We start from the raw sequence: 56,765 nt of genomic DNA on the forward strand, positions 1-56,765 counted from the left end.
GCACGGCGGGCGTGGTGCGGGCGTTCTTGTGCAGGGCTATCAACATGGCTTCACTCCCTGGGTGGATTGCAAGGACTCTATCAACTCCTTTAGAACCGCTCGCGCCATGAAGAGTGGATAGCGTTTGGAGTCTATGCAATCGTCCGGGATGTGACACCTAGGCAAAGGTCCAGCTTGAGCAGGGCGCGCACGAGACTTGGGTTGTCCAGCCCGGCGGCCTGGGCCAGCTCCTGTTCTGCCAGGGGACCCAGGTTTGACAGGAGCGTGCGCAGGAGGGTCGGACTGGTGCACTGGGGTGGCAACTGTTCGCCGACCTTGAACGGCCACGGACGGGTCGGCTGGCTTGGCTGCAAGGTTGGTTTCATCGCGATGCCGACGCGAGCTCACCACCAAGTGCCTGCACAAGATCAGGAACAAGGCGCTCGATCTCCCCCGTCGCAATCGCGAAATCGGCGTCGAACACCCCGCGATCGCCGACGCGGCCATCGAACACCGTATCGAGGTAGTCCACCTTTCGCAGCTGCAGCTTGTCCGTGAGGACCAACGAGACTCGATCGTCCCATTTGACATCCTCCCCGCCCTCAAGGACGGGGATTCCTACTGCTAGTCGGCGATGCCCCGCCGCGAGAATGTTCCTGGCAGCATTCACGTCGCGGTCGTGCGCCGCGCCGCAATTGCTGCAAGTCCATTCTCTTATTCGCAAACCCGCTCTACCTTTCGGACTGCTGGCGGGAATGCTCCCGCAGCACGAACAAGTCTGGGTCGTGTAACTCTCGTTCACTACCTCGAAGACGATACCGGCCTGCTGGCCCTTATATTCCAACATCGTCTTCAAACTGGCCCAGCCCGCATCCAGCGTGCTCTTGGCCATCTTGGTTTTGACCAGCCTGCCGCTGGCCACGTCGCCCACGAAGATGGCGGCGTTGTTCCGCACCAGGTCCGTGCTGAACTTGTGCAGCATGTCCTTGCGCTGGTTCTGGATCTTGGCGTGGATAGCCTTGACGCGCTGCTTCTTGCACGCCCGCTGGGCGATGCCGAGCTGGGCTTCGAGCTTGCGGTAGAAACGGCCCTCGATGCGCTCGCCCGTTGAGGCCACCGCAGTCTCTTTAAGGCCCAGATCGATGCCCACGCAGGCCGTGGCGGTGCTGGCCTGGGCATGCACCTTGACTACGACATTGAGATACCAGCGGCCTCTGCTGTCTTCGCTGAAAGAGCCGGCGCGCAGCTCGTAGCCAGCCAGGCCGTAGCTGTCCCACAGCGAGAACTTCTGACCCGCAAACACGATCTGGCCCACCTTGTACTGCAGGGCTCTAGCCTTGAATGGAACCCAGCCCAGGCTGAATTTGCTGCTCTGGTGGTTGGAGACGCGCCAGCGAAGTTTGGCCCGCTTGAACTGTTTGCGGGCCTTGGCATACTCCTCGCACACCTGCTGCACGGTGGGTGAGCCGATGAGCACGCCATCGCACTTGCTGAAGCCATTGGTCAGCTTCTGCAAGTCGTAGCCAGAGAGCCACTGGCGGCGCTCTCGGATGGCGCGGTGGCTGGTTTCGTTGCAAAAGTTCCAGACCTGATTGACATCGCGGGCCATCGCAGACAGCACGCGGGCGTGCTTGTCCTTGATGCGAAGACGCAAGGTCTTGGTGCAATTCATGTCGTGCATTCTCACCAGCCTATGGAACAAGTGCGCATATGGAGTCTGCGCTCTCAACCCCGGGCTAAACCCCGAGGCTTCCCGCGCGATTGGTGATCGCGAGTCTGGTTGGCACCTTGCCCGCCTGGATATGGCCTTGAATCTCCGCGATATCAAGGGCGTGGCGTGCATAGCGCACTGCCGACTTCGAATCGTCTGGCGTCTTTAGCTAACACTCGCGGTCCACGGTGAACGACGATGGAGGCTCGAAAGGCGACTTCGCAAGCGATGCCTCGATAGCAGAAAGCTCGAGGCACGAGTCGCCAGGCGCGACACGAAAAAGAACCAAGTTCTTGAACATACAGAAGGGACCCCGGTGCATTGCTGACATCGCAGCTAGTCGTTGTTAATTGTTATTCTAATTGTTATTTGTTCGCCCGTGAATTTGAGGCCTAAGAACCGGGTCTTTGGTTCAGGCATGAAAGGGAGGGTTGTACCGCCCAACGGGGCAGTACAACTCTCACTCAGAGTTCGCGCATGCCCTTTCGGAGAGGCGCAGGCGGACGTCGAGGCCTTGATTGGCCGGATACACGGTCGCATCCACGGATTCGTCGGGTGACATTTCCAGGAGGGCGCCGAAGTCCCAGTTGATGGGGGTGATGGAGCGGGCTGTGTCAATTTCCAGCTCAAGAAGGACGTAGAAACGCTCAATGCTGCTCATATGGCTCCGTTGGGGTGATCAAGGCGCAAAAGCGATTGCTTTTTGGACGCCCATTCGGTGCCATTTGCCGGAGCAGAACTGATAACCGGCGTCGAGCCGATCCGTGCCGATGATGGATAGAATTGTTACGTGCAGCAGCAAGACATGCCTGCGTCAAGTGCACCGTTCGCACCAATTCCACCCACCTGAAAGGACGAAATGACCACGCTCGTCATCGCAGAGAAGAACTCTGTTGCCGCAGACATTGCAAAGGCCCTGGGCGGCTTCAACCGGCGAGGGTCGGTCTTCGAGCGTCCGGACGTCCTCATTACGGGCGCAGTCGGGCATCTGGTAGAGCTTCATGTCCCGGCGGCGTCAGAAGCACCGCGGGGATTTGCGGGCCTCCCCCTCCTGCCAGAACGGTTCGACCTTCGGGTGATCGAGAAGACACAGGCGCAATTCGATGTGATTGCCAGCCTCATGAGGCGGCAGGATGTCACCACGGTGGTGAACGCCTGCGACGCCGGCCGCGAAGGGGAGCTCATCTTCCGCCTGATCCTCGAAAAGGCGAACTGTCGAAAGCCGGTGAAGCGCATGTGGTGCCAGTCGATGACCCAGGACGCGCTGCGCAGCGCCTTTCACGCCGCAAGACCTGGCGCAACGTTGGACAACCTTGCGGCCGCGGCGCGCAGCCGAAGCGAAGCCGACTGGCTGATCGGCATCAATGCCAGCCGTGCAGTGATGAGCACCCGGGAGCTCCAAAGTGGCATCCGTGAGTCCGCTTCTGCCGGGCGCGTGCAGACGCCAACGCTGGCCCTGGTGGTGGACCGCGAGCGGGAGATATCGCAATTCAAAGCACGTGACTTTTGGGAGCTTGTGGGCACCTTCGGCGCGCGCGCAGGCTCTTACAAGGGCAAGTGGCGTGTCACAGCGGCGGGCGACACCCCTGAGGAAGCGTCTAGCGACAAAGCCTCCGGCGAGAAAAATGGTTCGAGGCTCTTCGACAAATGGGCCGCCGAGGCCTTGCTGGCCCAATGCGCAGGTCGCCCAGTCGAGAAGGTCGATGAGGTGGTAAAGCCTGCTACACAGCATCCTCCACGGTTGTTTGACCTCACGACCCTGCAGCGGGAGGCCAACAAGCGCTTCAAGTTTCCCGTGCAGAAGACGCTGGACATCGCTCAAAGCTTGTACGAGCGCCACAAGATGACGACCTATCCTCGCACGGACAGCAGCGCGCTGCCCGAGGACTACCTGGATACCGCAAAAACGACCATGGAAGCTCTGCGGGCCACCCCATGGGGACATCTGGCCGAGAAGGCGTTGACCGGAGGCATGGTCCGGTTCAACAAGCGGATCTTCGACAACACCAAGATCAGCGACCACTTCGCAATTGTTCCAACCGGAGTGATCTCGGATCAGCTGTCGGACGATGAGAAGCGCATCTACGAACTGGTAGCCAGACGCTTCATCGCGGCATTTTTCCCCTCGGCGCAGTTCGTCAACACCGTACGCACAACGCTGGTCGCCGGCCAAACGTTCATCAGCAAAGGCCGCGTGCTCCAGAGCGCCGGATGGCTAGAGGTCCTGGACGAGCTTGGTGACGACGGGAAACCTGTCCATGCGGGCGAGACGTCTCTCTGCGCACTCAGCGACGGCGAGATTCCGCAGGTACAGGACCTCCAGCTGGTTGCTGGCAAGACAACCCCTCCCCTGCGCTACACCGAAGCCACTCTGCTCGGAGCCATGGAGACGGCGGGAAAGCTCGTCGACGATGAGGAACAGCGCGCGGCCATGAAGGACAAGGGCCTCGGGACGCCTGCGACACGCGCTGCGACCATCGAGGGATTGCTCGACGACGGGAAGAGCTATGGACGCACGAAGGAGCCCTATCTCCTCAGGACGAAGGGCTACTTGGCCCCCACGGAGAAGGCATGCAGCCTCATCGACCTGTTGCGAGGGTGTGGTGCGGGGTTTCTGGCCTCGGCACAGACCACTGGCGAGTGGGAGCACCGGCTCGCACTGGTCGAGAAGGGCCAGCTGCAGCGCGAGGCATTCATGGCCGCCCTGCGGGAGAACGCGAGCAACCTCGTTGACAAGCTGCAGGGAGCGGCGGTGGCCATGCCTGCCAAGGATGCTCCTTCGCTGGCGGCGCCCTGCCCCCAGTGCCGCGCCCATGTGCTGGCGCTGCCGGGAGTCTTCCGGTGCGCCTCTGGATGCGGCTACGAGCAGCGCCGGGAGATCGCCACGCGACGTCTATCCGATGAGGAGATGTCCCGGCTACTGAATGGAGAGGCCCTGGAACGGCTGCAAGGGTTCTACAGCCCGAAGAAGAACGCGAATTTCATCGCTGGACTGAAGCTCGATGGCAAAGCACTCACGTTTGTCTTTGACGCCGACTCCGCGGGTGGTACGGCCACTTGCCGTTGCCTCAAGTGCGGTGGGACCGCCTACATCAAGCCAGCTCTCGCGCAATGCCCCGGCTGCGGCTTGAAGGTCTGGCGCGAGATCTGCGGACGCACCCTCACGGACAACATGCTCCGCCAGCTCCTGGAGAAAGGCAGCATTGCGGCCGTGCGGGGTTTCGTCTCGCCAAGAACGAAGAACAAATTCGATGCTGGGTTGAAACTCGTGGCCGAAACAGGAAAGCTCGATTTTGTATGGCTCGATAGGAGCAAGGGATAGGCGCACAAGAACCTGCACGGCGATGGAACAGCACCGTGTTCCCTTCGCCGCATTGGATGAATGGATGCCTTGGCTTTCATGCCTTCCCAAATAACTCACCACGCAAACGTATTCGTCCACTCTCAGTAGGGCAAGCGTCCGCGCGCCGGGCCACCGCGCGGTTATCGGCGCCCAACTCGCAATTCCTGTCCATAGGGGGATGGTCCCTCAATTCATGGAAAGGTACGAAATATGAAGTTCTTCGAAGGCTTGAGCGTCCCGATCAAGGGACTCGTGGCTACGGTGGAAGGCAAGAACTATCTTCCCTGGCCAACCGGTCTTGCTCTCGCAGGCCGTCCCCGACACAGAATGGTCGCTTTCAACGGCTCCCCGTGGCTGAAATTCTTTGGCGGCGGGGTCGTTGCGGTGGAGGCTGACGGCCAGGTTGTGTACCTGCCGATCATGGACGCTAAGTATCGCGCAATACCTGCTGACCTGATCACCGCGCGTGACGTGAACGACTCGCAGAAGCGCGCGCTTGCCAAGACCCTGGCCATGTGCCACGGAATCGGCATGAGCCTTTACGGTGGTCACGGTGAAGACGTAGGTGCCTTCCTCGCGTCGCTCAACGTTCAACCCGGTAGCCACCTCGCAGCGGTCATGCCCCCTGTCGCGGAAAAGCCGGGCTCGAACAGCGAGTATGTGGAGTGGGCCGTCGCGTACTCTGCCGCCAGGATCGTGCATCCTGACTTTCGGTTCGAGGTGCTGTGTTCCGACGTTCCCAACCCGGAAAACGGGGTGATCGAACGGCTGCCGTACACACGCATCAACAACACGTACTCGGTCGCTGTGCAGGTCAGCTACACAGATGGCGAGCACCAGGTGGAACACGTCGAGTGGCTCCCCATCATGGGAGTCCAGATGGCCAAGGTAAAGGCCGGCGAGAAAAAGCTCGATCACCAGGCGCTCCTAGCGCCCACGGTGACGGACTGGAATCGCTCTATCATGCGCTGCCTCACCCGAGCCATTGCCGAGACCACCGGGTATGGCCTGGCGGTGTACGCGCAGGAGGACCTCGAGGCGCTGCACGGCAACGCAGAAGGCTCGGCCGGAGCGCGTACTGCGAAGCGGGGAAGTGCCAAATCGGCACCACCTGCCCAACAGGAAGCTCGGAGACCGGATGTGGCCTCCACATCTCGCAGCACGTCACCACACCAAACGGCATCCGCCGCTAGTCCCAGAGTGGGCAACCTTGCACAAGAAGTGATCGAGGCTATCCGACGTGCTGGCCGCGACTCTGATGCGGACAACCGCAAGCTGCTCGTTTGGCTGGGCGAACCTGAAGACACGGACATTACGTCCCTGTCCGAAGTGCAACACCAGCGAATCCTGAAGGTCGTTGCAAGGCAAGCCGAAGAAGCCGCGCGCAAGGTTCTGGCAAAGCTCAAGGAGACCGGAAAGGACAAGCCTGCCGACCGCCAGAAGCTGATGCAATGGTTGGGTGAAGATCCCACGGCCGACCTCGCCACAGTGCCAATCCCAAAGCTCGAGAAAGCGCTCAAGGCGCTCGATCCCACCCCGGTGCAGTGATGCACGTGCGTGAGGAGCGACCAGAAGCCCAGCCATTCATTTGGCTGGGCTTTTTTTTGCCCGCACGCTCATCAGCTGGCCAGGACGAAAAAAACCCGGCCATCGTCAGATGAACCGGGTTTGGGATGTGGCGTAGCGCTAGTGTGTCCAGCGTGATCTGCCGTACTTGCGGCCGAGGATGGTGATCCTGTCCTTCGCATCGATAGGCACCCGCTCAAGGCCGCCGCCAAACTTGAGCACATTGCAATGCCCACCGCCATCGCGTGCCGGCGCCGAGAAGCTCGACACATAGAACGTCCACTGCCCTACCCCGCCCTCGCGACCTTGGTGAAAGCCATGAAAGCTACGCACCTGCCAATTCCCCTTCCAGACCGGGGCGCTGATGCCATCGGTACCGACCTGGCGCACCAAGAGAATCGGCGGCGCATCCAGGCCCAAAGACAGCTGGAGCGTTGAGCTACCCATGGTGCACCTCACTCTTGGTCGCGCCCGTCTGCCGTAGTCCCATCGTGTCCTGGTCCTTGCGCACCAATCTTGATGATAAATCCCAACGCGTCGAAGTCATCAAGGCTCCTTATTCGCAGGTACAGCTCCTGTGGCAGCAGCGACCTCGCGTTCACCATGAACCGGGTGTGCAACCTGACGGCCGAGATCCCAGTGATCCACGTGTAGGCCATCAACATGGCAGCGAAGAGAAGCACTGGGTCGCGAACCTGGCCAAGATCCAGTGTGAGTGCACATACCGCCAGGCCAAGGCCGCCCGCAGTGCGAGCGACGGCTCTGCGCAGCGCAAGGCGCAGGCGCCGGCGCGCCGTCGCGTAGATGAAGAGAACCTCGACCTTCGCCTGCGCGGAACTGGGGACCATTTACCGACGCTCGTGTTCGGTTGAGTTGCTGTTGTTCAAAAGACATTTCAAAGTTACCTCCAGGGCAATCCGACATTGGATTCGTCCTGGTTTGCCGCTTCACGGGTGGTAACAACGAAAAAGGCGGGCCGAAGCCCGCCTTCCTTCCTTCAAGTCCCCCTACTGGCCAGCCGGTGGAAGGGCTGCAGGCGCCGGTTGAGTGAGCTGCGCGGTGGCCCCCAGGGTCGAAGTCACCGTGAGCTTCAGGTCCGTGGCCTTGCCATACCAGCCTTGCCGGACATAGGCGCTCTTGCTCTTCACGACCTGCTCGGTGCCGTCCACGCTGAAACGCCAGTCATACGACGCAATGTTGCCCGCTTCCACCATGCAGTCCGCCGTGTAGGTCGTCCCGGAGGTCGTCGCAGTGGATTTCACGTTACAGGTCGGTCCCGGCGCTGGCTTCATCACGATGGTCTCGGACGATTCACCGTAGTTACCCAGCTGCGTCAGCGTGCGAACCTTGATGTCGTAGTCGCCGGGGGACTCCACCTTGATGATCGCCGAGGACCCAGTGAACTCTCCTTGCTTGTTCCCGTTCACGATGAGCTCGTTCGTGGAAAAGCGGTCGCCCCGCGGAAGGCTCTCGATGCGATAGCTAACCGTGTATGCCCCCGGGGCATAGTATTTGGCCCCGCCGTATGGAGACACCACCGTCATGGCGCCGCCCACCTTGGGTGCTGGCAGCACTTCAATCTCGGCCGTCGTCACGTCGGTGATGTTGCCGCGAGAGTCGGCGACCCGGGCCAATGCCTGGTAGCGGCCAGGTTGAGTGATTTCCCAGGTGCCGTTCATGCCGCTGCCGGAGAGCTGCCTCATATTCTCAGGCAAGCTCCAGGTCACGGTGAGCGGCTCACCACGCAATTCGGAAGCCGTCCTGCCAACCATAGCCAGGTTGTAGCGCAGGGTCGCTGGCACGGTCTTTTCGTTCACCGTGACATCGATCTTCCAATCCGGCCATCCGTAGGACCAGGCGCTGATGGGAAACACCGACGTGGCAGTCACCTCGGGACGACCATCCACCCAGGTGAGGTAGCTCACGGCCGTCTGGCCAGGAGCGATGGACAGATCAATCTCCGTGCCCTCTACCCTGGACCCGTCGGGCAAGAGCCACGCGCCGCGCACAACATAGTTCTTCGTGGACGACGAAGACACCACATCGTTGATCTTCGCGGTGTACCGGTAGGTTTTCCCAGTCTCCACGACGCGCGGGCCGTCGATCGAAGCCCTGGCCGTGAGCGGCTGGACAGCCTTGAGGCCGAACACCTTGGACGTCCAGCTCCGTGGTTCATCGGGCGCAGTGGAGTCTTTCACCGACAACGTGACCGTGTAGTTCTGCGCAGCCTTCGGCGTGAACTGGAAGGTTTGTCCGGATCCTGCGCCAATCGCCGCGGCAGCATCAGACCCGAACGAAAGCGCCCACTTGTACACCGGCGATCCAAATCCTGTGACAACCGATTTCAGCTCAACTGGGGTATCTACGTTGGCCGCGGTAGGTCCGTCGATGACAATAGAACCACCAGAGTAGGCCAGTAGCTGCAGGGGCGGACTGGTGAAGTCTTGCTTCGAGTACTTGTTCCGGCTAAAGCCTCGCACCAGGTAGGTGCCAGGCTCGCTGAACCGGCTGTTCAGCGACTGACCAACGTAGGGCCGACCCTTGTCATCAAGCATGGGAGCCCATGTCGTCCCATTGTCCGACGACACCGACCACTGAATTGTCTCGGCCACCTTGTAGAGCTCGGGCTCTTCAAACGCTGCGGACACCTGCGCCGGAAAGGGAATGGCACCGGCTGCCGTCTTCGCGCTGACCTTGAACACCGGGGCGCGGCCGTCGTAGGTGGTGAGATAGAAGTCCTGCACCGTCGTGGTCTTGAAGTCCGACACAGCTCCGTTCGCATCGATCAGGTAGGCGATGGCCTTCATCCGGCGCTGGCCTGGCGTCAGCACGCCCAGATCCACAGAGAACTGCCCTTGCGCGTCAATGCCCACCCGATTCCCGTGTGGAGTCCCGCTGGCGGCGTCCACGACGGCAATCTCCCACTTCCCGTGCTTTTCTGGTGCGTACTCCAGGCGGGAGCCCACCGACTCTGCGAGCCGTCCGGTCACCACAGACGGGCTGAGGGTATGGCTCACAAGCTCTCGGTCCATGAACACCCGCGGGCCCATCGGGACGCCCATCACATCGAACGCGAGCGACACCTTGTGCTCAGGCGCACGGTCGTACCAAGCCTCTACCAAGACAGGTTTTGTTCCCAACGACTCGCTGATCCCTGCGGTCACGGCATAGGCGGCCGACTGGAACGAAGAGAGGAATTCCCGGGAGTTTTGACCAACGGCAACGCGCGTCCGAATGCCCTTGTGCGCACCAGTCACCCCAACATTGCCCACCAGCTGCTCCCCCCCCTCGGGCGAGACCTTCACCAGCTTTGTGGTCTCCGGCAGCGCCATCTGGGCATAGTAGGGGTTGTAGCTCACGTAAGGCGTGAATGCGAGCTTGATCGGCGCTGGCACAGTTCCCTCAATCGAGAACGACTTCGCGCCTTCTGCGGACGGATAGAACGCACTCCTCTTTGTGAGGGGGTTCGTGTAGATCACACCAGGCACGTACTGAAGCTGATTCGGCCCGACCGCAAGCGGCGGTCCCTGGAGGGCTGCGGGTGAGAACCGGTTCGGAGGAATGCCGGCCGTGTCCTTCCACTGTACTGCACAAACCACTGAGTCCATCTCGAAGAGACGGTCTGACTCGGAATAGGTGCGGAGCATGGAGCAGCTGTCGGCGCCGGCGCCGGAGAGCTTCACAGTCACGTCGACATCCTCGACCTTGACGGCCGCAGACGGTTTGCTCGCCGTCACCGCCACCCTGTCCTCGACGCGCCAGCGGTTGAGCGAAATCTCAAAGTTGTTTCCGTCAGGCGCCGTGTTGAACAGCTTGACCTTGCGGACCCCGGTCCCGGGGGTATCGTCGGACAGCAGCGCCGCCGCCGTTCCAGCCGTAAAGTCCACTGACGCGCCCTGGCCAGGCTCCACGCGCGTACCATTTATGACGAATGCCTTGTCGCTATCGTTCACCAGTTCCCGGCGCCCCTGCATCCCCGTGCCTTTCATCGTGTCCACCGAAGTGAGCTTGACGCCGGCGCCCGGGAAATCGACCACGTTGGGGAGGCTGGATGCCAAAGAGCGTACTGGACGCTGCAGCGAGAACGACTTTGTCTTCGTCAAGTTGCCCAAGGAGACGCTGAGCTTGTACTCGCCATCCCTCATCGCCTTGTACCCCGCCACACGCCACGCGCCCAGGCCCTTCGAGACGTTCAACTCGCTCAACAGGTCACCCTGCTTGCTCATCAGAGCGATACCCTGCGTACCAGAAGTGGGAGCCTCGATGCGGAATGCCCCGGCTGAGTTCGCATCGAGCTTGAGCTCCTTGACCCCCTCGCCCTCGTAGTTGAGGCTCAGGGCGACGATGTTGTATTGCCCAGATGCGAGCGACGACGTGTAGACGGCACCTTCCAGGCCAGTCATCCATTTCTCGCGTGCGACGGAAGTCTCGCTCTTGCCCGCCAACTTGGACGCCGTGAGCGACGGCCGGAACACCTTGGACAGCTTGATCTGAACCTCGTTGCCGCTCTCCTGGTGCTCGACGGTCATCGTCCCTGAAATCGCGGGCTTGTTCGAGTCCGAGAGGGCGTGGCCTCGGAGAACGAGTACGGGCGTCGAATCTGGGTTGACAACCGCGGCGCCGAGACCACAACCGTCCTGGCCGGAGATCTCGCAGAAGTTTGCCTCGGCCGCATAGAGCGAGGTGGCAGCCAACAGGAATGTGATGGGGAGTGCTTTTTTGTACATGGGAAGTCCTCCTCAGTTCAGAGGCTGTGCAAAGTCGATGGAGCCGCCCTGCAGCTGGATGCCAAACCGGCCAATGGAGTCCGTGAGCACGCCGTCGGATGCTGGCTTGCCGTTGTGAAGAATGGTCACATCCGTCGGCAACAGCCCGGCACGATTGATGGAGAAGCTGAACGACTGGCTTCGGTCGCCGTTTAGGAGCCCTCCAGCCTGGCCGACAGAAAACACCGCTGTATGGTTTCCGTCTGCAAGTCCGGATATGTCAATTGCCGCATGCCTATAGTCCGAACCAGCAGCTATTTGGAAGGCCACTGGTTGGGCGCCGCCGCCGTCGAATGCGACAGAAATCACGGCATCCCCAACGCACTGGAGCCACCGCGAGAGAGCGACCAGCTCAGCCTGCATGACGCCGTTCACAAGGGCATCCTCCACCCTCGGCGCAAAACACGCTGGAAGATGACCAGGGTCTTGGGCTTCAGGGGAAGTGGCGGTGTTGAGCTTCGCGGACACCCTGTAGCTGTACACCTGACCGCGAACTGGAGGAATGTCGTCCAGCTCGACGGAAGACTTTCCGGAGGAGATCAGCGTGGAATCGCGATAGACGTCGAACGTAAAGCCATCGCCGCCGTCGGCCGGCGCCAGCCAGCTGACACGGACCACCTCTTCGAGCGTGCCGTCCGTCGCCGCCAGCGAGCGAACGAGCTGTACAGGAAGCGAGAATGGTGCGCTCAGAAACTCGATGGGCTTGATCAGCGTGACGCCTTCCGGGGGCACAGCGCGTGCGACGGCGACCAATTGAGCCCGGTACAACCGCGAGTAGTCCAAGTCGCTTGCGCCCCATTCGCCGTTGCTCCCGACCGCGACAAAGCCAGACGCAGCCGCCCCATCGGCAACCGTGCGAATGCCTCCCAGGAATGGTCCATGAATTGCTGTATCGAAGCTTCCTCCCGCGTGGACTTGGGCGTTGACCGTTGGAGGTATTCCGACAGTGCCAGTGGCTGAAACCTGCATATCGGACGACGCCACCAAAACCGAAATGGTGTCGGCCCAGGTCTTGTTCTGCGAGGCGGCGTCCGGGTCGGCATATTTGACGCGGACGATCACACTCTGTGATGACCAAGCAGGCACCTCCGGTACGAGCTTCGATTCGACGAGACGGGCGGGGATGTCGACGCCAGCAGACGCTCCATTGAGGGGAATCCCCAGGTCGGCGTGGCCGCGGTCAATGAATTCGATGTCGGTTTTCAAATGCGAGAAGGCGCCGAGATCGACCTTGATGTTCGCGAATACTCCGTCGCGCCGGGCTGCGACGAACCCAGCCTTGCCTGCGCCGGCATCAAACGAGCCTACGGTCGGGGTCAGCGTCACAACGGGGTCCGGCAACTGCTGAAACGTGACGGACGAGGATGCGCATTGCACGGGGGTGAACAAGGAATTGCCGACGCGCGCGGCGAAGTTGATCTTGGACTCGCCGACGACGAGGTGATCGGCGACGGGGATCGTGGCCGTCCAGTTGGGCCCGTTCAGCGCCATTGGATAATCCTTGGCATCATCTTGGCCGCTGACTTCGCCCCAGGCCTTGACAATGGCTGTCTCGACCGACACTGGGCCTTGCAGGCTCACTGTTACCGTCCCGTTGGCGTTGTATGTCGTGGCCACACTGGGAGATACACCTCCGCAAGTTGGAGGGCCGACCACTTCAACGCTTGCGGCAGCCGATGCGACACCATATGGAACTCCAGCTTTCCAGAAGATGCGGCGCAGCTGGTAGACGCCTGGAGTGGTTGGAGCTGTGGCCGTGAGCGAGGTCGTGGTGTTGCTACCCGTGGCAATCGACCCGCTGAACGCAGCGAAGCCTGCGCCCCAGACACTCGTGTCGCCGGGCGAGTCCGGTCCAGTGCCGTGAGACCCCCCTGACCACGTCTCCGACCCCGTGTTTCTCCAGATCTGCGAGTAGGAAAATGACTGGCCTGTGCCAATCTTTGCAGGAATGCCAGATTGGGACACGAACACGGGAGCGATCTTGGGCCGGATGTTGCCGGCGTCCAGCGCACTCCATGCCGACGAACCAAGGGCGCTTTCGGCACGAACCTGGAACTCAAAGATGCTTTCATCTGTGACACCCGTCCAGTCGTACGAGGCCGCCGTAGGAGTCGCCAGATCCGTCCAGCCTGGCGTGCCCTTCTTCCGGTACTGCAAGCGGTAGCTACTGGCGCCAGCAACCGCGCCCCACGTCGTGTTGATGGAACTAGCGTTGGTGCCATCAGTTGCGAACAAGCCGACTGGAGAGGCCAGGCTGGCTGTACACGTGGGCGCGCTCACGGACCAGGTTCCGGCGGAACACGTCGCGGTAGCGGTGCCGGTGGCGCCAGCGGCGGCATTGGTCAGGCTCTGGCTAGCGCCATTGCTCGCTGCCGCAGTGTTGGCAGTACAAATGTTGCCCGTGCCCCATCCCAGGGGCGCGGCAGAGCAGCCGGGATCCACGTACTTGTCCACCACGTAGGTTTCACCATCCGTGTGGTTGTACTGCCGTGACGCTCCACCAATTTGCTCTCGGCATAATGTCGGTGCAGAAGAAACGTACACGCACATGGAATCGGAGCCATTGTTCTTGATAGAGACAATAGTCACCTGCGTGAAGTTCGAGGTGTCAGTAACCCCCGGCAAAATCGATGGCACGGACTTAACCCAGGTCCCACTGAGCGTTTTGATCTCAAGGCCAATTGATCTGCCTGATGTCGAATTGTTCTTGACCGTGATTGGTGCGGCTAGGGCGGCAGACGTGGCCAGGAACGCCAGTGCCGCAAGAAATGCTTTCTTGGTACTCATGAATTATTTCCAAGTCTTGAGGGATTTGCTGTTTCAGGTACGCAGGCAACTAGAGGATTGGTGAGCTCCCCTTGGACGAGGCCCCGCCCGTGTCAAGCAGCTTCAACGCTGCGTCCATCTTTTTGGAGGTCGAGGAACCCGGAGCTGCTACGGCGCCCGATACAGACCCGCCGGAAAAGCCAGTGGTTGTCGTTGCCTGCGCTGTGCCCTGACCCTGGATCCCCATGTCGATCGTGGCCGCACCGGGAAGGCCTCCTCCGACGCTCCCTGCCAGGCCGGGGACCGCACCGCTTACGGCGCCAAAGGACGTGGTCCCACTCCCAAGTCCGCCGCCCGCTTGCCCTGGTGCAGGTGAGAACGGTGCAGCACCACCATGATCAACTTGGGGAGCGCCATAGTTGGCAAGCGGCTGCGAGCTTCCGGCAGTGCCAGCGGACGCCCCGCTCGAGGGCGATGCAGGCGCAGGACTAGGGGTGCCGCCGGTGGCCGAGTTCCACGCTTCGGTTCCATGCTGCATCAGGCTCTTGCCTGTGGTCTGCTCCGAGATGAAGTTGGCCACCTCAATCCCCGTGATTGCCCATCCCACTCCCGGCAGGATCCTGCCGGCGAGTCCCGCGGCCCGAAGCGCATGGCGCGCAGCAGGATTGGCAGCTGCCTCGGTAAGAGACGCAGCTATCGACCCGAGCGACCTCGCGCCGTGGTTTGCGATATCAGCGACGGCACCACGCATCCGGCCTTTACCCATCCCTGCTGCGGCTCCGAGCTTCTCAAGTGCGGCTGCAGCTGCTGCCGGAGAGCTCCGCACTGCGGCGACTGCGGCGCCGGTCGCTGTGACGGCGCCTCGGATGGCACTTGCGGCCTGGGCGCCAACGATCGCGCCCGCTGCGACGCCGGCGCCGACCCCCAGAGCATCAATCTGCCCGTCGGACATCCCCATTGCCTTGAGAGCGCCGCGGGCTTCACCCACAGTGGTCTTCGCCAGATCTCCAAGCTTGGAAATCGCAGCTCCCAGCGAAGCGTTCTTCGGATCAACGCCGCCAATCGTGGCAAGCGCTTTGGCGTATGCACCTTCCACCCCTGCGGCGTTTAGCGTGCCAGCGGCCGATTTGCCTTGCGCAATGGCTCCCTCTGCTTTCGCTCTCTCGGTCGCAAAGGCGGCGGGGGCCTGCTCTTGAGCTGTCGCCACGCGCTCCTGCGCCTGCTGCGCGGCGACTCCTGCTGCCGCAGCTACTGGCTGCTGCTCGCCAACCCGGCGATTTCCCTCGTCGGCAATGGCCCCCTGACTTGCCTGCAGTTGCGCCGAGAGCGCCTTCACTGCGGCCCCGTCGTTCATGATCGCCGCTGCACCAATGGCGCCCTTGAGTGCATCGGGTCCACCTTGGGCCATCATCCCACCAAGCGCATTCGAGACTGCGGCGGCATAGCCATTGATTGGCCCCAAGGCCGCCCCGAGAGAGCCTAGCTTGGCGGACTCTTGGTCCACCCTGCCGAGGATGCCCATGACGTCGTTGGCATCCATGCCTGCGGCACGCAGCTTCCCCATGAGGGACTCCCGCATCGCGAAGCTCGTGCCCTTGCCGAATGTCGTGTTTCCGCCTCCGAAGAGGACGTCTGCGGGGAGGCGGGCAGCAATGGCCGTAAAGGATGGCGTCTTGTACTGGGATGCACCGCTGAACTCCGTCGATGAGGTGCCGCCATGCGAACCGGACTCACCGGCAGAGCGTCGCTGCGACTCAGTAGTTCCCGCCGAGTTGTCTAGTCCTGTACGGTTAGAGCCAGACGTGGTGATGCTTCCACCGGATTCAAAGCGAGCACCTGTCTCCTGGCGAGCGCCATTTCCTCTCTGAAGCGAAGCGGAGGTCCGGTCACCTCGCGATTGCTCGCTTGCAAGCTCCGCGCCGGCCGATCCACCCAGCCCTGCGCTCAAGGCTGGTAGTTTCGATCCTGTACCAGAGCCCTTCTTTGTAGCACCCCCGGCTCCATTCTGCGGGCCATCCGGCTGCCTTCCTCCTTGGGCAACAACGCCAGCCTTTGCATCTAAGCTTGCACGTGCCGAGCTTCGAGCGGCTTCGGTTGTACCAAGGCTGGCTTCAGAACCTTGATTTGCCTGAATGGTCTGCGCAGTACCGGATGACATCCCAGTCCCGCCGGTTCTTGATGTGCCCACTTCTGTACCGCTGCCTGTCGACGAAGTGGTCTTCACCCCGACATCTGCACTTCGGGCGCCTTCCACGCCGCCCTGGTTCTGAAATCCGGTCGTCTGGCCCGCCTTGTTGGTCTCGCCGAAGGTCATCCCACCCTGATTCAGCAGCGCCGCGTTCATCATGGCCTGTTGGGCACCAGTTCCAATCATCTGATGAGCCGCGTGTAGTGCTTCGGCGTTGCCGGAGTACCGGCCATGTGCCACTTGGGCCTTCGCAAATGCGTCCGAGCCATCCTTTGGCCCGGAGGTGCCACCGCCACCAGCGGCGGCCGGGGCGCCTCCAAACATCTTGGATGCGCCCATACCGCCCAGGATGGCCACCAGCGCGAAGGGTCCTGCGCTGACCATTGTCGCGGCAGTGTCCATAGCAGCGACGATCTGCTCGGTCATCGCTGAGAACTCGAACATGCACAGTCCACCGCCGGTGCACGCGGACCTGGTGGGGTCCGTGAGCATTTCGGCGTATGCCTTCATGATGTTCTCCAGGTTCGACCCAAAGTAGTTGTCTGCGATCGCGAACACTACGAAGGGGCAGGCCGCGAAGATCATGTACATGAGGTACATGGGAAGTGCCTTGAGCATCCACATGACATTCATCGTGGCGATCATGAGCATGAAGGGGGAGATCGCGATGAGCGTGACCATGGCAAGGTTGGTGACGCTGGCGGCCGTGGTGCGGGTGTAGTCCGCTGCCACCACCTTGTCGTAGAGACCCATGAACTTGTTGCACACCGCGATCGAGCGGTCATCATCGTTCGTGTATCCCCGGGAAAGGGCACCGGTGCTGCCGCGGCCGTTCATGACACACGATGCAACGATGCTGCTCTTGAACTTGTCGGCAAGCGTGGTGCCGAAGTCAGTGCTTGCCCGGAAGAGGCGGGCCACGTTCTTGTTGAGCTGGTCCTCGCAGTTTCCGGTCTTGCAACCCGCGAGCACGAAGGGACTATCGCGCAACGTGCCAACGATGTTCTCGCATGCCGTTGCGCAGGTCACCAGCGGGAACGAGCCATCGGCGTTCACATAGGCGCCAGATTCAGCCCTGAAGGTGTCCGCGCCTACCCAGATGATCTCGTAGCCGGAATTCACGCCTTCGCCGCAGAAGTTTTCCCACTCCCCGACGACGTTGCCCGAGCGATAGAGCTTGTTGGATTCGGGCAGCGGCTTCTTGGTGCACATCCGATTGAATCGCTGGATGTTCGATGCCCACATATCGTCTCGCGTGACGTTTGAGTTGACGATGAAGTACAAGGCCTTCATAGCACTGCGCATGATGCTGCAACCCTGAGCCGCCGTCGCGCCAGCTCGGTTCTCATCGTCACAGAACTCGACCTCTGAGAACCAGGCCGGTCGCATCGCGATGCTTATTCGATTCCCCACTGAGTAGCCGAGCGTCGTGGCGACCGAGATCGGCATGGCAAGCCCAATCGGCACATCGTCGATGAGCTGCGGCGCAGCAAACCCGTCCACCGATTCCACGTTGACTGTGGTTTTAGGCACCAAGATGCAGGAGACCACGACGAACTGAAGCAGTAGCTTGTCCAGGCGGAACTGCCGCTCGAGGACGCCCACGGTGATGGTGGCGAGGATCGCGATCACCATGCCCGCCTTGACCATCGTTGCGATGTAGTCGTCCTGGCCGAAGAACATGGCCACGGCGCGAAACGCATTCGCGACAAACGCGGTGTCGCCCAGGGTGTAGACGGAGAAGCTCATTGCCGCTGGCCTCCATCATTCATCTGCTGCAGCCGGTCGATGTCGCTCACCATCTTTGCGATCTCGCCCGAGGTGTCGTACTCAACCGCAGCCTTCAGGTAGGGTGCCGTCTGCTGCTCCACGGCCACAGCGCGGCTGCGCAGGAGGTCGATCTGGTGAAGCGCCGATTGGTCCCGCGTGTCGTTGAGGGTCCGGGCCATCACTTGACGGATGCTGTTGGCAAGCTGGAACCGTAGGTGGATCGTCACCCCTCGGGCGTACTTCAGCGCGATGGTGGTCGCGAAGCCAGCGCCACCGGCTCGATTTGCTTCCTTCACCATGTGCAGGATGTTGCCGGGCATCACGCGGGCTATGGCCTGCGCCTCGGGCGTCATGCCGCTGCCGCCACCATAGAGGGCAGAGTGGACGATGGAACCCGGGAGGATGGAGCTGATCGTGGTTACGTCCTCAGTTCCAAACAATGCGCGGTTGACCATTGCCGCGACGCCCGGCCACTCCGCGTGCGTGAGCGAGCTCTTGCTCAGCTTGATGCAGCTGGTGGAAATGTCGCTGCAGCTCCAGACCTCGAGTCCAGTGCTGCTGGTCGCCGTTTTCGGTTCCAGCAGTTCATCGATAGTGATGGTTGGGGCCGCGTAGGGAATCGAATTGAGGCAGCGCAGCTCGGAGGAGCCCGTTCCGCAGGGCTCGCTTGCCCGACTTGGATTGAGGTCCGAGTCTGCAGACGGGAAGACGTATGTCCCATACAGGGACAGCAGGAGCATCGTGGCCTGGGCATCGGACATGTAGCCGCGCAAGACGTTGGCGTGCTGATCGTTGTTCTTGAAGGCCTGGAAGACGATGTTCCCGGTCATCTTGACCGGTGCGTTGTCGCCTGTCGCAATCGCCTTGGCCTGCTCTTTCTGGGTGGTGGCGCTCGCTTTCGCCCGGCCCGCGAGGGCATCCGAGGTTTGACTCCAGGCGTTTGACGCGTGGGTCATGACGTTGTGCCACCGCGTGCTGAGCGCCTCGCGGTCCGAGGAATCCTTGTCGAACATCGCGTTCGCGATGGCGCAGGTGTTCTGGGCCATGGCGTTAATCTCGCGGATTGCGGCCTCAAGCTCAGAGAGGATGGCGTCGCAGCTGTCGCACATTCCCTTGATGGCGGCCCTGAGGGCAAACGCTGGCGCCACCGCGATGATGGAGCGGATCAGCTGCTGGAACTGTTCGCCATTGATGAAGCTAAAGCTTCCGAAGAACGCATCGATCCCGCCACAGCCTGCATCGATCTTTGGCCGGGAAAACTGGATGACTGTGAAGTTCTGCGTGATCGGTCGGACCGAAACTTGCCCTCCGTAGAACCCATTGGCGCGCAGCGTGCTTACTGCCTGGGGATCTGTCACTGAGGACATGTACATCCCGCGAACGGCCTCTTTGAGGCCAGCATTTGCGGGCATGGAGGTCACGGCCATTGTGCTGGCGAGGACGGCGGAGACGAGGCGTATCGCCAGCTTGCGGGTTTTTTGAGTCATCTGAAGTGCCTTGAAACACATGCCCGCTTTTGTTTTGCAACAAAACAAAAGCAACAATTAGACTTTTGGCATGATTTGTTACATACTAGCGCCGCCAAAACAAATTGGCAAGTCAAACCAATTCGTAGGAGTTAGATATGCAAAGTACGTGGATGAGCGCGGCCCGGGCGCGCGCAAAGGTTGTTTTCGGCCCCCTGAGCAGCGCAGTCATGAAGCCCGGTCGGGCAGTCGTTGTGCTGGCGCTCGCTCAGGGCGCGGCCACTGTGGCGCACGCCGGAGCCGGTGGCACCGAGTTCCAGACGGTCTATGACCAAATCTCGGGCTGGACCAACGGTGTGCTGGGCAAAACCCTGGCCATTTCCAGCCTGCTGGTGGGTTTGGGCATCGGCGTGATCAAGCAGTCGGTCATGGCCGCTGTGGTCGGCGTGTCCATGGCACTCGTGGCGGGCTTCGGCCCCGGCGCGATCGATGGGGTGATCACGGTGGGCCATTCCATCGTTGTGCCGATCTGAGGCGCGCTCCACGCCTACCCTCCTCCCCAGGGGCGCTTCGGCGCCCCATTTTGTTTCCCGGAACCAATATGTACAAATTCCAATGCTTCTTCGCTGTACCGCTCTTCTTGGCCGCCGGGCTGTGCCAGGCACAGGCAATCGATCGGCTAACCATGGGGCACACACCGGAGTCGGAGGCCGTTCGAACCATGCAAGGCATCGTGGCCGCAGTGGGGGACGGCGCCCGGGTCGAGCTCCGACCTGGCGGCGACTATGGCACGCAGGCCGTGGTTGTGCGGGCCTTTGCCCTGCCCCTCGGGGAACTGCAGGCGAACGTGGCCATGATTGCGACGACGGGTGGAAAGGCCACGTATGCAAGGTATGTGATACGTCGAGAACACCTCCCTGCCGCACTCAAATTGCTGCAAGGTCGCTGGCCAGCCCACGTGAAAGTTGCATCGGACGAGGCCGGTGTCAACGACGTGTTCTTCGTTTCACCGCTGAATGCGGCTTGGGTGCATCTCGGGACGGGTTCCGGGTATTTTGGAGAGGTGGTCATCACCACGCATGCCAAGCTGCGCGACATCCTGGCGGCACAGAATCGAATCGACGACTGGTGGCCGGAAATCGAGGACGCCATTGCCAAATCGGCCCGTTCGTCGAGCAAGCGATAGGGACGCTTGCCCCAACCTTCAGCGCCTTGGCACGTCCCCAAAGAAGTGCGGTAAAATGCTTAGGAGTCGAGAGCGCTGTCGATAACGGTGCGTTGGGCGATTGTTCCACTCGGCTTACCATTTCATACGGGCTGCGACTTCGCAGCCCGTTTTCGTTTCCGAGGAGTCCCGTGCATCTACTGTATCTTGACGAGTCGGGTCACCCACATGACCCCAGCACCCAGTTCTTCGTCTTGGCAGGCGTTGCTGTGTTCGAGCGGTCGACGCACTGGGTTGAATCGCGCATCAATCCGATCGCTGCGCGCTTCAGTCCACATGACCCGTCCGCCATCGAGTTCCACGGCTCGCCGATGTACTCGGCGAGGGACGACTGGTCGGGAGTGCCCCCAGCTGACCGCGTGCAGGCCCTGGTAGATGTCCTGTCGTTGCTCGGCAACGCGCAACTCCAGCTCAGAGTTTTTGCGTCCGTGATCGAGAAGTCGACGCTGCCCCAGGACCAGATTCTTGAGCGCTCCTTTGAAGCTGTCGCGCACCAGTTTGACCAATACCTCGCCGACATGTGGACAAGACGCAGAGATCCACAACGTGGGCTTGTGGTATGCGACAAGGCATCCTACGAGCAGAAGCTACAGGCGCTTTCTTCCTTGTTTAAGCACGAGGGGCATGCGCTGGGACGGCTGCGCAACTTTGCAGAAGTCCCTCTATTCCTTGATTCCAAGGCATCGCGACTCATTCAGCTGGCTGATCTAGTTGCGTACTGGATCTTCCGCTACTACCAGTCGAAGGATTCGCGTGGTTTTCAGCTTATTGAGCCCTCCATTCTTCGGAGGGGTAACCTGCGAGTTGGCTTGACGGCCTCCGTGACCCCCGCCACAGAGCAGGAGTTGGCGCGGATCCAGCCTCACAAGTATCCTTTCCCGAACCCGACGGTCTGAGTTGCAGCTACCACATGCCGCGCCCTCGCATGCTGAGCGTGCATCGTGGGCAAGATCGCGCGCATCGCGTACGGTATCGCTGCCTCAATTTCCCGTAGCTCGCTGTACTTCACCATTCGCGCTCGTTCGCCCATCTCCACGGGACTGCGCCATGGTCTCAGCGCTACGATTGCGTCGGAAAATGGGCCTTTGGGGTTCAGCCAATCCGGCTTTCTGGCGGCAGCCCGACGGTGCCCCACCGGCTGGTGGCGCCGGCGCTATCCAGTACACCCATATCCCCCACATCCAGCCCAAAGCACTGACGACGGACACGACGATGATCCCCCATTGATCGCTATCTTTGAGCGCAAGGAACCAGAATGGCTGGCTACACGCCCCGATGACACTTGCCCATCTGCGCAACTGCAAGCTGCGAGCCTGCGAAAGCCAGATCGCGGCCGGGCCGGACAGTGCAATGGCGCTTTGGGTGATGAGATCGGATGGCATATGCGGGATTTTGCTTTGCTGTACGGATCAACAGCAAACTCAGTCGCCGAGCAGCGCCTTCCAATCGGCTTCAGACTGGGGAGGCTTGAACGTGCTGTACCGGCCCTTGTCGTTCACGAAGATCAGAGGGAGCCGGTCGATTCCCGACTCGACGGCCATCCTGGAGTTCTTGTCGATGGCGAAGATGCCCTTGCCAAGCGTTGCCTTGACCACGGCATCGTTGCGCAGACGGTTCTTGTCCACAAAGGACGCCTTCTCGCCGTCACGAAGCCACTCCGCGAGCCAAGGGAGCATCCGCGTGGTGCCGGCAGCGCCCATAAGGACGGCCTGCGCGCCAACGTTGATTTCCTTCTGGGCATCGGAGACAAGTGCCATGTCCACCCCTGCCTTGCTCTTCATAGCGGTGTAGCGCTGCAGCAGCTCGCTGAGGAACTGACGCCCCTGAGGCTGCCCGAGATCCAAAACAAGGACGATTCGACGGCTGCCGGTACCGGGCGCGAGCTCGGCCTTCTCCAGCAGCGCAGGCGACATTGTGTTGCCGGCCTGCTCTCTCATGAATGTGCTGCCGAGGTCCTTGCCCTCTTTCATGTCCACCACGGAACCCACGACGGCGTAGCGGCCCGAGGTATCCGAGTAGAGAACGAGACGCTCGGGCTTTCGCTGCCCGTTGGCCGGGTTTTCTATCATGGCTTCATAGACAACCGCCTTCAGACCTTTGATGGGTGTATCCAGGGTAGAAAGCAGCCGGATGTCGCTGACCTTCCCTACCGCTGAGTTCGAGAGCAGCTTCTCCAACTGCTCGACCTTGTTGATCCAGGCGTCATCCACCGCAACATCTGGTGGAGTCTCGATCTTCAGCTTCTGGCCCCCGAACGAAGGAAGCGAGGTAGCCAGGACAGCTACTGCGAGCGAAATGGTGGTGATGAGTTTTTTCACAATTCAGGCCTTGATGGATTGGCTGATAAGACCGTTGAGCAATCCGAAGAACAGTTCTGCCCGCGCTGCCGCGTCTTCCGGCGTCACGACGAACTGGCCCAGGACGCCGAGGGAGGGGGTTTTCAGAACCTCATAGCGCCCAGCCGCGTCAAGCCACTGTTCGATTTGCGCCAAGGTCTGCTTCTGGCGCATCACCACCAGCGCCTTCCCGGCATCCCCATAGCGAGAGACGACCCCTTCGATGTCTGCGAGCGACGGGCTATTCCCCTTGGCCTGCATCAGCTCAAGCGCATCCGCATCGAATTTCGCCATCGTGCCGGGCGCCAGCTTCCCCAGCGCAACCCTGGCCGACATCAGCGTGATTTCCGCCTGGCTGGATGCATTCAGGATCACAGGGTTCACGACAAAGCTGAGCGTGCGCGGTAGTGACTCGGCCCATTGCGCGATGCCGGCGTGGTATCGCTGGCATGCCGGGCACGCGTAGCTGATGAACTCCCGGACGCGCAGCTTGTCATTGGCGACCGGATTGCGCAGCACCTTGTATGGCTTGGTACCGCCCACATCGGGCATCGACGCTTTCTGGGCAAGCGCAGCGACAGGCAGCGCTGCAGCGAGACCCAGCAAGGCCCTGCGCGTGGGAGAAGAAGGGTTAGGTTCCAACTGCACGATTTGCTCCTTCAAATGATGTGACCCCGCGCGCGACTTCTCGCACTGCGGCGGTCTCCAGGGTTCGGTAGTAGGGCTGCGCTTCGGCGGCCTTGCGCAGTGCGTGAATGTCAGACGCTTCGATCGCAATCCGCACCGCTGGCGTCGCCGTGAACATTTCGATGACAGCCTTGCGGCTGCGGTAGCCCGCGATGCAGTGTTCACATCCCGCACCATGCGCGCGATAGATGAGCGAAGGGGCCTCGACCCCATGACGCACCAGGTGCGATCGCTCAAAATCATCCGGCTCATAGGGCTCCCGGCAGTGTTCACAGAGAATCGGGATAAGCCGCTGTGCACAGACCGCGCCCAGTCCCGCCGCCAACGCGTTCGGATTGACCTGGAGGTCTAGAAGCCGCGACAGCGTGATCACTGCGCTGTTCGTATGCAATGTCGAGAGCACGAGGTGGCCAGTGAGCGCGGCCTGGACAGCAACACCCGCCGTCTCTCCGTCGCGGATTTCCCCGACCAGGATGACGTCCGGGTCCTGGCGGAGCATGGAGCGCAGGGCCTGCGCGAAACCCATCTTCAGGTTGACTTCCGACTGGCAGATCCCGTCGAGTTGATACTCCACCGGGTCCTCGACCGTGTTGATCTTGTTCAAGGGGGTTCGAAGCGTCAGGATGATTCCGTACAAGGTCGTCGTCTTTCCCGACCCCGTGGGCCCTGTCACCAGAAAGAGACCTTGAGGCTTGGAAATGACGTCGCGCATCGCCTCCTTGATATCGGCATCCATCTCGATAGCATCAAGAGTCTGGAGGTTCTTGGCGCCGTCCAGCACGCGGCAGACAATTGAGTCACCGTGGGTGGTAGGCAGAATCGAGATCCGCAGGTCCACCACTTTTCCGGACTCCAACGACTTGAAGCGGATCTTTCCATCGTGTGGCAGTTGGCGTTCCACCATCGAGAATCGCGCCTTCATGCGGATCTTGTCGTTGAAGCTGGACGCCATCTCCAGACTCACTCTCCGAACTTCCTGCAGATCTCCGTTGTGGCGAAACCGGACGATCATCTCCGTCTCGAACCACTCGAAATGGATATCGGATACTTCGTGATCGATGGCGATCGACATGAGCTTGTTCAACAGGTCCACAGCTGGAGCATCGCTATTGGACGTAGAGATGAACTGCAGCGGCTGTTCGTCTACTTCCCGGACGCGCCGCGTCGCTGTAGCTTGTTCCATGACTTCACAACCTTCTGTACGTAGATGAGCTTGGCGGCAGGTTTTCCGTTGGGCCCGGTGTTGTATGACCCAATCGCCTCGTTGGTAAAACCAAACTGCCGGATGTTCTGGGCCAGGATCCAGGCGCCTACCTGAGCATTGATGCATGGGTCATACAGGTCCGGCTCGGTGATTCCAAATTTCGCAAGCGTCCCCAGCCACACGGAGTTCACCTGCAAAAGCCCGTGGTCCGTGGTTCCGTTTCTGTTGCGGTTGACCGCCGCAGGATTGAAGTTCGACTCGGTCTTCGCAATGGCCACGAGCCACTCGTGCGGAACTTGCTGGTAGGCGGCCGCGCTGCGCAGACACTCGTCAATCCTGGCCCAGGCCACGGGTGCCACGAAGAGGATCCCGCACGCGAGCATCGCGCTAGCGAGTTTTTTCATGGTTCACCCTCGAGCGCGAGAGGTCGGCGGACTTCGCCACTACGGCGTCCCGAATCTTCCTAGTGAAGAATGGGTCCGAGAAGTCCACCATACCGAGCTTTGAGATCTGCTGTGGCGAGAGGAGGCCGGAGTAGTTCGGATTCACCTCGGCATACTGACCTTCATCCAGCAGCCCGATGTGCTTCGCGGCCAACAGCACGCGGTCTACGATCAGGTCTTCCGACAGCATGCCCTGGGACACCACGACGTGCTTGTCAGGGGGCGCCACCAGGACAGTTGCCGGGTACACAGAAACCTGCATTACCTTGCTGTGCCCGGCGTCCGGCAGGACCTCGTCGTCTGACCTCATGTCAAAGATGGGACCGCCCTGCTTGGTGATGAAGATCACATAGAGCCCATGCTCCTTGGCCATCCGCTTGACGATGGGGTACTGCCTCTCACAGAAGCTGCACTCCGCGTCCAGGAACACCCAGAGCCCGGCCCGGTCCGCCAACTGGCGCATATAGTGCGCTTTGTTCTGGTTGATCTGGCGGTAGAAGTCCGACCGCATCGCACTGCTGATGGGGAAGCGATTTGTTTCGTCGAGCGCGGCATCCAGGACAGCACGCTCCTGGAACTTGTGAGAGAAGTTTGTCGCCTTGTCCACCATTACACGGGTGACGTAGCGGTACTTGTCCATCTTGGCGTCGGTAGGGTCGTCGATCGCATCCTCCATGACCTTGGAGTAGTTCTGCTGGAACCACTTGACCGAGAACGTGGATGGACCAGGTTGCGCCGGCGCTGCTGGGCTGGAAGCAGCCTTGGCGGGTACGGCGGCAACCGGCGGTGGTGGCTTCTGCTCCTTCTCCTTAGGAGGCGGGGGGTCCGGCTGCTTTTCGTACCAGAACCAGCCGCGGGCCTTGTCAGTCAGAAAAGGCTGATCGGCCGCGGACACGAAGCTCGCGGTCACCAGCATTGCTGCCGGTAACAAATAGGATAGTAAACGCATGGATCATTGCTGACAAACGAATTCGTAGTCTACCGTAATTGTTGCGCTTATCAAATGCTGTACTTGAATTAGCCTTTCCGCATCTCTGTCCACTTTTGTTACTGATCGGGCTGCAGCACCCTGATTTCCTGCCGCACGCGCGCCCATCAGCTCACTCACTCGCTTGTACAGCTGGCCATAGTAGGCGCGAGCCTGCGGGGTGCCCTCAAAGAACCCTGTTTTCCAAAGGACGCCCCGCAGCGCCATCAGCTGCGACGATCTCCCGCTCAAGGTGTTCACCAGTTTTTTCAGATATCGGCGAAGCTCAGGATCGGCAGCCACCTGTTCAGACCGGTGCTGCAGCACTCCCACCACATAGCGATACGCCGCGTCAGCGTTCCCATAGCCGGCCGCCAAGCGATAGCCCTCCAGCGTCGGCCCGTCCGTGACTTGGAGCACGTGCTCGCGCAACAAGGAGTAGATGTACCCCATCTTGAACGCCAGCTGACCGCGGAACGTGCCGATCTGGACCTTTGCAAGCGCATCGGCAACCTCCTGCTCGGTAACCTGCTCGCCAGCCACCCAGCGGCTGTAGACCAGGAACAGCAGGTTGTACTGCGCCTGCGGAACGCCCTGCCGTGCTGACTCCTCTAGCGCGGACTGCAGCGAGCGCATCGGCAAGTCAAGCTGGCCCGTGTAGATATTCTCGGCATGGATCAGCAGGTGAGCAGGTTCCCGGCGAGAAATCCCGTCAAGCCAGGCGAGGCGATTCTTCCTGTCCTGAGCGCGCGAGAGACCGCAAAGAGGGTGGGTCGCCTCCTGCCTCCCACCTATCCGGTCCGTCGGTATCCCCGTCTGAGCGTTCGCGCTACTGGCCGGGCCCAGAGCTAGGCCCAGAGTTGCCGCCGCCGCCATACCGCTCAAACAACGGCACGTTCTCAAGATTCGTCTGACCAATCCGATGCACATCATGCGTTCCCTCATCGACGTCGCGCCGCCGGGCCCGGCGCTGCTTTCTCCGCCGCCGCTGCCGGGCGACGTACTCCTCATCGTCCTCATCCCCATCGAACGCCTTCTTCAAGGCCACGATGGCTACTGCGATCACGATCAAGATCAATGCGCCCACAACTTCCACACGTCCTCCTACTTTTCCGCTGGTTTGCAAGCTGCATACGATGAAGGCATCTTCGATTTGTCATTCGGGTCGTAGCAGTTCTCGAACTGATCTACAGCGCGGGACATGTCGAGCAGCTCAGAACTGTTTTCCTTGAGCAGATCAACGGTCTTGACCGCAGGCACTGTGCGATCGATGTCAGCGGTGGAGTCTTCGATGGCGAGCGAGCGGCTCAGATCAATTTCATTGCCTTGCACCCCGTAGCGCGACTCCGGGCTTTGCGGGTTGATGAGTCCAGACTCGATCAAGGAATCGGTCCACTCCATCAAATCGACCTGCGCCCAGTCCACCTGGCCCAGCTCCTGAGGCGTGAACCCGCTGCAGTTCACAGAACACCCCTGAACCTGGTACCCCGAACGGCCAGGAATCAACCCTTTCCGCAAGATCTCTGTCGCGATCACTCGCGCTGCAATGGACTTGTAGCAGCAGTACAAATCACGTTTCTGGATGCAACCCAGAAATGCTACTTTCTTAGAGCAACAAGTCCCCGCGAACGAACACAATCGCCATTTTTCATTTGCCGCCCACTCGTACTCCGGCGTCTTGCAGGCAAAGATGATCTGAACGATAAGGCGGAAGATCAAGTACGAATTCATCGCCAATTCAAACCCGGGAGTGAGCGTGATGACCTTGTCCGGACCGACCATGAAGATGGCATTCGCCAGCTCTGGGCTGATTGCATTCACAAACTCAAAAGCACGCTTCATCAGCTCCTGCTGGAAGCTCTTCAACGCACTGCCGAACTTCCCGAAGTAGGACTGAGCTGCTGGGAGCTTCGTGACTCCATCGGCCGCGGCTTCCGCAGGAATGGTGGTGGACGAACCCGATGCCCCAAAGAATCGATCGAGACCGCTGCTCACCGGCTTTACGATGGAGTCGTTGATGAAGGCCGAGCCCTTGTCATAGAGATCGTGAAACGGCGCAGTGATCTGATCGGAAACCTCTCCGTAGAAGCGCCCAGCGTTGTTGTAGACATCCTTGATCCCAGTGTTGGCAAGGTAGCTTTGGGTGATCGAGTTCTCGCCGATCTTCTTGACGATGTAGTAGCCCTGCAGGTACTGCATCCAGTTGGGTGCCTCGTTCTTCACGTCCTTTCGGGCCTGACGGCAGCAGTTCCCATCTACCAGTGCCACATCGGTGATCACCTTCCCGCTACCGACGGTATAGGAGCAGTAGTACTGTTTCCCGCCAAAAATGGACAGCGTGCAGGTTTCCGTGAGCGATGCAGGCGGTTTTCCAGTCTCCGCGCACACCATGTCGTACTTCATCATGTTGAGCGCTTCCATGCCACTGGCCGCTGTCGCGAAGTCAGCTTTGGACGAGCCTGTCAGATTGGGCCGCGTGCACTCGGTGCCTACGCACCGCAGCGTGCCCTGACAAACATCAACCTGGTTCTCGGTGTCGGTGGTCCAGTTTCCCGGAGCCTGCTCCCCGCAGTCGAATGCCTTGTTTTCCACATAGCAAATCCCCGAGAACAAGCCGACGAACCGCTGGTCCGCGCAAACGCTGAACGCCGGCAGCGGGCGGCACTGGGAGAGCTTCTTTCCGTCGACGTTTTCCGCGTATGCGCAGTTGCTCTGGTAGACCTTGTCGCCCTCCGTGATTTCGTCAAACTGGACTCCCTCGCCTTCCATCTTCCCGCACTGCAGCAGCGGGCCGCCCTTGGCTCCCCAGCACATCTTGTCCAGGCCGAACCAGTCTTCACTGTCGCTCGCATTTGGAGCTGATGGGCCTGCCTCGGCGTAGTCCGGGAAGGACGCGGAACCCTTGAGCCAAGGGCTCAGCATGTCAATGAATCCCGAAGTCGCTAGCCCGTGGCCAAACGTCACCGAACCACTCGTCACGGTCGAGCGTTGGTCCGTGCACGCCATAGTCGGCTTTTTGCATAGGTTGTCGCTAACCATCTTGAGGTAGTCATTGCAACCGGTGATTTCATTCACCGTGACCATTTGCAAGGCGGCAGCGAACTCAACTTCGGTGCGCGAGCTGTCTGCGGTGGCGCTGACAGCTGGGAGCCAGCCATCCGAAGGGCGACCAAAGTGGCTTGCGGTCGCCGTGCCCCCGAGCATTCGGATGCGGCTCACGCCCGTCTTCTTGGGGTCACCTCCGAAAGGAGAGTGGATGTATTCGACGTAGTAGCCCTCCTCCGGCTCGGTATTGCAATCCGGGCAGTCAAGAGCGGGCGACAGAACCGGGAATCTCGCGATGTTCGCGACGGCACCCTGCACAGGGACAGGGTCCCTGCGGTACGTGAACTGGCCCGTCGGCTTCCCGAGCGCGTCCAGCACTGGCAGCTTGACCTTGTTCCACCCACGGACTCGCAGATAGACATGATCCCCAACCTCAGCGAGTCCAAACTGGCGCTGCATGCCAGAGCATCCGTTCGGGGTGAAGGCCTCTTTGATGATCTTCTCGCAGTTGTTGACCTGCTCCCGGTTGTATGGCTTCCCGCCGTTCTGCGTGAAGCTGCCGTCGCTGATCCGATTGCACGAGTTGACCAGCTCCATGGCTTTCGTGCCAGAGGACGCGTTCATCTTTCCCACCATCTGCGCCTGAAGCCCAGTGTCGCTGGAGTGGTCGTTCCGTGCTGTGTTCGCGATCGCGTCGTTGACCCACTTGTGCCCAGTGTTCGCGGCCGTGTCCTGCCGGCGATCGTCATACATTTCGAGCACTGATGCACCGCGCTCACCAGGACACCAGTTGATCACGTCCCCGCCTCGCGATGGGATTGCGCATGTCGTCGGGGGATCTGGCATGCATCCGGATGGCGGAGGCTCGTAGTAGTTCACCTCCGTCCGGTACAAGTCCGCAAGCAAGATCACCTCGCTGGTTCCCTGGGGAACCGACGTGGTGATGACCGACGTCCACTTGTCCTTTGCCGTCCCGTAGCTCGCTACATGCTGCGTGGCATCCTGCATTGCACCATTGACCACGAAGAAAAGCCTGTGGTTGTATGTGAAGTAGTTGTACTTCGTGCCTGCTGAAAATGGCGTGTACTCGTACCGAATCGCATGTCCCTCGTCGACCTGGTCCTGCCAGGTACTGGCGCTCGCGCCGAGGGTCGGCAGCTGCAGCCGCACTTGGCCTTGCGAGTAGGTCGAGGCCTTCGTGTCCACGTCGAATAAAGGCTCCTGGACGCACTCAGCGTTCGGATTGCCGTTGCGAAAGCACGCCTTCTTCTCGGGGGCACCCACCACAGCCCGCTTCTCGGTTTCTTGGAAGGTGATGCGGTAGATCCGGTGATTGGCATCGGCCGCGCGAGCTGAGCTCGTCTGCTGCTTGTAGAGCGACACGAACTCGGTCCTCCGGCACCCATCCTTGCGACGGTTGCGAGAGTTCTGTTTCGTCAAAGGCTCAAGCTTTGTGGGGTCGGCATACGTGTCCTTCCCCATCTGTGACATCTCGTTCGCCTCAGTCTGGTTAAAGTTTGGAAAAAGCTCGTTGACATTGACCTTTCTCCCCGTGCTGCTGGTCGATGTCACACCATCCTGAGCACGGTTGTAGTCCGCATTCGGGTTGGGCATCAGCGCATCCAGTGACTGCGAGGCCATGTCCTGCCCTGACTGGGCGCTGTCCAGCGTTGCGGCCTTCGAGGCGGGCGCAAACTGGGTGGACCACTTGGTCGAAGCCGCGCGATCAAGGCTGACCTCACCCGCCGTCGGCGCTCGGTAGATCGCGGAACCTGCCAACGGCGTGACGTTCGGCGAGGTCGGCCCCGGGAGCGTTGCAGGTTGGTCAATCCAGCCTGTGACGTTTCGTTCTTTGGTCGTAGCAGCATCGAGCGCGGACTGCTCCATCCGCGTGGTCACGGCCTGGGCAAGGGCGCCAACGCTGTAGTTGAACCCGAGAACGGCTATCAGGATTCTTCCGGTGAGTTTGAGCCACATGGTTTAGGGAGCGGGGGTAATACCGAAACAGCAGTCGGTGTATTGAAAGATCATGTAGGAGTGGTCTTCGCCGGTGGCGGGAACGTTGCGCCACATGCCCCACAAGGGGGTAGGCAGGCCCGTCGGGTGCGTACAGGTTCCTCGACCATGAGGCCGGTCGATCATTCGTACGGTGGCACCGTTTCCGCTCGCACCAGGAATGGTGTTGTACTCGGGTGATGGAGCGACCATCTGCCAGCGGAACGCATCCTTACGCATGATGGGCTGCACCTTGCGCTCGCAGATGTTCGACCCACCGACGGTGCCGCGCAGCAGCCCGAGGCGGTGCATCAGAGCCATCGAGCGCGCAGCGATCAGCGAGGAAAAGCGGACGGTGTCCGAGGTACTGCTTGACTCGTCAAAGCCCGTCATTGGATAGAGCATCCCCCACTGCCCTGCTGCCCAGTGCAGATAGTTCAAGGGCTTGTCATTAACGATGGTGCTCATCGAATCGATCGGCATGGTGGCCAGCGCGCTCACGGTGCCAAGGAACATGCTTTCAGGGTTCATGAACGCCGCGTATCGCCCCACAACATCGTTCCAGTTCGGAAACAGCGGACTCATGTTGATGACGTCGAAGTCCAGCAATCCGTCGGGCGCGCAGGCGTTCTCATCGAGCAGCCGCATCATGTAAATCAGAGGCGCGCTGTATGCGACCCAGTTGTAGAAGCCGTTGCTGCGGTCGGCCCGGCCGGTGTTGCTTCCAGAACCGAACCAGCCAATGCTGGGCATGGACGCACGCGTTCCCCCAAGCGAGGCAAAACACATGGGCTGGCGTGTGACGTCAATGACCTTGGCTGGAGCCCAGAATCCCACGGAGAACCCAATCTTCGGAAACTGGCCTTTCGAAATGTCCCCACCGCACTTGCACAGTGGGCTCTTGTAGGCGTCCTCGGGAACCCCGCTCTTTCCGGAGATCATCGTGGCACCTGCGATGCGGATGGGGAACATGCCGCTCCAACACACGTCAGTGAACATGTTCTTGAGCATCGAGTAGTTGTTGCACATCGTGCTGCGGGCCTCGGCCCAGGCGCTCGATGTGGCGGCCAACAGCACGGCGAACGCCACGCACCGGAAAAGGTGTGAAAGCATCTTGCTCATGGCCGATCCCCCGGCCGAACGTACTGGATCACCAGTTCCTGCCCCTCCGGCCGTACGAGCGCTGGAACGGCCTCTACACCGAACGCGCCCGACATCCAGTCATAGAGCGGGTATACCGGGGCGCCGATCTCTTGCTGAAGACGTGGGACCTCTGCCGAAGACACAAAGAAGACGTCCACGCTCTGGGCGCCGTACTGCTTCACCCATGACCGCGCCAGAGCGATCTGGCTCGCGTCCTGGCCGTTGATCACGACCACGGTCCGGTCGAACTTCGAATGCGCCAGCGGATTGACCAAGCCACCTGCAGGTGCGAGCACCTTGTACCCTCCCTGCTCCACCACGACCACGTCCTGCTGGACCGCAACGCGGGGAGAGTGCCGGATGCGTCTAGTCTCTCCAGCCGTCGGGAGCATGGACTGAGCTCGAACCTCGCCCCTAGAGGCCTTGTCGGCAAGTTTCGCCTGGATGCCGGCCCAGTCCAGCTTTGAGCCCTCCTTCTGGATTACGTCCAGCACGTCAGGTTCTGCGATGGTGTACATCGGCCCGATTTGCAATGGTCCGCGCTTGCGGACGTTCTCCACAGCGCCAAACAAGCTGATTTCTCCGCGTGATTCAAACCAGCTCTCCTTGTCCTTGACCAGGAACACGGGCACGGCTTGCGCCTCGACCTGGCGGAAGACGTTTGGATCCACGTCGATCAGAACGTACTCTGATGCGGGGTCGGGGAAGTGAGCTCTGAAGCCCGCGATGGTCCGGCCCAACTGGCGCGGTTCGAACCCGCGGACCGCAAAACGAACCTTCTCCGCGCCATACTCGTGCGCCTGGGCGAACAGCGCCCGTAGCGCACCGGCAGGCATCGAGGAAGAGATCAACACCACGATTTCTTCGGTGCCCTCAAGGTTGCGCTCGCGCTCCGCAATGTAGGGCTGCATGGGCGCAGAGAACTGCGACGCGGCCATTCGAGCCGTTTCCTCAAAAGAGGGGTTTCGCGTATCCGACGATGCGAGACTGCTCAACAGGCCCAAAGTAGCGGCTATCAAGGCTTTCCTTCTCGGTGCCATACGCAAACCAGGTGCCTTCTGGCACTTTGTACTTCGCATCAAAATCCCCAACAGTTTTTCCAGAAATCGACTTGGCCAGCCACAGTCGGTCGTAGGCCCAAGGCACCCCACGCATATACAGCTCGGTCCCCGCGATCTCCACCAGCTCGCCGGGTAGCGCCGCCACGATCTTGACGGCGCGTTGCCCTTCTCGGGCCCCGACTCCAAGGTTGGTAGCCGGATAGCTGAAGACCGCGTAGTCGCCGCGCTTCGGCGCGCGGATGGGTTTGCGGTAGTCCAGAAAGTACACATAGGACGGCAGACAGCTTGGGAATCCCAACAACCTCTGCACATCGAATCCAAGGCGGAACGGGGACGCAAGGATTGAGCCGCCGATGGCGCCGGTGATAGCCGAAAGCGCGAGCGTCCAGCGGATGTACGACCCAGCCGTTCTACTCACGGCTTTTCCCCCGGAGAATCACCTCTGCCTCTTCGGGTGGAAGCCCACCGCTGGTGACGCGCTCCATCACCTCTCCTTGCCACTGCTTCTCGCGCGCACCGAGGAACTTGCAGTCCCGACCGGGCAGGAGCGCATCTCTGGCCTGCAGCGAGGCCTTGTGCTGAAACTCCGACCAGGACGAGTCACTGGCGTTGAACATGCGCGCGATCTCCACTGGCATGTCCACGACCGCGAGCAGTCGCTCGAGCCTCGCGCATTCATCCTTCTCGTTGAAGACGGCCGCCGCCCAAAGACCCGTGAGGACGACCGCAACGAAAACAATTGTTCGACCCAACATGTTTGCCCTTTCAGCCGTACTCGGCGATGTAGTCGTTCACAGCGTCGACTGCAGGTTTGCCGTTATCGATGTCGGCCATGACCTGGCTACGCTCCCGTCCTTTGGTGGAGAAGAGGACCTGCGAGAAGCGATCGGTGATCAAGCGAAAAATCCCGATCCCCGAGGAGCAGATCACCATGAACTCGGAGTACTTGCCGAGTACCGTGTGCACGGAACCCATTTGCTGGAAGACGTTTGCGCCCAGGACGAGCTGTTTGGAGTCCTGGATGCGGGCAATTGATTCAGGGTTCTGCTTCATCACGATCTTGAAGTCGGAGTTCGTGGCAATGGCACGGCCCGAAGCCGACTCGTACAGGTCCGCAATATCTTGGGTGATCAAGATCCCGCATCCTTCGTACTTGCGGAATCGACGCCATGCGTCTTCGAGGAACCGCGCCACAATGGGATCCTTGAGGAGGTCCCAGGCCTCGTCGAGCAGCAGGATCAAGGGCCGAGACTTGCCGGCCAGGTACATCTCGTGCTGAATCGCCGAGATCACCTGCATCAGAACCACCTGTTGGAGGACTTTGTTGGACTTGAGCTCTTCGAGCTCCAACACGACGAAATCCTTCGAAAGGTCAACGTTCGCGCGCCCGTTGAACCAGGAGCCCATAGAGCCCTGCTTTGTGAACGAGAAGAGTTGAGCGCCAATGTCACTGATGCGAGGGTCGTCCTGCTCCAGGAAGTAGGTGGCGACGTCGTCGATGGTCGAGGCATTCCCGTGGGACCCCCACACCGCCTTGATTCCCTGCTCAACTGACGACCGCTGGAAGTCTTCGAAGCCCTTCACAGGCGCCGCCATCTTCTCGATCAGTGCGCCAATGAGGGTCACCTCGTCATCGATCTTGACAACGTTCGTGAATGGGTTCAAGCAGATCCCAGAGTCGGCCCGAAAGTCAATGAACTCGCCCTTGTAGGCCTTGCACTGCTTGTAGTAGCTTCGGCCGACGTCGATGGTCCAGACTTTGGCGCCCGCGGCCAGGTAGTCGCTGACCACTTGCTGGGCCCAGAACGACTTGCCGGCACCTGATCCAGCAAAAACCACGGCGTTGTAGTTTGCAGAGCCCGAGTAAAAGTCCAGAGTGCCCACCTGCCCACGGCGCGTCGCGTAGAGCATCGCGGCCTTGTCACGCTCCGTGCCCTTCCACTCGCCCATCAGGGGGGCCAGTGCCAGCGCATGGCTAACGCCCATGGTCGAGTACCGAAACAGATTCTTGACCGACTCTGCGGTAGGCGCCAGCGGAAGCAGGTTGGTGAATGCAGGGAGCACAATTCCCTTCTCTTCCTGCATGGTGATGTTGAGCGAGTCGTAGTAGGTTGCCAGCGCTGCCGTAGCGCCCGAAAGTAGTTCGCTGTCTGAATGGATCAGCGCGACACCGAGGCTCGCCTCGATGACGGGCTCACCGCGTTCGATGCAGTCCATCACGATGTCCATGCTGTTTTTCTTCGCGGCGAGGCGAGGAATGAACTTCAGCAATGGGCCAAAGGCTTGGTAGCTCGCGATGACCGATTTGGTCTTCATGTCGGACTTCTTCTTCGCCTGGTCCGGAAAATGAATGGACAGCGAGAGAAGGTACGGGCACCGCAACTGGTTGTTGTTGCCGAGGTAGTCGCCCAGCATCATGTAGCCCAGCGCGAGGCTGGCGCTCTTGGGAAGGGCTTTCACCCCCAGCACTCGGATGTCGGTCGCCTCGTTCAGCACCAGTCTGTCAAGCTCGGTGTCCAGGCGGTCCCCTGGCTGGAAGCACTGCTCGTCAAGCGTGAGGTTGTCGACCACTTCTATGTTCTGTGCGCCTTCCCCCGACTTATAGAGCGAGGCAATTAGGTCGACATAGTCCTTGCCGCGCATCGGCCGCCCGAAGATGCCTGCGGCACGCAGACTGTCCTCGTACTTCAGCTTCACGTCGCACAGAAACTTGGCTTCCTTTTCGGTCGGGTTCAGGCCCGCGATTGGAATCTTGAGGCTGATGATCAGGCGCCGATCGTGCATGAGCTGGCCTGAGCTTGGGAGCAGCGGCTCCTTCGCGCCAGCCTCGATGAACGCTGCGCGACGCGATGACACCTCCAGCAACGTCCGTTGCGTCTCGGAGCTCTCCACACGATGCATGCCCTCCGCCTTGACCTTCAGGTAGGACGTCGTGTACTGCTTGATGTGAGGGAGGCCGATCATGCTGAACTGCAGGAACGAGCCGGCCGGGAGTTGCAGAGACGATGCGTTCGCCAACATGTCCGCAGTCTGGTCGTCCGCACCAACCATGGGCGCAGATTCCCAGCAAACGCCGAGGTATCCCCCGCGGCACTGAAAGACATAGTTGTCAGAGTCGTATGCCAGGACCGGGATGTGGACGGATGGTCGGTTTCGCTTGGCCATCTAGCGATCTCCCAGGACTGCCTTCACCACATCGCCCGTGGCGTCAAAGACTTCCAGAGTCTCCGGCGCAGCCAGGATCAGCGGCTTGTTAACCACCAAGTAGCCCTGGTCAGCCAGTGACTTGGAGGCACGTTGGATTCGGTCGGAAAGCTGGGCCGCGTCGCTGATGCCGGCAGACCCAATGCCACCGCTCTTGAAAATTTCGTCGCTCACTTTCCGGATGTCGATCGTTGCGATCTTGATTTCCGGCGCGGCGTGATCTTGGTTCATCCGCGTGTATCCAAAGTACACGGACACAGACACCACCACGTACACCGCCAGTGCAATGGCGATCGATTTGACTACTTCCATGTGCGTCCCCTAGAACAACAGATTCACGCGGCCAGCGAGCCACTCATTCACTGACTGAAGAGCGCTGGGCAGCGAGCGGCCCCGCTTCACAACAACAGGGCGAGCACCCGCGAAGTGTTTTTCAGCAACGTCCTCGATCACGGCCACTTCGTCAATGAGCTTCATCTCGAGGGCGACATCAGTGGTCCAGACTTCACCACCATCAATATCGGCGGCTGGGGAGAGCTTTCTTCGTTCCCGGACCTCCGAAGAGAATCTGGCGCCCAATGTCTTCACGATCTGCATCGCCTTCTCCTCGTTTGCCGCAGTCGAAGGGATGTAGGGATTCAGCATCGCCTTGTAGGGACCCGATGCGTAGGCCTTGTAGGTAACTCCAACCTTGTTGAGGAGGTCCGAGAAGTTCCCGTTCATCAGAACCGCCCCAATCGAGCCCACCAGCGAGTACGGACCTGCCGCAATGACAGAGCCTTCCAGGGCGATCATGTAGCCGGCGGACGCGCACAGCCGCTCACATACGGCAACCACTTTCTTCTCGGGGAACTCGCGAACCACCGACGCGATGCGATGTTTGATCCTCACCGCGTGATTGGGGTCTCCACCAGGCGAGTCGATGGCGAGAATGATCCCGCTCTTCGACGAGGCCATAGCGCGCTCAATTTGGCGATGCAGGCTGTCAATGTCGAGTGCCGGGCCGATCTCGCCCGTGATTCGGACGACTGGCACGACGTTTTGATCGTCCTTCTCTCCGCTGAACAAGATCAGTACGCAGAGCGTGAGTACCACGGCCACTACAGCGCCCCAGGCGAGGCGGCGCATCGTCTTCCAGCGTGCGTTCGCCCGCAGATCGCGGGAGGCGAGTTCGTAGTAGGTATCCATTGGAGTTTTCATTTCCGCAGCACCCCTGGTTCGCGATCGCCGCGGATCTGCACAAATGGCACGGAGGTTCCGCCGCTCCTGATCTCCTTCTCACCAACCTCCCAGCGGCGCTTCGAGATTTCGACGAAGGTGTAGCGTGCCCAGTGAAGGTTGTCCGCCTCATCAATCCAGGGTGCAATCCAGATCCGCGCTACCTCCGATCCCGACCGCAGGGGGCGAACCGCCCTGTCGCCCGGCACCTTGACGGCTGTGGCGTCAATCAGGCCGCGTGTCTCCTTGCTGGCCCTTGTGTCCTGGTTGAATCGCACAACGTCGCTGGAGCTGGCCTTCCAGCTCTTCGGCGTGCGGCCCATGCGTACCTCGGACGAGTTTCCATGGGTCGCCTCATAGACCTCGATTGGCGTCGGGCATCCCTCCTCCTTCTTGCAGGCGAACTCGGTCTCGCCGACGTTGAAGGTGGACGCGCAGCCGACGGTGGCTACCGAAGCAGCGATCAATGCTGCGCCCAGGCCAATTCGATGGAGTTTGTTCTGTTCTGTCACTTGAGTGCCCCCAGGGTATTTCGTATTGCGGAATTGATGTCGTCGCTCAGCGACTCTGGCTTGGAGCTATCTTTTTCCGGCGTGCCAAAAGCTGCGCCGGATTGCCAGACAGGCTGCGCCTGGGGTTGCTTCGCAGGATCTTTTTGCGCCGCGGCTTCTCCACCCTTCGGCTGCGATGTCGGCCGGTGCAGCGCGGTTCTCACCGCACCATCGCCTGAGTCGGAGGCGATTCGGTTCAGCGAGGTCGATCCTTTGAGCGGGAGGGGTACGCCCTGGCTCACGACCACCGTGACCACTTCGCCCGCAGCCACGTCGATGACCGGGAACGTCTCTTCCGCGAGCTTCAAATAGTGCTTTGCGATGGCACTGGTGGTCTGGGAGAACCCGCCAGCAACGCCGCTTTGAAGCACTTGGCCCATGCTCTCGTCCTCGTAGATCGAGCCTGCACCAGGTGCCAGGTTGAGGGCAGGCACTCTTGACCTTTGGAGTGGGGACGCAAGTCCAGAGATGGTGCCGCCGAGGAGAGCATTTGCGATCAGCTGGCCCTGCTTGCTGGTAAGGCGGCCCGCAACACCTACTTGGCCATCTGAGCCGACGATGTAGGCAGACAAGGGCGTCTCCAGGACACCGCCGTCAGGGCGCACGCAGGTCAGTGCCTCGCCGCGAAGAATCACGCGCTCAGTGGCCATCTGCCCGTAGCCGGAGGCCAGCAAAAAGCAGTCGCGCACGTCGATGGAAGCGAAGTTCGCAAGGATCGCCTCGCGCTTCACGCGGAACACCATAGGAATCGGGTTCTTTTGTGTTGCGGCCGACGTGGGCATGGACGCGCCGGTGAGCATCACCGCCGTGAACATAGAGCCCACGGGCATGAACACGTTCTGCGCCTTCTTCGCGTCAAAAGCGGCTTCAAACGCCTGCGCCTTCTCTTCCTTCACCTTCTTGAAGTCGAAGCTTTGACCACTTGAATCGGTGATATTGATCTGGCGCGGCTGCACACTTGCGGCTGGCTGCCCGGGTTTTTCCGCAGCACTGGCTGGCGGCACGGCAGGTGCCGGGGCGCCGATTGGTCCGGCCCCAGCCAGAGGACGCGGCAAAGGTGGCGCGAGAGGTGGGGCAGCCTTGAGATCGAGAGTTTCGCGCTTGACATTGAACTCGGGCACCCGTTCAGCTGGTGCGTCCCGTTCGCGATCAGGCGAATCGCCATGTTTTGCACGGCTCTGTGGCTTCTCAAGTTCGGAAACCCGCTGATTGAGCGTCTCCATGGAGCTCTGCTGCTTTTCAGCGATCTTTGTCAGGTCGGAGAGGCTCTTACGGACTGAGTTCATGTCCGAGGTGAATTGCTCAACGCCTGTGAGCCCGCCCTCGCGATAGATAGTCACCTCCGGCTTCTTCAGGGAAGGGCTCTTCTGCTTCTTCTTGTCGCCCCAGACCGCCATCAGAAGTGCAACGCCAAAAAGAACGATGACGGCAGCGGTGATGTAGAGAACGCGCTTGGCCTTCAGCTTGTCAATTTCCATGCTGGGCTCCCGTCACTTCGAAGTGCGCCGACCAGCTGGCCGCTCTTCGGAAGCAAAGTCCTTGCTGAAGTCCGTCGCCTTCTCACTGATCAGAAAAGCGTACGTGAACTCCCCAGGTTGTAGCGAGACTTGCGGAAAGAAGGTGATAGCCTTGATGCCCTCGCGGTAGAACGCCCCCTCGTTCATGTCGATAGGGACAGTCCCTTCGTTCGTGAGCTTGTAGCGATAGATGTCCAGGTAGCTGCCCTGCATGACGAAGTTCGGCACGATGCGCACGTCATCAATGCGTGCTTCGCCGACTTCCAGTGGCACGGGTGAGAATCCAGGGACGTTCCCTCGAATCGCGCCTACCACCAGCGAGGCCAGCATCGCCTCGAAGTCGTTGGAAGCAGGCTTCACCACGGGGCCAACATCTGGCACGAGCGAAAGCTGCCTGACGGACCGGAAGTTCTCCAGCTTGACCAGCAAGTTCTGGCCCGGGATACCTGCCCTTGGGACAATCGTCAGGCTGATGGTCTGGGTCGGGTTGCCCTTGTCAAAGATGTAGATCCCGATGGGGTCGACACCAGAGGGGAGGTAATACACCTCGCTGCCCGTGATCTTGTGTTTCTCGGACTTCGGGTCGGTAATATCAACCACGATGGGATCTTCGAACGGAGTCGAGATTCGATTCAGAAAATCCGACGAGAGCGTCACCATCTCATTCACGCCCACCCGTGTGTGCAGGACAAAGGGCTTGAATTGTGGATCGTCGGGTTTCAAGCCCGGAAGGCGAATATCGCGGACTTCTGGGGGCGGTGCCATTCCCGCGCGGGTGCGCAGGTCGGCAGCTGCCTTCAACGCTTCGCTGGGCGCGCCGCGTTGGATGACCGTTTGCTTCGACTCCCCCTTGACCGAGACTGCACCTTCTTTCGCTGGAGCCTTCGCCTCCTCGCCTGGACCTGGTTGAGCGAATAACGTGTTTGCAAACGCACTGAGAATCAGCGCGGCAAATGCAGTCCACAATTTTCTGTTGCTATTGAACATGGGCATTAATCGGCCTTAATTGCTGGTTTTTCTTTCAACTCGGTTTGAATCGCCTCCTTCAGGTTGCGTACGGGCAGGTCGCGCTGCACGATAATTCCCTGAGCGTCGATTTCACTGGCTGCCTGGGCCTCTGGAGTTTCCTCTCGGCGCTGCACAGGCTGTCGTGCCGGTTCAATGTCCTCGATCTTGTTCTTCGCTTTCCCCATGAGAATGGTGAGACTCTGTGGAATATTTCCTACATAGGACGTGAAATGCGTAATCCATGGTCTGCCATCGGAAATTGCGACGGTTAGCTCATAGACAATATTCCGCGTCTTATCTACGCCTGCTCCTTTTGTCCGCAGTGTCCCAATCACGAACACCCGATCAGTCTCCTTTTCATAGTGGACTTGACTAGGTGAGAAGTCAGTGCTTACTGCAGCCGCATTCAGGACTGGATCCTTGATTACTTCAAGTGCTTGCCTTCGGAACTCGCCAAATATCGCTGGCGAGACAAAAGTTGACATCGTGTCGATAATTCCGGGCGCGGAGAGCGGCTGGAGATTTGCGACTTGGTTCACAAAGAATAGTCCGAAAGCCTTCTTGTATTCGGCATTTGCCGCCCTGGAACCAATCTCCGCCCCTTGCGTCATTTGCGGAGGGATCACACGCGTGACAACTTCTCGTGAGGAGTAGGAGAACATAAATATCACTGAGGCCATGGCGAGCAGCACGTTCGTGGCAAGCGAACCGGCCAGTGCGAACTGCATCCAGCTCAGGTTTTGTGCGTATTTTTTGAAATCCATTTTTAGTCGTCGAATCGTCGATTGAGGCCGCTGTCGTGAACCGAGTTCATCCGAATCAGCCCGGGCCACCACAGCATATGAAACAACAGGCCTCGCATATTCGATCCCTTAACACGTGCGAATGCTTTTGTGAAAGCTATCGACGCCACGATGGCAAGGAATGTCATATCCCAGAGATAAAGAATCACAAAAATTGTGAGGGCCGGAATAAATTCATCGGCCTCCCAAAAGAGGATATGCGGAGGATCGTCGACGATCGCGGATGGGATATCGATAGTTCTCATTGCAGAATTGCCCTTATCTCGATCACTGGGTTATCTGTAGCCATTACCTTCATTCCGGCCACAACGAACTTCCCGCGCTGATAGCCCGCTGCCAGGAACTTGGGCAAGACCTGCTCTGCCCATGCCTTGTCGATGCCCTCAAGGTCGGTCTCTGTCGCGACGACGAAATCCACCAAGTAGCGTTCCGCGTCTTTTGGCAGGAGCGATGTGGTTTTGACGCCTTGAAGGTCCGCCTCGCCATGGCGTACGGCAACGCGCGCGATCTGCTTCGTCGACAACGCAGCCGAACCGACGGATGCCTTCCCAGGCTTGGTTCTCACGTAACGCACGGGCTTGTCCCAGACGACGATGGCGAGGTCATCGACGCGGTCGGCGTTTCGTGGCCCATAGACCGGCGCGCCCCCCATGTCCGCAAGCCGGTAGGCCTCTTGCCGTGCCGGCAGCGGGGCCGAGCATCCGGCGACCAGCGCGCAAACCGGGATCAGGATGGCCGCAGCCTTCCAGCAGTGGGTAACAAACATGTCTTGCAAGGAGGATTGGTGCATTTGGTGCGTTATGTTACGCCATTCAGCGGCCTGACACCAAGAACAATTTTGTTATCACCTCTGTTTTTCGCGTTTGTTGCGTCAAAACGTATAATTGTTTCGTTACTTTCACCTAAACAAGGAGCCTTCATGCGCCCTGCCTTGCCTGTTCTTTTAGCGTTCTGCGCCGTTGCGCTGACGGGTTGTGCGACGGCACCCGCCCCTTGCTTGTCCTTTGGGGACCAGCACCGCATTTATCGAGCCGAGGCCTCGGGCGTGTACGACGCGTCGGCCCGAGCAGCAGTTCTCAAGAAGATCGGCTGCGAGATCCCGGATCCCCAAGCAAGGGTGTCGCGCCTGGAAGGAAGGCCTGAGCTGGTTGCAAGCGACTCCATCCCGCAAATCTACTCATGGTTTGGCAACTCCCAGGATGCGGCCGCGTGGGCGGCTGGCTACGCCGCGCGTCATCGAAGCGCGGAAGTCAGCCGCGCGCTTGCTCAGGCCTTCGAGCGCAACGAGCGCCCGACAGCCACCGCGCTCTACGCAATGGCCCTGAATCAAGGCAGCGTGGAATCTGCTCATGACCTAGCCTTCGCCTACCTTCACGGCTGGGACGGACAGGCCAAAAGCCCATGGGCGGCGTACTACTGGTACCACCACGGTGCGATGCGAGGCATTCCCGAGAGCCTCAAAGCATGTGTCGCGCTGGAGGAGACCTTGTACGCAGCAACACCCGCATACGTCACGCCTTGCAAGACCATCGCCGCAGGAGGCCTCAAGTGAAGAAGCTTCCACTTCGCCTGCGTCCGGCCTGGCGCACCTACGTTCTGAACATCGGCTGCTCACTCGCCTTTCTGGCACTGGCCCTCTACGTGGGCCTTGACACGTGGTCATCGCCCGTGGTGCAAGAGACGGTCGTGTACTGGCTCAACGGCCTCGCTCTGCTGGCCGCGGGACCTGCCCTGTATTGGCGCTATTCCCACCTCTACGTCCTGGAGGATGGCCGTGTCACCTCGCGAAAGGGCATCTTCAGCGTGAGCACGACCACCGTGATGTTGCGGGACGTGCGGTCTGTGAACATGACTCAGTCGCTCATCGGCCGAATCTTCGATGTCGGCACCCTCACCTTCAACACCGCCGCGGCCGACGAACCCGACGTGCTGTTCGATGACATCTACACGCCAAGAACGGTGATGCAGCTAGCCCAGCGTTGCATCGCCTCTCCCGGAAAAACGTCCACCGATTGAGGAAGTCATGTCGAAACCCAAGCGCACACTTCGCGAGCTTCTCCCTGTCATCGAGTTCGGCGGGCGAGAAGACCTGCTGACGGCAGGATCTATCGCTGCAGGACTGACCCTGGCCAATCCCGGAATCGCATCACTCGCCAGCAGCTTTGTGAGCAGCCTCTCAGCAAGTGCCCCGATTGCGTCGGCTATTTCCGCCGGTGTGATTGGAGCATCGGCAATGGGCCTCTCAGCGGCTGGGGCATGGCGGCTGGGGCGGACCATGCGCGAAGTCGCGCTGTCGCCAAGACGGGCGCACGAGTCCAAGGTGAATATCCTTTCGGATGTAGATCTGCCCTCCCCCGCACGATGGAACGACTGGGACGGGATGATGCTTGGCTATGACGTCGTCACTGGCCGCCCTGTGACCGTGGACTGGGAGCACTGGATGCGACATGCGCTCATTGCAGGGCAATCAGGTGTCGGGAAGACCGTCCTTGCCGAGTGGGTCACACTCCAGCAGATAGCGCGTGGTGGCGGCGTTGTCTTCGTGGACGGAAAGATTGACTCGGACAATCTCCAGAAGATCTATGCGATGGCCTGCTGGGCCGGACGAGCGGCGGACCTACGCGTCATCCATGCTGGAGACCCGAACCTGTCCAACACTTACAACCCGGTCCTGTTTGGGGACCCGGACGAGATCGCCTCCCGCGTCCTGTCGCTCATCCCCGCGAGCGAGGGAAGCCCTGGCACCGACTACTATCGCCAGGCTGCGAATCAGGCCATCGCGACCCTCGTGAATGCTTTCAATGACATTCCGGCAAACCAGCACATCGCCGGCATGCGGGGAATCGGGTACAACTTTCTGGACCTTGCCATTGCATTGCAGTCGCCCGCGGCCATGATGCACCTCGAGCGCCAAGTGAACCTGGACTCCGAAGGCGGGCGGATGTTCAAGCTCTGGCTAGACCAGTTCAAGGTCGCCTCGCGAGAGGCTGGCGGCAATCCGACCCTCGACATGAAGAAGATGCGCGATCTATTCGGCGGGATTGGCGGTCGTCTATATGGCTTCGGGACTGGCAGCTTTGGGCAGTTCACGAACACCTATAGTCCGGAGTGCAACCTGTTCGAAGACATCATGGCGAACAGGATCATCTACGTCGCCCTCCCCACGATGGGAAAGGCCGAAGCGGCGTCGAACTTCGGGAAGATGTTCACCGGGGACTATCGGACCGCCATCAGCTGGATCCAGCAGCTTCCGAAGCATATGCGACCATGGCCCCCAACTCTTGGCCTCTTCGACGAGGCGGGGAGCTACGCCACGCAATCGTGGGCTCGGATGTTCGAGCAAGGTCGATCAGCGCACCAAGCCCTGGTCCCAGCCATTCAGACCATTGCGAACCTGGATTCCGTGAGCCCGGAGTTCCGCTCGATGGTCGTCGGGAACACCTGGACAAAGATCTTCTTCAAGCTCGGTGAAGAGGAGACTGTCGCGGCTGGTTCGGCAATGTTCGGAGAGGAGGAAGCAATGGCCTACAGCGTGAGCAGCAGCCGGTCGTCGGCGACAGGCGCGAGCGAAGGTCAGCTTTCCACGGCGAATCGCACCCGCTCGGACGGCATGGGCATCACGAAGCGCTCCGAGCGTGTACCTCGGGTCCACCCGACGACCTTTCAGAAGTTGGGCAAGGGCGAGGCACTCGTCCTGTATGGCAACTCGCAGATCTACCACATCAAGATTCCCAAGTTCGACTTCACGGCAGACTTCTACAAATCCATCGGGCAGTACGCGGTGAATCGCCTCGCGACTCCTACGGTCAAGGGACTGGACTTCTACAAGAACCCACAGCGGTGGACCTCTTCCGAGAGCCAAGGGGGTACCTCCTCGCGTGGCGCCGGGCGCGGCCTTAGTCCTCTGTAAGGAGCAAGAATGCTGCGAGCCTTGGTCTCCGTTTTCATTGGCTGGAACATCATCGCGCTGTCTGCCGGCGCCCTCTTCTCTGATCAGCCACTGGACCTCATCTACTCCCTGGTGCTCTTCTTGATGGTGATGGCCGCGGCGGGCGCGTTCGCGGCCCTCTCGTTCACCGATTTCGACCTATTCGACTCCGAGTGGAAGGGGCTACTTGGAAGGGCAGCGGGCCAGACGCGCTTCGAAATCAAGAACTCGATGGGTGCCTTGCCGACAGTACGGTTCTACCTAGCGGCCACTCCGGGAACGCCGGCTCAAGAGCTGTGTGTCAAGCGCGCGCGGATCGGCGACATGACAATGTGGTGGGACCCGCAGCTGAGGGGATGGTGGAACCGATATAGGGCGTCGCACCCCGACCATGCTGCGGTCATGACGGCCTGTGCCGAGTTCCTCCAGGCAAATCGGTCCGTGCCAGCAACGTTCCATCCTCAAGGCCACGGGGGAGCCAGTCTTATCGACCACTCGCAGAACGTGGTTCTGATGATGCACCGTCATTGCGCGGAATGGAGATACACGGGGCACCACAACAAGGCAGGGGCAAAGATGTTCGAGCTTCTGGATCGGTCCAAGCCTTCTCACGCGTTCGACGCTGACGACCCGCTGCCACCCCTCGCTGCATTCGCGCACGACATAGGTAAAGCGATCTGCTACCAAGAGGGAAAGGCTGGTGTCTGGACCGAAGTGCATGCGGACCATGACACCATCGGCGCGCGAATTCTGAGGATGCTTCCAGAATGCGAGCGATTGGACACGGCGGAACTGATGCGGCTCCTCATCGCAGTGGGCTACTACCACAAGATCTCCCGCATTCCCGGGACGCCGAGGATCGACGATCGAGCCCGAAGCCTCACTGAACTCCTCTATCGCGTCGACAACCTCACCGGGATTGAGGAGGCAAAGGGCCGTCTCATTGGCACAAGTGAGGACGCACAAGGACCGGTTGACAATGCCGAGCCTGCCCTTTTGGGGAACGCACAGCCTGCGATTCCTGTTCCCTTTCAGAAGCCCATGGATGAAGCCGACGTCGCACAAAGTACCGTGCACGCTTGGGATCAGTCCACCGGTGTACAAGGCATTGCCGCGCCCGCCTCGATGCAGGATTTCGACACGGCCGCCATGGTGGAGCCTGACCGTGCGGAGTTGTGGGGCGAGCTCGCCGGCCGGGAAGTGGAGCCAGAAGTCTCCTATCGAGCCGGGCCACAACGACAAGCAGGACCGCCACCGCAACACGCCGAGTCGATCTCCAACACGTTGAGCTCCTGGGAGGCTCCAAGCATGGACCATGGGCTTCGGTTTGAAGCTCTGCTCGCTCTTCTGCAGGGGGCGCAACATGGAAGCGGCAATCCCAGGGGACGAGGTCTGGCGTATCGGTTCGGAGACTGGGCCTACCTGATGATGGACGAAATCATCGCGGGCCTTCAGGCGAACGGCTACCCTGTGCCCGAAGAACTGCTCCACAGCGCGGACTGTGCCTCGATCTTCGAGCAGAGCATTTGCCGCGTCCTGGAAGACAAACAGGCACTGTTCCGCCTGCACGCGGGGAAATACTATCCGCCATCTGCGTCCATCTTCCTCGTGAAGAAGGAGCCCTCTGCGAGTGTTGCACGGCGGGCGATCATCGCCCTGGCCACGAGCATCGACGTGGAACACTCCGAAGAGGCCAAGCACCCATCGTTTATCGCGGAGCCAGTGTTCCCGTCCCAAGGTGAATCACACGATCAGCTTGTGCAGAGGGCACTCGTGAAGAGGCAGGCGACCGTCGGGAAGAGTCCCTCAAAGAAGAAGGATCTGGGCGGCCCACTAGGCGATCCGCTAGTGTTTGACGCATCGCTGCTATTCGCCTGGCAGACGTCGAACCCGGGCTCGAATCCGATGGTTCGGACAGACATGGGCTCGTTGTTCCTTGTCGAGGCGGTGGAGGCAATGAACATGTTGCCGCCCCAAAGGTCGAGCGTTGCTGAGCATGAAGGACGCAGCTACTACCTGGTACCAAAATCCCCCAGCCGACGCCGATAAGGTGCAAGCTGGGATCCGAGAATGAAAAAAGCCACCCGAAGGTGGCTTTTTGTATTGCGCGATCAGAACTTGTCACGCAGGGAGCGCTTCCAGCGTGCTCGATTCGGACTCTTCGTCCGTGGTGTGACGGGCGATGATCGACTTGTCGATACCTCGCTCTGTCCACCACCGCTTGTAGGCAGGGGTACCCCGCCGCGTCACCACCGAGAAGTAGGGCCCTACCAGTTGGTCCAGGCCCAGGCTGGACATGAGCACCTTGGCCTCTTCCTGCACCGGTTTGAGCTGCGTTTCCGCCTCCGCCAGCCGCTTCACCTGGCCATGGTACATACCAATCGCGTCCTTCAGAGGCACATCCAAAAGCTTGGCACGTGAACAGTTAAAGGCGAGTACCGGCTTGCTCCGGTATCTGTCGATCTCGTCCTCTGTGGCGCCCACTTCCTCGATGATCGCGCGCCAGTCCGTCTTTGGCTTTGGCGTAACCTGCTTCAGCTGGAAGCCGTCTACGCGTTGCCCCTCCGACATGGCTTGGACTAGAGTTTGCTTCGAACCAAGGACCAACTCTTCTGCGGCAAGCCTCTCTCGGATGAGAGGTTCGATCTTCTCGATGAACTCCATGAACCGGGGGCCTCCCGCCGGCGCCACGTTCTTGCGCAACGAGTCGATGAATCGCTCCTCGGCCGCAAGCAACTTTCGCGCAAGGAACTGGAGCTGCCCAGAGTTGTAGGTCACCGTGGCGATGTCCTCGAGCTCGGGATGACCAGCGCAGAAATAGCCCACGAGATCGGGCCTCCAGGTGTCAGGGTGGCCGTGGTAGACCAGGAACTGATGTGCCAGCTGCGGTGTGTAGTACTCCGGGATTTCCTGAAGCAATGCGCGCTGGTAGCACTTCTCGCTGCCCTTGATCTCGGTGATTCGGTCGTCGAAGGAAACACCATCGAACGACGAACGGATCCGCCGGTTGAACTCGCACTCTCCGAACGATGGCATCAGCGGAATGCCTGTCCGCCGTTCGAAGCGTTCACGGATTATTGGCTCAAGCTCAGTGCCCCGCCGCATTGCCTCATTGGTCTGCACCTTGAAGCAGTCATAGCCGCGCTTTTCGAAGAACAGCGCGTTGATGTGTCGGACCCACGAAGGGGGTTCGACCAGGCCTTCGGCGGCTGCGATGATGATTGCATCAGAGCCGCCTATCCCACGCTGGCGCCACTTGTGCCATTCGGCGGTGTCAGGTGTGCCGGACTGCGCCTTGAAGTTTACGTAGATCATGAATTCTCCTGTTTATGAACCCGGCCTCGCCGGTACAGGGAGAATTGACGACCCGCGGCTAGTAACCGCCCCTACGGATGCCGCGTTGCCGCATCGATTGCCGCGACTCGTTGCATGACCTCATCAGGAATGCGCTGAACACACGCATGCTCGTAGGAGATGTAGGTGGCCTTCTTGACCCCGAGCGCGGCGGCCATCTCGGCCTGTGTCAAGCCATGGCGCTTGCGGACGGCCTTGAAGACCTCCGCCTGGTCCTTGCTGCCGCTCCCATACTGATTGCGCACCCGGCCTGCGGCCGCGCGCGCGACGTCTTCTTGGGCGAGCGTCTCGAAGTCCAGGTCCCCGCCAGCTGCCGCCCGCACGCTATCGCAAAGTGTCGCGAACGCCCTACTTGAGTCCAGGTGCTGTTCCACCTCCACTGCCACGTCATCCCGCGCAGGCAAGGCGTCCAGGACGTGTGCGTGATCACCTTCGGGATCGTCTCGGACGACCGGGCGGTGTTCATCGTACTTTCGACGGAGTGCGCCAGCAATGAGAAATGCGCAGCGATATGCAAGGCCGGCAAGGGGGCGATCGTCGATTTCGTGCTTGCTCAGCTCGATCCAGGTGTCTTGCTCGACGTCGTCTACATGGTGCATCGCGCCGCGCTTGTAGCAAGCCAGCTGTACAGATCGGCGCACGGCAGCCCGTATAGCCGGGTCGCGGCTCAGGTGAAAAGCGTTGGCCATGTGAACACACGTCGCTTGGCGATAGAGAGCTGTGTAGGGTTGGCGCCGATGAGAAAGCAGCGCATGGCATCGCCTGTCCCCGTGACGCCCACAACACCCCGCGCAATCATCTCGTCGAGAAGCTGCGGAGCCTGCCCATGGCTTCGGCACGCTTCGACCGCTTCGGCAAACGGCATCCCGGGGTATTGCCAGAGATCCGCGGCGACCTGCTCCGCTTTCCGGTACTGAGGGAACGCATGAAACACCATGTCGCCGATTTCCGCAGGGATTCGATCCGAGAGCAAAGGGAGGCTTCGGTGAAGCGGCGCGTCTCGCAGCCAGAGTTCATACATAGTGCGCAGCTGGACGACCTCAGGCCTGCAGCTCAATGCTTCGCAGGAGAGGTGGAAAGACACCCCCTTCGCGTCTTTTGCCCCGTTGACAAACAGCCATTGCACCGCCCTCCAGCGGGATTCTTGGCTGGAACCTTTGGAGGTGAGCACCTTAATGTGCCTTTTGAGCCTCATGACGATCCAACGCGTCTCGGGCTCGTAGTCCTCGTCTGTTACCTCTGGGGTCTGGCGGTCATCTTCAGCAGCGTCAGCAACCCGGTCGAACAATTCGGCCATCTCGCTGTCAGCTGGCGTGAGCGTGTTCTCGAACGCGAACGGATCGAAATCTTCAGGCACCGCCTCGTCATCGAACTCCGACAGTTCGTCGAGATCTCCGGGCCCTCCAGACGTGGACAAATCCATGTAAAACCTCAGCCAGCGTTGTCGAGGGCCTCGTCACTACCTCCAGTCGGGCCGCCTTCGATCGGCGCCGTGTCCGGGGATTGTTTGGCGACCGCCTCCCTGCGACGCAACATTTCGTCGCGGTACGTCGTGATCCAACCAGGCACGGAAAGAATGTCCTGCCCCTGATTGGCACGCTGCAGCAGGTCCGTCTCGATGTACACGACGTCGCTGATGATGCCCTGGCCGTCAGGGGCGGGAACGATCTTGCGACGCAGCCTGCCCGCGACCTTGATAGCCACTCCAGGGTGCTTTACCCGCTCGAGTTGGGGTCGAACTTGCGAACCCACCAGGCGAATGGGAAGCGACTTGTCCCGTTCTTCGTGCTGGCGAATGTCGACTCGCCCATGGCCATGCTCTTGGTACTCGTTCGGCGGGACGTAGGAACGGCGATCGACGAACCCTGCAATCATCACTCGGTTGCCGTTGTTGTCCAGCGCGCCTGTCCGGTTGCTACCGCGCGTCATTTCGTACATTTCAATGATGGCCGAGATCGCCTCGTCTTGACTGTTTTCCTCCTTGAGGAGATCCAAGAACTCCTTCTTGATCGAGCCATCGCGGTGGTACGGAAGCTTGATCTCGCCCATCAAATGCTCCAGCTTCTCGGAAGAGATTTTGTTTCGGAAGCCAAGCAGGAAGTTGCTCATCGGTGGCATGGTCAGCACCGACGGATCGCTGACCGAGACCACGACCGGCTTAACGCTCGTGCCCGAGTCGGTGATGTGGGAGTAGCAGTGGACCACCACCGTTTTGATGGAATTGCGCGGCGGCATCCGGTAGCCCAGGTTCGGCAGGAAGACCGGGATGTCGAGCTGCTCGTTGCCAGTCTGGCGGACATAGAAGCGGTCGCGCTCTTCGGTGATGACGATGGCACCTGTCAGGTAGCCAATGTTGAGCATTGCATTGACGAAGCGAAAGTTTGCGTTGGCACCGGCCATGTTGGCTCCTCGGAAGAAGAAGGCGTTATTAGTACGCGGATTGTACCAAATAGGACTCGACCGAAACAATTAGTGATAACAATTTTGCAGCACTCGCGCCAAAGAAAAAGGCCCGCGCAGGGCGGGCCTTTTGGTGTGATGCAAGCTGGTCATGGGCTTGAGGCCCCTCTCAGGGTCTTGAGGTAGTCATTCCAGTCGTTCCCGGCGGGTGCGGGATCGTCGATGACATTCAGCTCAAGGGTTGCCAGCTCCCCAGAGATCTTCGCCATCGCGTCCCTGCCTGGTTCATCGTTGTCCAGGCCGGTGTGGAATGTCGAGTAGCCGTGTGCTTTCATGCTCGAAAACCATTCAACCTGCCATGAATTTGTCCCAGGAATACCCATGATCGATCTCGTTTCACCGAGCTCAATACAGGACAGGACGTCAATTAGGCCTTCGACAATTTTGACCTCCTTTTCCGCCTTGATGAAGTATGGATAATTCAGAGAACCAAATCTCAGTGCCTTTTTAAAGGTTTCTGATTCTTCGACCATTCTGAACTCTACCGCACAATCCTTGGGCAATATACCCACGACGGGTCTGAAGGCCGCCGCAGGCCATTTCTTTGGCGCTGTCAGTAATCCGCAGTTCTCGGCTACATCTTGACCGCCAAGCACTTCGAAGATCATCTTTCTAGCAAGATGCACGTCACTCGGGAGAAATCGCAATTGGTCTGCCTCCACCATCTTCTCAATGGAGGCCGAAGAAATGCAACGTCCCCGCAGATATGCGAATACCTTGTCGTCTGGATGTTTCGATAGGCCCTCTCGCAGCAGTTGGATATGCGAGCGAGACATCGCGCTGCTCGGCCGAGATGGCCGTTGCGGCGGACAGGGCTCTTTCGCGTCCGAGGGCGCGAACCGTACCCCATTGCGCGTTCGGGCGAACGCATCTGCCGTTGAGCAGCCGGTGGCCGCTACGATGAAATCCACAATGTCACCATGACTGCCGCATGCCTGGCATTTCCAACGCTCCTTATCATCCTTCCCAAAAAAGATGCAGAAGCGATTGGAGTGCGGGGTTCCGATGCCACAAGTTGGGCACCGCGGCCCCCCGAACGTGCGTCCTTGCTTTCGAACGGGATAGCTGAGATCCAGCGCTGTTTGTACGAGTGACATGGAGCCCTCCGTTGTTGATACAGCACTACTTGCGCTCAGTGCGCGGATAACTGCCCGGGAGAGATCGCGAGGTCTTCGACGTTTCCGCCATTGTTGCGGTAGGCAATGAACCACTCAGGCCTCTTTCCGGCACCAGACCACGTGATACTCGCGTCCAGAGGATGGCGATAACGAGGCTCGCCCTTCGACTTGCGTCTATTGGCTGGGATCGCGAGAACCCGGGAGAACATGATCTCCTTTTCCCAGGGTTTGACGATTTCTAGGATCACCTCGGCGAGCGGGCGCTTTCGTAGTCTAGACAGCTCGGCGATGGATTCGCGAATGGAGTCGTACGACTCCTTCACGCGCTGATCGACTTCTTTTCGCACCCCCTCCATTCGGTCCATTGCGGCTTCCAGATCGCCCAGTGGCTCAGGGATACTGTCATTTGCTGGTTTGCTTCCTTGCATTTCCGGCTTAAACTCCATTAATACTCGTGCGGTGCTACAATTCAAGATCGGGAGTAATAATCTTGGCTGCAAAACCTTTCCTATTCGCATTGTGTGCACTTGGGCCGTCCGTATCGATGGCTTCCCAGTCCCCGGATTCCACGAGCAACGCCGTTTTGGTAACTGTGCTCATTTTTATCGGCATTCTGGTTTTGGTGTCTGAGAAGCTGAGGACATTTGCGGCCTGGTTGGTGGTGAAACCTTTCATTTCTTTTGGCAAGGCCCATGTTTCGCTGGCGAAGCATTTGTTGCCGAAGGATGTTGTGTTTCCTGACGTGGCCAAGCGGACTGCCACGGATCAAACCCCTTGACGGCGGCCTGTCTAGGCTGCGTCCAACTCGATCTTGAAGGGTCGCATCCGCCCACTCGGGGTGCCTGCCACCCCGTAGACGTCTGATTCACTGAGGGACCTGACGGACGTTGCAAATCCCGTGACCTTCCCGTTGGCGTAGCGTGCTTCAAGGACCTGCGCAACGCACCGATTCGCCGCCTCGAAGTCTAGGTCATGGAACAGTGTCATCCCGAAGTCGTCGACCATCAGGAAGTCATACTCCGAGAGGAGCGACATGAGGCTGCTGCCTTGGTGGGACTCTTCCGCGAGAAGCGCCTGGACCATGTCATACGCCGTGACGTAGATTGCTGATAGCCCTGCATGGCCCATCTCGCGCACTAGAGCGATGGATGTATGCGTTTTCCCATGGCCGTGCTCTGCGACCAGCACCAGATCGCAGTCGGTGAGGTGTTTGCTGACCTGAAGTACGTATCGATCCAGGAGTCGCGCAGCTCCCGGGAAGAACGAGGCCACGCTTCGGACGTTGGCTTGCGAATACTTGGCCGGTGGGTTCGTGCTCATCAACCCCGCGTTGAGGAACAAAACCGACCGGACTGCTGAAAGATCTGACACTCGCGACCCCTCGTGAAAACAAATGGTACCGCAAATGATACCATTTGTTATAGATCACAGGGGATTTCGCGTATCAAATAGTGTCGCTTTGGGCTTTGTTTGTTACGTTCTTGCTGCACAGAGTTGGAACTGCTGCAGCACGGCCTTGCCGAGCGCAGTGCCAGAGCTCGGGGTCGCCTCCAGCAGGTCTGCAAGCCCTGTCAAGCCCTCCATCCCACCCGAGAAGAGCCAATTCCGCATGTCGTAGAGAGCAGCGCGAGCCTCTTCAATCGACTCAAAAACCAAAATGGTGTCAAGTCCTTCGCTAAGCCATGACAGTGTGGCCTCGTACTCGTTGATGGGTTCTATCGAGTAGGTGCCGTCATCCTTTGTATAGGCATCGGCGCGATAAAGCTTTGCATGCATTCCCTGGTCCATCAGCACGTCGTAGAGCCATTCCTGCTCTGTACCAATGAGTTCGCTTGGAGCTGGGTTGCCGAGGCGCCCGAGCAATTCCTTAGCCGTGATTCGCTCGAACATCACACGATCAGTCACGTGGCAAATCGTCTTGCGCTCCAGTTGAACCTGGGCAACGAACGATTCCATGTCTGGTGCAGACCAGCACTTCGGCAATCCCTTTTTTGGTACCTCAACAACGTAAAGCATGCGTCCCTCGAAGCAAACGAAATGACAATTATGAGTTATTGTCACGAATTGTAGCAGTCAATACTTTCTCATTCCCGACAAAGGTGTAACAATACATTGTTAACTGCCAAGGTATTGACCACGAGCAGGATCGCAGGCTAGCTCCAATTGTTCCAGGGTGATCCGCCCCTCACGGGAACTGGTGGCAAAGACAATACGCTGCACCACGTCGGTGCTTGGGGACAACATATAGACAGCGCCTGCAGCCCGAGCAATTGCAATGGCCGGGCGCCTCAATGTGGCAGAGACCGCCATCGCGTTTGCGAGTGCCCGCCACATCTCCCTCGAGCTGAATTGGGCCGTCCAAAGATCGGATGTGTGCTCGGGGCCATGGCCGCTGCCTGAAAGGACGATGAGGCCGTCACCCAGCTCAAACAAGGCCTCGGGATCTGCCCGCCAAGCTCCAAGGCTGGCACTCTCGCCAGAAAGCGACAGCTGCACTGGCAGACGGCCAATGAGCATCGGGAGATCGCGCCTCACTGGAGGGAAGCCGGCAATTGCTCTTGGCGAGTGAAAGGCAGCCTGTACTCGAACACCAAGGCGATCGGCAGTTGCGTCCCATCGGATCGGGCTTGCTTTCAAGGTGCCCCCCCTGCCCGCTCACGCTCCTGGGCACGCTTGATCGCGGCGCGGATAACTTCGGCCGTCCGGAGCATCGACTCATCGGCCAATTCTCGCGAAGCTGCGGGTAGAACGAGAGCGTCGTTGTTGCGCGCCGCGCTGGCTTCGCTGGCCTGTTCCGCGTGCAGATGCTCGACGTTCCGCACCTGGCGACTGTCACTGCCAATGAGCGGCTCACCGGCCGGAGTAAGCACGGCGAGGCCGATCGCGCCGATGGCCACGCCCACCATCGCGCTCACGCCGGCGGCCACGGATGCGCGCCAGGTTGTGCCAGTTTTCAGTCCAGGGCCAACAGCCTTCAAGTCATCTGCAGGCTCAGGCGCGGTTTTGGTGTCGCGCCGCGGAAGCTCAAACGGAATCCATCCGCCGGGCCCGCCAAGGTCCAGCTCTGTCCCAATCGCAATCATTCAGCACCTTTGATTTGTTACCTCATGCAATTCTATTTGTTGTGCGCAGTTATCTCAAAGTCTCCTGCAAGTGTGGCTGTACTGCTTGCGCAGGTTTTTCTGGAGATTCCAATGAAGTTCTATACCGTGGTTGCACAAGATGGCCTCACCTATGTGGAACCGTTCGTTCGCTCGCCCGCGTCATCGCTTTCCGTCGTGCGGGCCTCAGCCCATCATTTCGCTCATCAGGTCGCCAGTGGGTGCCGATCATTCTGGAATTGGTGCTGATGCAGTACCGCAGTAGCGCTACAAGGCCAGCATGCGCGCCAGCTGTTCCGCCTGATGGTGGTTTCGTCGACCTCTACAGCTCTCTTGAGGGGTTTGACGGTGACGTCGAGCGCCTTTCGTACGTATCGCATAATTGCTATCGCGGCCAGACCATCTTGCCGGTTGAGGATGTGCCCTTCTAGGAGGGCTGATTTGACGCCCCATAGCGGCCGCCGTCGAACCGATTGCACCAAATGGTGTGTTCCATCCCAAATGCCGGCAGTAACAACTGTCGGCATTTTTTATGCGCAAAACGTTTTTCGTCCTGGCTCTGTGCGTTGCTTTGGCTAACTGCGCGGGCTCACCCAACAATCGCTCGCGTTACGGAACAATCAAGGAGGTGACCCTGGAGAAGGTGTACACGCGAGGCGCGTCAACCGGCGCTATGGTCGGTACGGCAGTCGGGATGCTATCCGGCAGCCTGAGCGTAAGCGACCAGCCGTACCACCTTGAACAGTCCCGCGACATCTCGCAAGATCGTGTGCACGTAAACCATCGTGGACACCATGCTCAAAGATTCAGAGACACCGAGATATGCGACGCGGCGTACCCAC

At 60.0% G+C, this 56,765-nt stretch carries 48 protein-coding genes and 1 pseudogene; 10 read left to right on the forward strand and 39 right to left on the reverse strand.

The annotated features are described in order from the left end of the window. Positions 1-361: 361 nt before the first annotated feature. The 3 genes and pseudogenes from NFX52_RS09345 to NFX52_RS09355 form a co-directional block, all read right to left on the reverse strand. Positions 362-1,651 carry an RNA-guided endonuclease TnpB family protein gene (locus NFX52_RS09345; RefSeq protein ID WP_082437531.1) on the reverse strand — a complete coding sequence of 430 codons (1,290 nt, stop codon included), beginning with the start codon at positions 1,649-1,651 and terminating at the stop codon, positions 362-364. A gap of 64 nt (positions 1,652-1,715) precedes the next feature. Further along, positions 1,716-1,847: pseudogene (rdgC, locus tag NFX52_RS09350) on the reverse strand (recombination-associated protein RdgC); the annotation flags it as partial. A 303-nt stretch (positions 1,848-2,150) separates the two neighbouring features. Next, the gene (locus NFX52_RS09355) at positions 2,151-2,351 is read right to left on the reverse strand and encodes a hypothetical protein (protein ID WP_252635613.1); all 201 of its coding nucleotides are present in this window, start codon (positions 2,349-2,351) and stop codon (positions 2,151-2,153) included. A gap of 198 nt (positions 2,352-2,549) precedes the next feature. On the opposite strand from NFX52_RS09355, the gene NFX52_RS09360 reads away from it, so the two are divergent. Both NFX52_RS09360 and NFX52_RS09365 read left to right on the forward strand, forming a co-directional pair. Further along, complete coding sequence (locus NFX52_RS09360; RefSeq protein WP_055400119.1) at positions 2,550-5,012, forward strand: DNA topoisomerase; 2,463 nt, start codon at positions 2,550-2,552, stop codon at positions 5,010-5,012. 231 nt (positions 5,013-5,243) lie between these two features. Then, entirely contained in the window at positions 5,244-6,581 is a 1,338-nt protein-coding gene (locus tag NFX52_RS09365; RefSeq protein WP_055400117.1) for a Sak single strand annealing protein, read from the forward strand. A 138-nt stretch (positions 6,582-6,719) separates the two neighbouring features. Here NFX52_RS09365 and NFX52_RS09370 read toward each other — a convergent pair whose 3' ends face one another. Then, positions 6,720-7,046, reverse strand: a complete 327-nt coding sequence (locus NFX52_RS09370) for a hypothetical protein (protein ID WP_156358794.1) — start codon at positions 7,044-7,046, stop codon at positions 6,720-6,722. Between the two features lie 56 nt (positions 7,047-7,102). Between NFX52_RS09370 and NFX52_RS09375 the strand changes: the two genes are divergently transcribed. Next, complete coding sequence (locus NFX52_RS09375) at positions 7,103-7,471, forward strand: hypothetical protein (protein ID WP_156358793.1); 369 nt, start codon at positions 7,103-7,105, stop codon at positions 7,469-7,471. A 135-nt stretch (positions 7,472-7,606) separates the two neighbouring features. Here the strand turns inward: NFX52_RS09375 and NFX52_RS09380 are convergent, their stop codons facing one another. Genes NFX52_RS09380 through NFX52_RS09395 form a run of 4 tightly spaced genes read right to left on the reverse strand, consistent with a single transcriptional unit; the run spans position 7,607 to position 19,576 of the window. Further along, positions 7,607-11,326, reverse strand: coding sequence for a hypothetical protein (locus tag NFX52_RS09380; protein WP_055400111.1), 3,720 nt, complete (start codon positions 11,324-11,326; stop codon positions 7,607-7,609). 12 nt (positions 11,327-11,338) lie between these two features. Further along, positions 11,339-14,152, reverse strand: coding sequence for a fibronectin type III domain-containing protein (locus NFX52_RS09385; protein WP_252635614.1), 2,814 nt, complete (start codon positions 14,150-14,152; stop codon positions 11,339-11,341). A gap of 49 nt (positions 14,153-14,201) precedes the next feature. Then, the gene (locus NFX52_RS09390; protein ID WP_055400102.1) at positions 14,202-18,068 is read right to left on the reverse strand and encodes a conjugal transfer protein TraG N-terminal domain-containing protein; all 3,867 of its coding nucleotides are present in this window, start codon (positions 18,066-18,068) and stop codon (positions 14,202-14,204) included. Continuing rightward, the gene (locus NFX52_RS09395; protein WP_162239781.1) at positions 18,065-19,576 is read right to left on the reverse strand and encodes a conjugal transfer protein TraH; all 1,512 of its coding nucleotides are present in this window, start codon (positions 19,574-19,576) and stop codon (positions 18,065-18,067) included. Before NFX52_RS09395 ends, NFX52_RS09390 begins: the two co-directional genes overlap by 4 nt. Positions 19,577-19,785: 209 nt before the next feature. Here NFX52_RS09395 and traA point away from each other — a divergent pair, with 209 nt between their 5' ends. The 3 genes from traA to NFX52_RS09410 all read left to right on the forward strand — a co-directional run bounded on the left by traA (position 19,786) and on the right by NFX52_RS09410 (position 21,676). Continuing rightward, a complete protein-coding gene (gene traA, locus NFX52_RS09400; RefSeq protein WP_055400127.1) occupies positions 19,786-20,088 on the forward strand; it encodes a TraA family conjugative transfer protein in 303 nt (100 codons plus the stop codon). A gap of 68 nt (positions 20,089-20,156) precedes the next feature. After that, on the forward strand, positions 20,157-20,741 hold the full coding sequence (locus tag NFX52_RS09405) for a hypothetical protein (protein ID WP_055400098.1): 585 nt from the start codon (positions 20,157-20,159) through the stop codon (positions 20,739-20,741). Positions 20,742-20,911: 170 nt separating this feature from the next. Beyond that, positions 20,912-21,676: a DUF3800 domain-containing protein gene (locus tag NFX52_RS09410; RefSeq protein WP_055400096.1), complete on the forward strand. Its 765-nt coding sequence runs from the start codon at positions 20,912-20,914 to the stop codon at positions 21,674-21,676. Between the two features lie 525 nt (positions 21,677-22,201). On the opposite strand, the gene NFX52_RS09420 is transcribed toward NFX52_RS09410, so the two are convergent. The 21 genes from NFX52_RS09420 to NFX52_RS09520 form a co-directional block, all read right to left on the reverse strand. Further along, a complete protein-coding gene (locus NFX52_RS09420; RefSeq protein WP_055400094.1) occupies positions 22,202-23,098 on the reverse strand; it encodes a disulfide isomerase DsbC N-terminal domain-containing protein in 897 nt (298 codons plus the stop codon). Positions 23,099-23,101: 3 nt separating this feature from the next. Continuing rightward, a complete protein-coding gene (locus NFX52_RS09425) occupies positions 23,102-23,764 on the reverse strand; it encodes a thioredoxin domain-containing protein (RefSeq protein WP_147433318.1) in 663 nt (220 codons plus the stop codon). Further along, positions 23,748-24,986 carry a GspE/PulE family protein gene (locus NFX52_RS09430; RefSeq protein WP_162239780.1) on the reverse strand — a complete coding sequence of 413 codons (1,239 nt, stop codon included), beginning with the start codon at positions 24,984-24,986 and terminating at the stop codon, positions 23,748-23,750. Before NFX52_RS09430 ends, NFX52_RS09425 begins: the two co-directional genes overlap by 17 nt. Further along, the gene (locus NFX52_RS09435; protein WP_082437529.1) at positions 24,947-25,411 is read right to left on the reverse strand and encodes a lytic transglycosylase domain-containing protein; all 465 of its coding nucleotides are present in this window, start codon (positions 25,409-25,411) and stop codon (positions 24,947-24,949) included. Before NFX52_RS09435 ends, NFX52_RS09430 begins: the two co-directional genes overlap by 40 nt. After that, the gene (gene traF / locus NFX52_RS09440) at positions 25,395-26,399 is read right to left on the reverse strand and encodes a conjugal transfer protein TraF (RefSeq protein ID WP_082437528.1); all 1,005 of its coding nucleotides are present in this window, start codon (positions 26,397-26,399) and stop codon (positions 25,395-25,397) included. The genes NFX52_RS09435 and traF overlap by 17 nt, the downstream gene beginning before the upstream one ends. 3 nt (positions 26,400-26,402) lie before the next feature. Then, a complete protein-coding gene (locus NFX52_RS09445) occupies positions 26,403-27,053 on the reverse strand; it encodes a hypothetical protein (protein WP_156358791.1) in 651 nt (216 codons plus the stop codon). 193 nt (positions 27,054-27,246) lie between these two features. Continuing rightward, positions 27,247-27,513 (reverse strand): hypothetical protein, encoded by a 267-nt coding sequence (locus tag NFX52_RS09450; protein WP_055400083.1) that lies wholly within the window; start codon positions 27,511-27,513, stop codon positions 27,247-27,249. An 8-nt stretch (positions 27,514-27,521) separates the two neighbouring features. Further along, positions 27,522-31,439, reverse strand: coding sequence for a conjugal transfer protein TraN (gene traN / locus NFX52_RS09455; protein ID WP_055400081.1), 3,918 nt, complete (start codon positions 31,437-31,439; stop codon positions 27,522-27,524). A gap of 3 nt (positions 31,440-31,442) precedes the next feature. Next, complete coding sequence (locus tag NFX52_RS09460) at positions 31,443-32,579, reverse strand: TraU family protein (protein ID WP_233573618.1); 1,137 nt, start codon at positions 32,577-32,579, stop codon at positions 31,443-31,445. Continuing rightward, positions 32,576-33,511 (reverse strand): TrbC family F-type conjugative pilus assembly protein, encoded by a 936-nt coding sequence (locus tag NFX52_RS09465; protein ID WP_162239779.1) that lies wholly within the window; start codon positions 33,509-33,511, stop codon positions 32,576-32,578. The genes NFX52_RS09460 and NFX52_RS09465 overlap by 4 nt, the downstream gene beginning before the upstream one ends. A gap of 40 nt (positions 33,512-33,551) precedes the next feature. Then, positions 33,552-34,079: a signal peptidase I gene (lepB, locus tag NFX52_RS09470; RefSeq protein WP_055400077.1), complete on the reverse strand. Its 528-nt coding sequence runs from the start codon at positions 34,077-34,079 to the stop codon at positions 33,552-33,554. After that, on the reverse strand, positions 34,072-34,416 hold the full coding sequence (locus NFX52_RS09475) for a hypothetical protein (protein WP_055400075.1): 345 nt from the start codon (positions 34,414-34,416) through the stop codon (positions 34,072-34,074). The genes lepB and NFX52_RS09475 overlap by 8 nt, the downstream gene beginning before the upstream one ends. Positions 34,417-34,426: 10 nt before the next feature. After that, a complete protein-coding gene (gene traC / locus NFX52_RS09480) occupies positions 34,427-36,826 on the reverse strand; it encodes a type IV secretion system protein TraC (protein WP_055400074.1) in 2,400 nt (799 codons plus the stop codon). Then, on the reverse strand, positions 36,827-37,177 hold the full coding sequence (locus tag NFX52_RS09485) for a hypothetical protein (protein ID WP_055400072.1): 351 nt from the start codon (positions 37,175-37,177) through the stop codon (positions 36,827-36,829). 9 nt (positions 37,178-37,186) lie between these two features. Beyond that, entirely contained in the window at positions 37,187-38,053 is an 867-nt protein-coding gene (locus NFX52_RS09490) for a S49 family peptidase (RefSeq protein ID WP_055400069.1), read from the reverse strand. A gap of 8 nt (positions 38,054-38,061) precedes the next feature. Beyond that, positions 38,062-38,595, reverse strand: a complete 534-nt coding sequence (gene traV / locus NFX52_RS09495; RefSeq protein ID WP_055400067.1) for a type IV conjugative transfer system lipoprotein TraV — start codon at positions 38,593-38,595, stop codon at positions 38,062-38,064. Further along, entirely contained in the window at positions 38,592-40,112 is a 1,521-nt protein-coding gene (locus NFX52_RS09500; RefSeq protein ID WP_055400065.1) for a TraB/TrbI/VirB10 family type IV secretion system protein, read from the reverse strand. Before NFX52_RS09500 ends, traV begins: the two co-directional genes overlap by 4 nt. 12 nt (positions 40,113-40,124) lie before the next feature. After that, positions 40,125-41,144, reverse strand: coding sequence for a TraK domain-containing protein (locus NFX52_RS09505; RefSeq protein ID WP_055400063.1), 1,020 nt, complete (start codon positions 41,142-41,144; stop codon positions 40,125-40,127). Then, a complete protein-coding gene (locus NFX52_RS09510; protein ID WP_055400061.1) occupies positions 41,144-41,923 on the reverse strand; it encodes a TraE/TraK family type IV conjugative transfer system protein in 780 nt (259 codons plus the stop codon). Before NFX52_RS09510 ends, NFX52_RS09505 begins: the two co-directional genes overlap by 1 nt. Before the next feature lie 2 nt (positions 41,924-41,925). Next, positions 41,926-42,207, reverse strand: coding sequence for a type IV conjugative transfer system protein TraL (traL, locus tag NFX52_RS09515; protein ID WP_055400059.1), 282 nt, complete (start codon positions 42,205-42,207; stop codon positions 41,926-41,928). Continuing rightward, complete coding sequence (locus tag NFX52_RS09520; RefSeq protein WP_055400057.1) at positions 42,204-42,752, reverse strand: hypothetical protein; 549 nt, start codon at positions 42,750-42,752, stop codon at positions 42,204-42,206. Before NFX52_RS09520 ends, traL begins: the two co-directional genes overlap by 4 nt. Positions 42,753-42,881: 129 nt before the next feature. On the opposite strand from NFX52_RS09520, the gene NFX52_RS09525 reads away from it, so the two are divergent. From NFX52_RS09525 to NFX52_RS09540, 4 genes are read left to right on the forward strand one after another with little or no spacing between them, the layout of a single operon-like run. After that, entirely contained in the window at positions 42,882-43,514 is a 633-nt protein-coding gene (locus NFX52_RS09525; protein ID WP_055400055.1) for an SEL1-like repeat protein, read from the forward strand. After that, positions 43,511-43,978 carry a PH domain-containing protein gene (locus NFX52_RS09530; protein ID WP_055400053.1) on the forward strand — a complete coding sequence of 156 codons (468 nt, stop codon included), beginning with the start codon at positions 43,511-43,513 and terminating at the stop codon, positions 43,976-43,978. Before NFX52_RS09525 ends, NFX52_RS09530 begins: the two co-directional genes overlap by 4 nt. A gap of 7 nt (positions 43,979-43,985) precedes the next feature. Further along, positions 43,986-45,872 (forward strand): type IV secretory system conjugative DNA transfer family protein, encoded by a 1,887-nt coding sequence (locus NFX52_RS09535; RefSeq protein ID WP_082437524.1) that lies wholly within the window; start codon positions 43,986-43,988, stop codon positions 45,870-45,872. A 9-nt stretch (positions 45,873-45,881) separates the two neighbouring features. After that, a complete protein-coding gene (locus tag NFX52_RS09540; protein WP_055400050.1) occupies positions 45,882-47,939 on the forward strand; it encodes an HD domain-containing protein in 2,058 nt (685 codons plus the stop codon). 72 nt (positions 47,940-48,011) lie between these two features. Here NFX52_RS09540 and NFX52_RS09545 read toward each other — a convergent pair whose 3' ends face one another. From NFX52_RS09545 to NFX52_RS09590, 10 genes are all read right to left on the reverse strand, one after another. Next, a complete protein-coding gene (locus NFX52_RS09545) occupies positions 48,012-49,205 on the reverse strand; it encodes a YqaJ viral recombinase family protein (protein WP_252635615.1) in 1,194 nt (397 codons plus the stop codon). A 71-nt stretch (positions 49,206-49,276) separates the two neighbouring features. After that, the gene (locus NFX52_RS09550) at positions 49,277-49,933 is read right to left on the reverse strand and encodes a helix-turn-helix transcriptional regulator (protein ID WP_055400046.1); all 657 of its coding nucleotides are present in this window, start codon (positions 49,931-49,933) and stop codon (positions 49,277-49,279) included. Beyond that, positions 49,912-50,667: a hypothetical protein gene (locus tag NFX52_RS09555; RefSeq protein WP_055400044.1), complete on the reverse strand. Its 756-nt coding sequence runs from the start codon at positions 50,665-50,667 to the stop codon at positions 49,912-49,914. The genes NFX52_RS09550 and NFX52_RS09555 overlap by 22 nt, the downstream gene beginning before the upstream one ends. An 8-nt stretch (positions 50,668-50,675) precedes the next feature. Next, complete coding sequence (locus NFX52_RS09560) at positions 50,676-51,644, reverse strand: hypothetical protein (protein ID WP_055400042.1); 969 nt, start codon at positions 51,642-51,644, stop codon at positions 50,676-50,678. 149 nt (positions 51,645-51,793) lie between these two features. Then, a complete protein-coding gene (locus tag NFX52_RS09565; RefSeq protein ID WP_082437523.1) occupies positions 51,794-52,801 on the reverse strand; it encodes a toprim domain-containing protein in 1,008 nt (335 codons plus the stop codon). Between the two features lie 35 nt (positions 52,802-52,836). Further along, the gene (locus NFX52_RS09570; protein ID WP_055400039.1) at positions 52,837-53,268 is read right to left on the reverse strand and encodes an H-NS histone family protein; all 432 of its coding nucleotides are present in this window, start codon (positions 53,266-53,268) and stop codon (positions 52,837-52,839) included. A 16-nt stretch (positions 53,269-53,284) separates the two neighbouring features. After that, entirely contained in the window at positions 53,285-53,584 is a 300-nt protein-coding gene (locus tag NFX52_RS09575; RefSeq protein WP_156358789.1) for a hypothetical protein, read from the reverse strand. Positions 53,585-53,611: 27 nt separating this feature from the next. Further along, positions 53,612-54,142 carry an ATP-binding protein gene (locus NFX52_RS09580; protein WP_156358788.1) on the reverse strand — a complete coding sequence of 177 codons (531 nt, stop codon included), beginning with the start codon at positions 54,140-54,142 and terminating at the stop codon, positions 53,612-53,614. Between the two features lie 153 nt (positions 54,143-54,295). Continuing rightward, on the reverse strand, positions 54,296-54,778 hold the full coding sequence (locus tag NFX52_RS09585) for a hypothetical protein (protein ID WP_055400033.1): 483 nt from the start codon (positions 54,776-54,778) through the stop codon (positions 54,296-54,298). Between the two features lie 677 nt (positions 54,779-55,455). Then, on the reverse strand, positions 55,456-55,905 hold the full coding sequence (locus tag NFX52_RS09590) for a hypothetical protein (protein ID WP_055400029.1): 450 nt from the start codon (positions 55,903-55,905) through the stop codon (positions 55,456-55,458). Positions 55,906-56,765 lie beyond the last annotated feature (860 nt).

The sequence above is a fragment of the Acidovorax facilis genome (assembly GCF_023913775.1).
GTDB classification, from domain to species: Bacteria; Pseudomonadota; Gammaproteobacteria; order Burkholderiales; family Burkholderiaceae_C; genus Acidovorax; species Acidovorax facilis.

Coding starts and splice junctions, on each gene's coding strand:
- traA (WP_055400127.1), top strand. CDS start 19,786: ATGAAGCCCGGTCGGGCAGTCGTTGTGCTGGCGCTCGCTCAGGGCGCG.
- NFX52_RS09445 (WP_156358791.1), bottom strand. CDS start 27,053: ATGCGCTCGCTGCAGTCCGCGCTAGAGGAGTCAGCACGGCAGGGCGTT.
- NFX52_RS09510 (WP_055400061.1), bottom strand. CDS start 41,923: ATGGATTTCAAAAAATACGCACAAAACCTGAGCTGGATGCAGTTCGCA.
- traN (WP_055400081.1), bottom strand. CDS start 31,439: ATGTGGCTCAAACTCACCGGAAGAATCCTGATAGCCGTTCTCGGGTTC.
- NFX52_RS09355 (WP_252635613.1), bottom strand. CDS start 2,351: ATGAGCAGCATTGAGCGTTTCTACGTCCTTCTTGAGCTGGAAATTGAC.
- NFX52_RS09490 (WP_055400069.1), bottom strand. CDS start 38,053: ATGGATACCTACTACGAACTCGCCTCCCGCGATCTGCGGGCGAACGCA.
- NFX52_RS09500 (WP_055400065.1), bottom strand. CDS start 40,112: ATGGAAATTGACAAGCTGAAGGCCAAGCGCGTTCTCTACATCACCGCT.
- NFX52_RS09525 (WP_055400055.1), top strand. CDS start 42,882: ATGCGCCCTGCCTTGCCTGTTCTTTTAGCGTTCTGCGCCGTTGCGCTG.
- NFX52_RS09345 (WP_082437531.1), bottom strand. CDS start 1,651: ATGAATTGCACCAAGACCTTGCGTCTTCGCATCAAGGACAAGCACGCC.
- NFX52_RS09590 (WP_055400029.1), bottom strand. CDS start 55,905: ATGATTGCGATTGGGACAGAGCTGGACCTTGGCGGGCCCGGCGGATGG.
- traC (WP_055400074.1), bottom strand. CDS start 36,826: ATGGCCAAGCGAAACCGACCATCCGTCCACATCCCGGTCCTGGCATAC.
- traL (WP_055400059.1), bottom strand. CDS start 42,207: ATGAGAACTATCGATATCCCATCCGCGATCGTCGACGATCCTCCGCAT.
- NFX52_RS09435 (WP_082437529.1), bottom strand. CDS start 25,411: ATGAAAAAACTCGCTAGCGCGATGCTCGCGTGCGGGATCCTCTTCGTG.
- NFX52_RS09585 (WP_055400033.1), bottom strand. CDS start 54,778: ATGGAATCGTTCGTTGCCCAGGTTCAACTGGAGCGCAAGACGATTTGC.
- NFX52_RS09520 (WP_055400057.1), bottom strand. CDS start 42,752: ATGCACCAATCCTCCTTGCAAGACATGTTTGTTACCCACTGCTGGAAG.
- NFX52_RS09540 (WP_055400050.1), top strand. CDS start 45,882: ATGCTGCGAGCCTTGGTCTCCGTTTTCATTGGCTGGAACATCATCGCG.
- NFX52_RS09550 (WP_055400046.1), bottom strand. CDS start 49,933: ATGGCCAACGCTTTTCACCTGAGCCGCGACCCGGCTATACGGGCTGCC.
- NFX52_RS09385 (WP_252635614.1), bottom strand. CDS start 14,152: ATGAGTACCAAGAAAGCATTTCTTGCGGCACTGGCGTTCCTGGCCACG.
- NFX52_RS09560 (WP_055400042.1), bottom strand. CDS start 51,644: ATGGCCGGTGCCAACGCAAACTTTCGCTTCGTCAATGCAATGCTCAAC.
- NFX52_RS09535 (WP_082437524.1), top strand. CDS start 43,986: ATGTCGAAACCCAAGCGCACACTTCGCGAGCTTCTCCCTGTCATCGAG.
- NFX52_RS09565 (WP_082437523.1), bottom strand. CDS start 52,801: ATGTCACTCGTACAAACAGCGCTGGATCTCAGCTATCCCGTTCGAAAG.
- NFX52_RS09545 (WP_252635615.1), bottom strand. CDS start 49,205: ATGATCTACGTAAACTTCAAGGCGCAGTCCGGCACACCTGACACCGCC.
- NFX52_RS09570 (WP_055400039.1), bottom strand. CDS start 53,268: ATGGAGTTTAAGCCGGAAATGCAAGGAAGCAAACCAGCAAATGACAGT.
- NFX52_RS09555 (WP_055400044.1), bottom strand. CDS start 50,667: ATGGATTTGTCCACGTCTGGAGGGCCCGGAGATCTCGACGAACTGTCG.
- NFX52_RS09485 (WP_055400072.1), bottom strand. CDS start 37,177: ATGGAAGTAGTCAAATCGATCGCCATTGCACTGGCGGTGTACGTGGTG.
- traF (WP_082437528.1), bottom strand. CDS start 26,399: ATGCGTTTACTATCCTATTTGTTACCGGCAGCAATGCTGGTGACCGCG.
- NFX52_RS09365 (WP_055400117.1), top strand. CDS start 5,244: ATGAAGTTCTTCGAAGGCTTGAGCGTCCCGATCAAGGGACTCGTGGCT.
- NFX52_RS09465 (WP_162239779.1), bottom strand. CDS start 33,511: ATGCAGCCCTACATTGCGGAGCGCGAGCGCAACCTTGAGGGCACCGAA.
- NFX52_RS09580 (WP_156358788.1), bottom strand. CDS start 54,142: ATGAGCACGAACCCACCGGCCAAGTATTCGCAAGCCAACGTCCGAAGC.
- NFX52_RS09405 (WP_055400098.1), top strand. CDS start 20,157: ATGTACAAATTCCAATGCTTCTTCGCTGTACCGCTCTTCTTGGCCGCC.
- NFX52_RS09460 (WP_233573618.1), bottom strand. CDS start 32,579: ATGAGCAAGATGCTTTCACACCTTTTCCGGTGCGTGGCGTTCGCCGTG.
- NFX52_RS09475 (WP_055400075.1), bottom strand. CDS start 34,416: ATGTTGGGTCGAACAATTGTTTTCGTTGCGGTCGTCCTCACGGGTCTT.
- NFX52_RS09430 (WP_162239780.1), bottom strand. CDS start 24,986: ATGGAACAAGCTACAGCGACGCGGCGCGTCCGGGAAGTAGACGAACAG.
- NFX52_RS09390 (WP_055400102.1), bottom strand. CDS start 18,068: ATGAGCTTCTCCGTCTACACCCTGGGCGACACCGCGTTTGTCGCGAAT.
- NFX52_RS09360 (WP_055400119.1), top strand. CDS start 2,550: ATGACCACGCTCGTCATCGCAGAGAAGAACTCTGTTGCCGCAGACATT.
- NFX52_RS09370 (WP_156358794.1), bottom strand. CDS start 7,046: ATGGGTAGCTCAACGCTCCAGCTGTCTTTGGGCCTGGATGCGCCGCCG.
- NFX52_RS09395 (WP_162239781.1), bottom strand. CDS start 19,576: ATGACTCAAAAAACCCGCAAGCTGGCGATACGCCTCGTCTCCGCCGTC.
- NFX52_RS09505 (WP_055400063.1), bottom strand. CDS start 41,144: ATGCCCATGTTCAATAGCAACAGAAAATTGTGGACTGCATTTGCCGCG.
- NFX52_RS09380 (WP_055400111.1), bottom strand. CDS start 11,326: ATGTACAAAAAAGCACTCCCCATCACATTCCTGTTGGCTGCCACCTCG.